This window comes from Pantoea sp. A4, from assembly GCF_000295955.2.
Classification (GTDB): domain Bacteria; phylum Pseudomonadota; class Gammaproteobacteria; order Enterobacterales; family Enterobacteriaceae; genus Pantoea; species Pantoea multigeneris.
In genome coordinates this window covers 57,672-115,342 of sequence record NZ_ALXE01000023.1, presented here as the reverse complement: position 1 = coordinate 115,342, position 57,671 = coordinate 57,672, and the positions used below count along the sequence as shown (strand labels likewise).

Sequence of the window (57,671 nt, the reverse complement as noted above, 5' to 3'; positions counted from 1 at the left end):
GGCCAGAAGTTGTGCCAGACCACGTTTCTCTGTGGGGTTCTCTGCTGCAGTTCCGCCGCGAATTTGATCAGTACGTTAACCTGCGTCCGGTACGTCTGATGCCGGGAGTTAAAGCACCATTGGCCAACCGTAAACCCGGTGAGATCGATTTCTGGGTAGTACGTGAGAATACGGAAGGTGAATACTCCAGCGTGGGCGGCACCATGTTCCCTGGCACCGACCGTGAAGTGGTGATTCAGGAAACCGTGATGACCCGTACCGGGGTCGACCGTATCCTGAAATTTGCCTATGAACTGGCACAGAAACGGCCAAAGAAACACCTGACTTCTGCGACCAAATCCAACGGCATTGCTATTACCATGCCGTACTGGGATAGCCGCGTCGAGGCGATGTCACCCCAGTATCCTGAGGTGAAAGTCGATAAATATCATATTGATATCCTGACAGCGAACTTCGTGCTGCATCCAGACTGGTTTGATGTGGTGGTCGCCAGCAACCTGTTTGGTGACATCCTGTCCGATCTGGGTCCAGCCTGTACCGGCACCATTGGCATTGCGCCATCGGCCAATATCAATCCGGAAGGCACCTTCCCAAGCCTGTTTGAGCCGGTGCACGGCTCTGCGCCAGATATCGCTGGCCGTGGCATCGCGAACCCAATCGGTCAGATTTGGTGTGGCGCGATGATGCTGGAGCACCTGGGCTATCCGGCTGCCAGTGATGCGATTGTTGATGCGATTGAACGCGTGCTGAGTGAAGGCCAGCATCTGACGCGTGATTTAGGCGGGAATGCGAATACTCAAACCCTGGGTGAGGCGATCACCGCTGCGCTGTAACCGTGCAAAAACGGCTCTCTGTTAATGAGAGCCGTTTTAAACGAACGTTACGCCAGCCGGGCAGCGAGCATCAGCGCTCCGCTGAGGGCATCAGCCACCGGTTCGGTAAGCCGCGCCTGTAAGTCAGATGACAACCACGGGCGAATCGGTTGAGCCAGTCCTCCCATCATCGCCAGTTGGCTGGCACCCCGTAAAAACAGCTGTTCAGCAAGGATGCCGATATCACTGGCCGTCTGTTTAACCAACGTCACCGCGTTGGTATCACCGCTACTGGCCGCAGCGAAGACTTCCGGCACCACCCTCGCCCAATCCGCGGGTTGTGCCTGACGCGTCCACTCCAGCATCTTTTCCGGGCTGTTTTCAAACTGCAACATGATGTGCTGAGTGAGTGCCGAAGGTGGCACAATCGCCTCATGCGCCTGTAACGCCAACCGCAAAGCACGATGACCAAGCTCTGAGCCCGATCCCTGATCGGAAAGCGCGAATCCCCACCCCCCCAACGAGGTAAAGTGCTCGCCATCCCATGCCGCGCCCTGACTGCCGGTGCCGCAAATAAATACCGCGCCTGGCTGGCCGCCGTGCGCACCCACGCAGGCAATTTCCACATCACTGACCACCGCCAACGCAGCGCAGTCCGGCTGCCAGTTATCTAACCGTGCCTGGACTGAGGTCACATTGGCCCCCGCCAGTCCCGCCACAACGGCGGTGTCCTGCAACGCTGCTGGCGGCAATCCGGCGCTTTGCAGCGCGCGTGCCATCAGTGTTTCCATGGTCTGGACAGCGGTTTCATATTGTGACCAGACGTTAGCAGGCCCGCCTTCACATTCGGCTAGTCGCTGACCGGCGCGGTCAGTTAAACGTACCCGGCAGCGCGTGCCGCCACCATCAATACCCAGGAGATAACGTGTCTGCACAATCGATTTCCAGCAACTAAGAACCGGCACAGACTACTCCTGTGCCGCTTCATTCTCCAGTTTCTGCCGCCGCCGCAGATGCGGGAACAGCACCATCCAGACGCCCACCACCACCAATGTTCCCACTCCGCCCAACACCGCCGCCGGTACTGCGCCCATGAATGCCGCCAGCACGCCAGATTCGAATTCACCGAGCTGATTGGACGTATTGATAAAAATGGCGTTGACGGCGTTAACCCGGCCGCGCATATCATCTGGCGTATCCAGCTGCACCAGCGAGCCGCGAATCACCATACTGACCATATCGACCCCCCCCAACGCCGCCAGTGCCAGCAGGGAGAGCCAGAGCTGTGAGGAGAGGGCAAAAATCAGCGTCGCGACACCGAAGCCCGCCACCGACCCAAACATAATCATCCCGACATTTTTTTCCAGCTTGTTGCGACTCAGCCACAATCCCACCAGCAGAGCACCAATCGACGGCGCACCACGCAACATACCCAACCCCCACGGGCCGGTGTGCAGAATATCTTTGGCGAAGATCGGCAACAGCGCCGTGGCACCTCCCAGCAGCACCGCAAACAGGTCGAGCGAGATCACCCCTAACACATCTTTGCGGGCGCGGATAAAGTGAATCCCGGCGAATAAGGTAGAGAGAGAAGCGGGTAAGCGAGGTTGCTGTGGGCGGGTGTAACGAATGCGGCCAATCAACACCAGTGACAGCAGGTAAAATACCGCCGAGACGCTGTACACCACATCCGGCCCGGCCACATACAGGAATCCACCTAACGTCGGGCCGACGATCACTGCCGCCTGACCGCCAACCGCATTGGCGGCAGTAGCGCGCGCCAGAATCGCGGGAGGCACCAGTGATGGCAGCATGGAGGTCATCGCTGGGCCTTCTAACGCCTTGGCGACCGCCAGCACAAACACTAACCCCCACAGGGCGGTTTTATCCGCCCAACTGAACAGCGTCAGTAACACCAGCGCCAGTAACGCGCCCCACTCAATCAGCTGGGCACAAATGACAATACGACGGCGATCGAACTGATCGGCAAGATGACCGGCAGGCAGCGCCAGCAACACGGAAGGTAAAAATTGCATCAGGCCAATCATACCCAGCGCCAGCGCGCTGTTGGTCAGTGAGTAGATCTGCCAGCTCACCGCCACTGAAAACATCTGAAAACCAAATGACGAACAGGTGCGCGCCAGCCAAAAGGCCACAAACGCGCGTTGTCGCAGCAGCGAGCTGTCCGCTGCTGTTGTTTCTACATTCATATCCCATCCCTTAATAATGCTAAATTCCAGCCTAAATTGGCCTGTTATCTGGCGGCAAAAACGCCCCTTTTTTGTCCGAGTAGAGTGCGGGATTTTCCCTGTACAGGCAACAACCTGCCGTGCGGTGCTTTATCCCGGCAGACGCACAGCGGCCCTATTTAATATTGAGATGGAATAATTAACAGCCTATTTGTCCTGATGAAAACATATTATGAATAACCGGATGCCGGCCATGTAAATAGCGCTTACAGAGAAGAAAAAAAGATGTTTTCACTGAAAAAATCGATCTATATTTAACGGCTTTCGTCATTAAGCCAGCAGCAGGAACTTAATGATATTTAAGATAAAAATAATTTATTCTAAGAGATAAATGGAAAACATATTATATCCCGATTGTGCGCTTGAGCACGTTTTTAGACCCGATGGCACGCTGTTCGCGTCCTGTTACTCCCCTTCACAGCAGACCAATAAGGAATATCTCCCCTTAGAAAATATCATCTTACGGCATAACACTTCAGATGCGGCCAATCAGTTGCTGATATTTCCACTCGCCACAACCGATCTGGTCAGGCTCCCCGAGTGGTTAGCAGCCCAGCAGGAAATAAACCTGACAAACATCAGATTTGCCATAAATTACGACCAGTTGAATACCCATTCAGATTGGTTGCAGAGCGTGAACAATCGACTAAGCTTCTGGTTGTACGACTTTGCACCACCAGGCAGTCACTGGAGCAAAGTTGAGAGTGTGCCTTTAAGCGGGGTGGTCTTTAGTGAAGCCTTTTTCCGCGCAAATTACACCCTTTTCACCTTCCCTTTCCTGCTCGAACGTCTCAGGCAGGAGGGCAAAGAAGTACTGGTGCGGGCCGCTGAGCTGCCTTTATTGCCTGACGACTGGATGGGATTACACCTGACCGGCTGGCAACCGCAAACGGGCACAGAAGACCTGCTGCATTCCTGATTAGATTTTGTCCAGAAGTATGAAACGAGTGTTTTACGCTAAAAAAGTCAAAACTATTAACGTTTTTGAGATAAAATCTACCCCAAACGGATTACATATGCTCACTGGAAGAGTTAATAAGGACACGCTTACCTACCGTACGCTATGACTGGAGAACAGATAACTTTTTGTTTTCCGTGTTTTTTATGGCAAAAAAGAGGTCTTTATTATGGGGAAAAATTCCTCATCCTTAGGCGTGATTGGCGTTCTGACAGCGTTGTTCGCTCTGCTGACAGGTGCATTCATGCTGGTAGGTGGCGTTTGGTTAGCTGCCATTGGAGGTTCCTGGTACTACATCATCGGCGGTATTGTTTTACTGATTACCGCTCTCCTGATCTGGCGTCAAAAAAGCAGTGCACTGGTGCTTTATGCATTACTGCTGCTGTTTACCCTTGTGTGGGGCGTGTGGGAAGTCGGCTTCGACTTCTGGGCATTAGCACCGCGCACTGACGTTCTGGTCATCTTCGGCGTCTGGTTGATGCTGCCGTTTGTTTACCGTCGTTTCGCGCAGAATGCTAAAGCAGGTCTGAGTGCAATCGCTGTTGGCGTTATTGCCAGCGCGCTGGTGCTTGCCTGGGCAGTGTTCCACGATCCGCAGGAAATCAACGGAACTATCCCAGCAGCGGATAACGGTACTTCGGCACAGCCGCTGAGCGCTATACCTGATGGCGACTGGCCAGCTTACGCCCGCGATCAGCAAGGCACCCGCTTCTCTCCACTGAAGCAAATCACCGATCAAAACGTGAAAACGTTGCAGGTGGCCTGGCAGTTCCAGACTGGCGATCTCAAAACCGCCAACGACCCGGGTGAAATCACTGACGAAGTTACCCCGATCAAAATCCGCGATACCCTGTATCTCTGCTCACCACACCAAATCCTGTTTGCGCTGGATGCGAAAACCGGTAAGCAGAAATGGAAATTTGATCCGGGCCTTAAGCCTAACCCGACCTTCCAGCACGTAACTTGCCGTGGCGTTTCTTACCACGAAGTGCCTGCCGCAGCCGATGCCGCTAACGCACAGCCTGCTGCATGTTCACGTCGCATTTACCTGCCGGTAAACGATGGTCGTCTGTTTGCGCTGGACGCAGATACCGGTGCTCGCTGCCCGGCATTTGGTAACGACGGCGAGCTGGATCTGCAACATCTGCAGCCAGTGAAAACCCCAGGCCAGTATGAACCGACTTCACCACCCGTTATCACGGATAAGACCATCGTGATTGCAGGTGCCGTCACCGATAACTACTCAACTCACGAGCCTTCTGGCGTGATCCGTGGTTTCGATGTCAACACCGGTAAACTGCTGTGGGTATTCGATCCAGGTGCTAAAGACCCGAATGCGATCCCATCGGATGAGCACAGCTTCGTGCCTAACTCACCGAACTCATGGGCGCCAGCGGTGTACGATCCGCAACTGGATACGGTCTATCTGCCGATGGGCGTATCTACCCCGGACATCTGGGGCGGCAACCGTACGCCAGAACAGGAACGTTATGCGAGTAGCGTACTGGCTCTGAACGCCACCACCGGTAAGCTGGTGTGGTCTTATCAGACCGTGCACCACGACCTGTGGGACATGGATTTACCGTCACAGCCAACGCTGGCTAACATCACAGATAAAGACGGCAACACCGTTCCTGTGATCTACGCTCCGGCGAAAACCGGTAACATCTTTGTGCTGGATCGTCGTACTGGTAAGCCAGTAGTACCGGCTCCGGAAACCCCAGTACCGCAGGGTGCGGCGAAAGGCGATCACGTTTCGCCAACACAGCCCTACTCTGAGCTGACTTTCCGTCCAGAACAGCATCTGACCGACAAAGACATGTGGGGCGCGACCCTGTATGACCAGCTGGTGTGCCGCGTTATCTTCAAGCGTCTGCGCTATGAAGGTCCGTTCACGCCACCGTCTGAACAAGGTACGCTGGTGTTCCCAGGTAACCTGGGCATGTTTGAGTGGGGCGGCATTGCCGTCGATCCAAACCGTCAGATTGCGATTGCTAACCCAATGGCCCTGCCGTTTGTTTCGAAACTCATCCCACGTGGACCGGGTAACCCAATTGAGCCACCTGCTGATGATAAAGGCGGTTCAGGTACGGAAAGCGGTGTTCAGCCACAGTACGGCGTACCGTACGGCGTTGAGCTGAACGCGTTCCTGTCACCGTTTGGTCTGCCATGTAAACAGCCGGCATGGGGTTATATGTCTGCGGTTGACCTGAAAACCAACAAAGTGATCTGGAAAAAACGTATTGGTACCGTACGCGACAGCGCACCAGTACCACTGCCGTTTAAAATGGGTATGCCAATGCTGGGCGGCCCAATCACTACCGCTGGTCACGTAGCCTTTATTGGTGCCACCGCAGATAACTATCTGCGTGCTTTCAGCACCAATACCGGTGAACTGCTGTGGCAGGCTCGTCTGCCAGCAGGCGGCCAGGCAACACCAATGACCTATGAAGTGGATGGCCAGCAGTATGTGGTTATCGCTGCTGGTGGTCACGGTTCATTCGGCACCAAGCTGGGTGACTATGTGATTGCATACAAACTGCCGCAGTAAGGCAATGTAAGCAGCTGAAAACAGAGGCGGACTTCGGTCCGCCTTTTTTATTACTGCGTTTTACGCCGCAGCCACCAGAGATTCAAAGCGCCGCACAGCGCCATCACGACACAGGTGGCAAGAAATACCGGCCTCATCCCCAGAGCGCCCCCGACAAACCCACCAAACAGCGGTCCCCCCACCTGGCCGACATACTGCGCTGAGGTGGAATAGCCCAACATCCGGCCGACCTGAGAAGAGGGCACATTATGGCGGATAATCGCCGTGATGCAGGGCATCAATCCACCTAACGCCACGCCCATCAGGAAGCGTAAGATCACCAGTTGCCAGGCGGCAGTGATAAACGCCTGTGGAATCAACAGCAGGGCACAGGCCAGCAATCCGGTGACCAGCACTTTGCCATGACCGATGCGATCGGCCAGTCTCCCCATGCGCGGAGCTGAAACAATATTACCCAACGCCGCCGCGGCCATGACAATGCCCGCAGTCAGGGTAATGGCGTGATCGCCTGCAACAAACTGACCGATATAGAGTGTGATAATCGGCTCTATCGACATGTTCGCAAAGATCAGCAACGCCCCTGATAACCACATCAACCACACTACGCCCTGCTGCACCGTTGCCACATCGCCCGCGACAGCCGCTTTTTTCTGTGCGGTCTGGCGTGGCGGATCGCGCAGCAGGAAAGTGGTCGCAAGAAACGCGACAAAGATCACCGCACCGGTCAGCCAGAAAGTGTGCCGAATGCCGATCAGTGGTGGTAACGCCCCGCCTAACAGCGGCCCCACCACATTCCCGGCCATGATTCCGGAAGAGAGGATGCCTAATGCCCAGCCGGTATGCTGCTTCGGCGTTTGCGCCGCCACCATGATGGTGGAACCTGATGCATAACCTCCCAACAGCCCCGCCAGCAAACGCAGCGCCACCAACTGCCAGGGTGCCGTTGCCATACCAATCAGCGACATTGCCACCGCCATTCCCAGGCTGGCACGAATTAACATCAGCTTGCGCCCGTAGCGATCTGCCAGCTTCCCCCACAGGGGTGCCGTCAGCGCCGCGCTGAGAAAAGTTGCGCCATAAGCGATGCCTGACCAACGGGCAATCGCCGCAGGTTCAGTCACACCCAGTTGCTGTACGTAGAGCGGTAAAAACGGCAGCAGTAACGTCATTGCCACGATGGTGCTGAAAGAACCAAACACACATACCCACATATTGCGGCGCCAGTGCGTTTGTTCCGGGGGGAGAGTCTCTTCCGTTGGTTGCATGATACCAGTCCTGTTGGATAACCAGCTTTCAGGCTAACAACAGGATCACAGCCGCAACAGATCGCGCACGATATTTACTCTCCAGCGCTCTGATGTTGCTGGAGAGCAACAATCAACCGTTCGCCAGCCCGGCGATCAGCGCATCACACAGCAGATTCACCGGTGAGGTAGCCTGCTGCGTCTCTTTAATCATCAGGAAGCACTGCAGGCGGTCCATTTGCCACTCCGGCAGCAGCTGCACGATTTCACCCCGCTGCATCGCTTCCTGCGTCATGTAGGAAGGCAGATAGGCAATGCCGCTGCCAGCAAGGGCAGCATTGAGAAGCGCCATACTGTTGTTGGCACGAAAGCGGCTCCGGACATCCATCATCAGCTTCTGTTTTTCCCGGCGGAATGGCAGCGCGGCGGTATGTGCCGCACCGTGAAACAGCAGCAAATCATGGCGCGGCAGTTGCTCAGGATGCAGAATCGGCGGGCGCTGATCCAGATAACCCGGCGTGGCATACAGCCCCCAGTTAATGTCGGTCAGGGCGCGGAAATTTCCCTTTAGCGGCGTGCGCGCACGAATCGCAATCACCGCATCCACCTCTTCTGGCACGCTTTCACCAATGCGGTCAGTCAGATCGAGATCAACGTTGATATGCAGGTGACCGCGTAAAAAACGGTTGAGTATCGGCACCACACACTGGCAGCCAAAGGTCACCGGCGCCTGTAAACGCACGTTACCTGCCGGTTGCTGATGAATCTGCTTCACAAAGGCATCTGCGCGATGCATTTCCGCCAGCATTCGCGTACAGAAGGGGTAGTAGGCTTGACCGAGTTCAGTCAACGTCATTTTGCGCGTGGTGCGCTGGAGCAGTTTGATTCCCAGCCTTAGCTCAAGCCGGGCAATCTCCCGGCTGACGTAAGATTTCGACAGCCCGAGATCGCGTGCAGCTTCGCTAAAACTTTGCAGTTCCACCACGCGAGCAAACAGCAGCATGGCGGTGAGGTTATCGCTATTTTCCATGAATTCCCGGATGAGGCTATTGTTTCTGAATTAAACAACATCTACCGGGAAGCATAACAGAATTCGGGCTATTAACTCGCTACCGCCACCGGAAACAGCAGCCGATCCGGTTCAACGCGACGCTGACGACGTAGTTGACCCGGCGTCACGCGGAAGTAGTTTTTAAAGGTGCGCGTGTAGGCTTGTTGCGTATCAAACCCGAAGTTCATCGCCACCTGTAAAATCGCTTCGTTACTGTTGAGCAGGCTCAGGGCCGACTCGGTGAGACGGCGTTGACGAATATATTCCGCCAAAGAGTAGCCGGTATGCTGACGGAACAGACGCTGTAAATGCCAACGAGAGTAACCAGAACGACGCGCGACTTCGTCGAGATGCAGGTCGTGTGCAAGGTTGTTCTCGATCCACTCCAGCAAACTACGGATAAATTCGCTCTGATTCATGATGCTCTCCTGAAGAGACTGTTAGGCAGTAGCGTCACTGTAGCGCGTAAAATTTATCCCTTAATTAGCGAAAACTTAGCGCAGAATTAGCAAGGCTGAGATCGCGGTTAATTCTGCGCTAACTTTTCAGCGTTACACTGCGTGTAATGATGGCTGGAGGCATCCTGATGCGTGTACTACTGGTAGAAGATGATGAAATGATCGGCGCTAACCTCCAACATGCGTTGGAAGGTGCTGGCTGGTCAGTAGATTGGGTACGTGACGGCGTTTACGCCAGCAATGCCTGGAGCGAAGGCGGCTACTCCTGTGTGCTACTCGACTTAGGCTTACCACGCCAGGACGGGCTGCAAGTATTAAGGCATGCCCGCAGCCGTGGCGATATGACGCCGGTGCTGATCCTCACCGCACGCGATAGCGTCTCTCAGCGCGTGCAGGGCCTGGACAGTGGAGCCGATGATTATCTGCTAAAACCCTTTGATCTACAGGAGGTTCTGGCCCGTATGCGCGCCATTACTCGTCGTCGCCATGGTGCGGCAGACTCCTTACTCGGCAGTGGCGATCTGCAACTGGACATGATGACACGAGAAGTGTTGTACAAAGGCCAGCGCGAGCAGTTAACTGCGCGAGAGTATGCGCTGCTCTATGCACTGCTGGAGCGTCCCGGTGCCATTCTTTCCCGCGAACAGTTAGAGAACCGCATTTACGGCTGGGGCGAAGAGGTCACCAGCAACGCCATTGACGTACTGATTCACGGTATGCGCCGCAAACTCAACAACGATGCCATTCGCAACGTACGTGGCCTCGGCTGGCGGGTGCCTGCCATATGAAAAGATTGCCCTTTATGCGTTCGTTACGTAACAAGCTGCTGAGTACGCTGTTTATTATTCACCTGTTGGTGATTGGCGGCGTGACCTGGTATTTCTTTAGCTGCTACGGCGACATGATCGGCAGTATGAAAGACGATCAGCTCACCAAAATAGCGGATGCCTGGGCCGTCAACAAACGTTTGCCGGTGCTGATGCCGCTATTGGTCAATGCCGATAAGGTAAAAAGTGCCTATGTGGTGCAGTTGTGGGATGCCAACGGCAAACTGCGCGCCAGCTCGTGGCCGGAACTCAATGCCCCGCTGGTGACGCAGAAGGGCTGGCACAACGTCTACGTCGGCCACTGCCATGACTGCGAATGGCGTATCTACACCCGCCCCGGCGAACCCGGCAGCGATATTCGCACCATTCAGGTCATGCACAATCTCAGCTATATGAAATCGGTGATGGTGTCCCGTACTTTGTCGGCGATCATTCCCCTGATTCTGATGATGCCCCTGTCGATGCTGGTGATCTGGCTGGTGGTGCGCAAAATCACGCGCGATCTGCGCGTGGCCGCCAGGGAGATTGCCGCCCAGGAGACGCTAAATCCGCATACGGTAGCCTCGCACGACTTGCCGGATGAACTACAGCCGCTGATTGCCGCCTATAACTCCCTGTTACACAAGCTGCATGCGGCCTGGTCCTCCCAACGCCAGTTCCTGGAAGATGCCGCCCATGAGCTACGCACGCCAGTCACCGCCGTGACGCTGCAAGTGGAAAATCTGCGTCAGCATATTCAGCCAGGGGATGCCAGCCGACAGTTTGACCAGTTGGAAGCGGGCGTGACCCGCACCCGCCATCTGGTGACGCAGCTGCTGAATATTTCGCGTCAGGAAGATCACAGCGTGGTAGCAACGGTCGAAAATATCGATCTTGAGGGGCTGCTGAAAGAGAGCATTGAACAGCTCATGGTGGTCGCCGATAAGCGCGGCATTGATATTGGTTTCAACGGCAGTACCCAATATCAGATTCAGGCCAGCCGCTCAGAGTTGCGCAGTTTATTCGATAACCTGATCGGTAATGCGATGCTTCACACGCCAGAAGGAAGCCTGGTGGACGTGCTGTTACATCGCGTTGCCGGAAAAACTGTGGTCGATGTCATTGATAACGGCCAGGGAATGGAAGAAGCGTTTATCGATCGCGCTTTTGATCGCTTTACCCGCTCGTCGGATGTAAAAGCCCAGGGCAGCGGTCTTGGCTTGTCCATTGTGAAAAGCGTGGCTAACAAACACAGTATTCAGGTCGCGATCAGTAACTGCCTTAACCCGCAGGGTGTGATTTGCGGTTTACAGGTTCGCGTCACCCTCCCCTGATTTCCTGCATCGCAACGGAACCGGACAACGCAAACGGTTGTTCGGTTCCGTTCGCCTCAGTTTGATTATGTGACTCAAGTCACATTTCTAATGATTTAAAATGCAACACGTTTTGACAAATGTGAGCAAAATCTATTTTCTATGCGCTGATAAACGGCACGCTACGCACGCTGTTTATCTGATTGTTACAGCGCATTTCCCGCGGGGAATTGATTTCACTCCGGCCGCCCCACGAGCAGCGGTCATCAGCATGTGGCTTATGATAATGAAATATAAAAAACTGATAGCAGGCGCTTTACTGGCAGGTAGCATGGCAGGAGCAGCCCAGGCTGCTGACGAACCGCAATATGTTTCTGACTGGTGGCACCAGAGTGTTAACGTGGTGGGCAGTACTCACACCCGTTTCGGACCACAGTACAACAATGACGTGTATCTGGAATATGAAGCCTTTGCACACAAAGACTGGTTCGATTTCTATGGCTACGCCGACCTGACCAACTTCTTCGGCGCGGGTAACAGCAACGCCAACGGTATTTTTGACCACGGTTCGCCGCTGTTTATGGAGATTGAACCTCGCTTCTCCATCGACAAACTGACCGGCACCAGCCTGGCATTTGGCCCGTTCAAAGAGTGGTACTTCGCGAACAACTACATCTACGATATGGGTCGCAACCCATCTCAGCGCCAGAGCACCTGGTATATGGGTCTGGGCACGGATATCGATACCCATTCTGACATTGGCCTGTCGCTGAACGTCTATGCCAAGTACCAGTGGCAGAACTACCAGGCTGCGAACGAAAACAGCTGGGATGGTTACCGCTTCAAAGTGAAATACTTTGTACCGATTACCGACCTGTGGGGCGGTAAGCTGAGCTACATTGGCTTCACCAACTTCGACTGGGGCTCAGACCTGGCGGAGAAAACCGGTCCGTCACGCACCAGTAACTCCATCGCTTCCAGCCATATTCTGTCGCTGAACTACGCACACTGGCACGTTTCAACCGTGGCGCGTTGGTTCCACAACGGCGGTCAGTGGGCGGATGGTCAGGAGTTGAACTTCGGCAATGGTCCGTTTGAAGTGAAATCTACCGGCTGGGGTTACTACCTGGTTGTAGGTTATAACTTCTGATTGATCGGGGGTGGGCATCTCCACTCCCGCATCTCGGGTTCCTTCCCCCGCTCCGGGAGAAGGAACCGGCTGTTAACCTTGTGGTTTATAAGCATTCACCATCCACGGTACGCCGAACTTATCGGTAAACATCCCAAAGCCATTTGCCCAGAATGTGGGTTCCCAGCTTTTTGTTACCGCTCCACCTTCCGACAGTGCGTCAAACCACTTTTTACCCTGAGCTTCATCGGGCGTAGAAAGGCTAACTGCAAAACCACCATAGTGCGTATCAGAAGGTCCATCGCTCAGCATGATTTCACCCTGCCCAATGCGCAAATGCGCATGCATGATCTGCTCAGGCGGGAACGTCATTCCCGTAGGGCAACCTTCACCGCCTCCTTCAGACTCCGGCATATCACCAAACGTCATTTTAAACAGTAGCGTGGCATCGGTAGCGGCAAGATAAAATGCAATCGCCTCTTCACAGCGCCCGTTATAAAACAGATAAGGTGTGACTTGCATGATCGACTCCTGCGGAAATAACCCGCTAGAGAGTGTAGTGCGGTTTTTTTCACCCGGACGCGAGCCAGGCCACACTCTTAACTTTGCTGACAATAGCGCCGGAACAGCTGCGCCATATACGCCCCCATTGGGGTAAGTGACGTGTCTTTACGCTGAATAAGATAAAACTGTGCCAGTGGCAGCGGCTCGTCCAGTTCCACCGCCTGCAACTGGCTGCCCAACACCACATCGTTAATCACATCCTCCGACAAAATACTGACGAAGTCGCTCTGCGCCACCAGGCTGATACAGGCCATGAACGTTTCACAGGTCACCACAATTTTGGGTGCCATGCCGCGTTCGGCAAACAGATCGTGCAGCAGGCGGTAGTAACTGCCTTTGCGCGTTGGCATCGTCCAGTCACAGTGTTGCATCTCCTGTAGCGATCGCGCTTTTGCCATGGGATGGCCCTTGCGCACCACCACGCGGTATTCGCGCGTCATCACCTGTTCGTAGCTCAGCTCCTGATCAAGATGGCTTTGATCGTAAGTGTTAATGGTGAAATCCAGCTCACCCTGACGCAGCTCTGGCACCATGGAAACCAGTTGTCCTTCAACGATGCGGACTTTGACACGCGGGTATTCACGATGAAACTGCGTAATGACCTGAGGCATCACGGTACGGGCAATACTGCCACCAACGCCAATATTCACCTGTCCTCCCGCCAGCCCCAACCGCTGCTGAATCTCCTCCTGCGCCACGCGAAGTTCTTCCAGCACCAGACTGGCATGGCGAAAAAAGTTATCACCGATGTCCGTCATTCGCACACCCTGCTGGCCGCGAATAAACAGCCGCGCGCCAACTGCCAGCTCCAGCTCCTGAATCGCTTTCGTGAGCGCCGGTTGCGACAGGCCAGACAGGCGGCTGGCTGCACGAATGCTGCCCTGGCGTGCCACATCGACAAAGGCGCGCAGTTGATGAAGTTTGAGCGGTGCTGGCATGGGTATCCTCGTGATAACCCCTGTTTATCATAGGCAAGATATTCGCATCTTATGCACCCCAATACCATTGTGTAGATTCAGGTTAAAGACCAAAAAACCAACATCAAGGATCACACCATGACTACCCTTTCTCAGCAGGTTTCCGACCTGGTTCCACAACTGCAAAGCTGGCGTCGCGATTTGCATCAGTTTGCTGAATCTGGCTGGCTGGAATTTCGCACGGCAACACTGGTTGCGGAAGAGTTACACCAGTTAGGTTATCAGCTTCAGTTAGGTCGCGAAGTGATTGATGCGGAAGCCCGCATGGGCTTGCCAGACGCCAGCGTGCTGGCCGCACAGGAAGCACGCGCGCTGGAGCAAGGCGCTCTGCCACAGTGGATTGGCCACTTCTCCGGCGGATTTTGTGGCGTGGTAGCCACCCTCAACACTGGCCGCCCTGGCCCGGTGATGGGCTTCCGGGTGGATATGGATGCACTGGATCTCAACGAGAGCCTGGCGGCGGATCACCTGCCTGTGCGTGAAGGTTTCACCTCCATCAATAGCGGCATGATGCACGCCTGCGGGCATGACGGCCACACCTCCATTGGCCTCGGTCTGGCCCGCGTCTTAATGGCAAACCAGGCGAAGTTGAGCGGCACCATCAAACTCATTTTCCAGCCTGCCGAAGAGGGCGTGCGCGGGGCGAAAGCCATGGTGGCGGCGGGCGTACTGGATGATGTCGACTTATTCACTGCGATCCACCTCGGGACTGGCGTACCGGCCGGTGAAATCGTCTGCGGCAGCGACAGCTTCCTGGCGACCACCAAGCTTGATATTCATTTCACCGGCGTGGGTGCGCACGCAGGCGCAAAACCCGAAGAGGGCCGCAACGCCCTGCTGGCCGCGGCACAGGCGACCCTTGGCCTGCACGGTCTGACCCAGCACAGCGGTGGCGTAGCGCGCATGAACGTCGGCGTATTGCAGGCAGGCACCGGGCGCAACGTGGTACCGGATACCGCGCTGCTTAAAGTCGAAACCCGTGGTGCCAACAACGAAATCAACGATGCGGTCTATCAGCAGGCACTGCGCGTGATTGAAGGCGCGGCCGTGATGTATGGCGTGGAATATGACATCAAGCTGATGGGCGCGGCGCGTAGCTGTAAACCTAGCCAGGCCTGGGTCGAGTTCATCCATCAGCAGGCTGAAAAACTCAATATCTTCTCATCGGTGGTGGACACCAAATCGGCTGCCGCCGGTTCCGAAGATGCGACCTACATGCTGGAACGCGTTCAGCAACGTGGTGGTCAGGCTTCCTATGTGATTTTTGGCTGCGATCTGGCTGCTGGCCATCACAACGCCAAATTCGATTTCGATGAGCAGATCATGGCTGTCGCGGTGGAAACCCTGGCCACACTGGCGCTGCATCAGGCCGAATTCAAGGTGCCAGCATGAGTTTGACCGGTTTTATTGAAGAGTATATCCAACAGCATCAGGCCAAATTTACGGCGCTGAGCGATGCCATCTGGGATATGCCGGAAACACGTTTTCAGGAGACGCGCTCGTCTGCCCTGCTGGCAACGGCGCTGGAGCAAGAAGGCTTTCAGGTCGAAAGGGCCGTAGGTGGCATTGATACCGCCTTTATCGCCAGCTTCGGCAGTGGTAAACCGGTGATTGCTGTTCTCGGTGAATTTGACGCATTGGCCGGGCTGAGCCAGCAGTCTGGCTGTGCTACACCGGCTCCGGTGGTGGAAAACGGCAATGGTCACGGCTGTGGTCACAACCTGTTGGGCACCGCAGGCGTGGCAGCTGTCTTCGCGGTAAAGGCGTGGATGATGCAACAGGGCACCGGCGGAACGCTGCGTTTTTACGGCTGCCCCGGTGAAGAAGGCGGTTCCGGCAAAACCTTTATGGTGCGTGAGGGGCTGTTTGACGATGTCGATGCCGCCGTCACCTGGCACCCGGAAGGCTTCAGCGGCATGTTTAACCTCAGCACGCTGGCCAATATTCAGGCTGCGTTTCATTTCAAAGGTGTCGCTGCCCATGCGGCCAACTCACCGCATCTCGGACGCAGTGCGCTGGATGCGGTGACGCTAATGAATACCGGTGCCAATTTCCTGCGCGAGCACATCGTGCCGGAAGCGCGCCTGCACTACGCCATTACCAATACGGGTGGCGCGTCTCCCAATGTGGTGCAAGCCGATGCCGAAGTGCTTTACCTGGTGCGCGCACCGCAGCTCGATCAGGCGCAGGATATTTATCAACGCGTCATTAATATCGCACGCGGCGCAGCCCTGATGACCGACACCACCATGACGGTGCGCTTCGATAAAGCCTGTTCCAACTATGTGCCCAATCGCGCACTGGAAGCGGTGATGGAGCGATATTTGCATCAGTTTGGCTTACCAGAGTACAGCGTTGAAGAGCAGGCGTTTGCCGCAGAAATTCGCGCCACGCTGACCAAAGACGACCTGCGCAATGCTCGCCTCAACGCCGCTCGCACCGGCGGTAACGCAGGCACGGCCTGGGCTGAAGCGTTAGGGGAGAAAGTCCTGATGGATGAAGTGGCCCCGTATGCTATCAGTAATGAGCTGATGTTTGGCTCAACCGACGTGGGCGATGTTAGCTGGGTCACCCCGGTTGCGCAGTGCTTTACGCCCTGTTTTGCATTTGGCACCCCACTCCATACCTGGCAGTTGGTGGCGCAGGGACGCACTTCTCTGGGGCACAAAGGCATGCTGCTGGCGGGGAAAGTGCTGGCAGCCAGCGCGCTGACCCTGCTGGAACAGCCCGATACGCTGGCTGCCTGTCGGGAAGAGTTTGAACGGGTACGCCAGCAGCAGCCTTACCGCTGCCCAATCCCGGACGGTATTCAGCCGTCACCGCTGGCTTCTTAGCATTACCCGCGTCGGCAACGGCGCGGCTGTACTACCCATAAAAAATATTACATCTAAGCAAACATAACGACACGAGGAATACCCGATGGATTTCACCACGGAGAACCGCAGCCCAGGGAAGCTGTTTAGCTTTATTGAGCGTATTGGCAATAAAGTCCCCAACCCTTTTCTGCTTTTTATCTATCTGATCGTGGTGCTGATGGTAGCCACTGCGCTACTGAGCAGTTTTGGCGTCACCGTAACCAACCCGACCAACGGCGAGATCATTCAGGTGAAGAACCTGTTGAGCATTGCCGGGTTGCAGTGGATGCTGCCGAATATCATCAAAAACTTCAGTAGCTTTACGCCGCTGGGATCGATTCTGGCTCTGGTTCTGGGCGCAGGCCTGGCAGAAAAAGTCGGCTTATTACAGGCTCTGATGGTGAAGATGGCTTCGGGTGTCAGCCGTCGCTACGCCAGCTATATGGTCCTGTTTATCGCCTTCTTCAGCCATATCTCTTCTGATGCCGCGCTGGTGGTGATGCCACCCCTGGGTGCGCTGATTTTCCTCGCCGTGGGCCGCCATCCGGTCGCCGGTTTGATGGCCGCGATTGCAGGGGTTGCCAGTGGTTTTACCGCTAACCTGCTGATTGTAAATACCGATGTGCTGTTGTCTGGCATCAGTACTGAAGCGGCGAAATCCCTCGACGGTGCGATGCATGTCAACGTCATCGATAACTGGTTCTTTATGGCCAGCTCGGTGATTTTGCTGACCGTGGTTGGCGCGCTGTTAACCGATAAGTTTATCGAGCCCCGCCTGCAACCGTGGCAGGATCGCGATGGCGATCGCCTGCCAGCCTTAACCCCGCTGGAAAACCGTGGTCTGAAAGCCGCGGGCATTGCTGCGCTGATCTTCTGTGGTTTGATTGCTCTGCTGGTTATCCCGGATCATGCGCCACTGCGTAATCCGAACGGATCGCTGGTGCCGTCACCGTTTGTGCAGGGCATTGTGCCGCTGATTATCATTCTGTTTTTTGTCGTCGCCATTGCCTATGGCGTGGTAACAAAACAGATTCGCCGTCAGGATGATATTCCTCAGTTGCTGATCGACCCGATGAAAAGCATGGCGGGCTTTATTGTGATGGTGTTCCCACTGTCGCAGTTTGTCGCCTTCTTTAGCTGGTCCAATATGGGCAAATTCATGGCGTTTGGTATGACGGATATGCTGGAGAGCGCTGGCGTTAGCGGGGCACCGGCTTTCCTCGGGCTGATGTTCCTGTCGGCTTTCCTTTGCATGTTTATCGCCAGCGGCTCGGCAATCTGGTCGATTCTGGCACCGGTTTTCGTGCCGATGTTTATGCTGCTCGGCTTTCATCCCGCCTTTGCCCAGATGATTTTCCGCATTGCTGACTCCGCCGTTCTGCCGCTGGCACCGATGTCGCCGTTTTTACCGCTGTTCCTCGGCTTCCTGCAAAAATATGAGAAAAACGCCCAGCTTGGTCGTTACTACGTGTTGATTTTGCCTTATCCCATCGCGTTCTTTATCGCCTGGATTTTGCTGTTAGTGGTGTGGTATTTCCTCGGCCTGCCTATTGGCCCTGGCATCTATCCGACGCTGCATTAATCGCTGCGCCAGGGACGGCGCGCACACCTTACATTTCCTGCAACGCACGTTGCCAAAAACTCAGCACGCTACCTCTCGGCAACCTGCGGCGAATTGATTATTCTGCCTCTTCTTCGCCTGCTAATGGTTTAACTCTTTTAACAACATCCTTGCCGTTAGTGGGTTTTGCAAACATCGTCACACCGAGGTTATTACAACAATGACAACAGCCAGCACCCCAGGGATCGCTTCTGTTCCACCCATCACCACCCCCGCCAATAGTCTGGCAGGCCGTATTGACGCACTGCCGTCTTCAGCCGGTTTATGGCGCTTTATTTCACTGCTGGCGTTAGGCGGTTTCTTCGAACTGTATGACCTGTTTGAGACCGGGTATATCAGTTCTGGTCTGCTGGCGGCGGGCATTTTCCACACCGGCAGCGCTGGGGCATTTGGCATTGCGGATCAGGCTGCTTTTGCGTCGGCAACGTTCCTCGGTCTGTTCGTCGGTGCCAGCCTGCTCGCACCCTATGCCGATCGCTTTGGTCGCCGTCTGACCTTTATGTGTGCCCTGTTGTGGTACGGCTGCTTCTCACTGCTGATGGCTTTCCAGCAGAGTGCTGAATCGGTGATTTTCTTCCGCTTCCTGGTCGGGATTGGACTTGGCGTCGAGCTGGTGACGATCGATACCTATCTGACCGAATGGGTGCCGACCCGGATGCGCAGCAAGGCATTTGCTTTCTCCTTCTTCATCCAGTTCTTGTCTGTTCCGGCCGTGGCGTTGATGTCGTGGTGGCTGGTGCCGCAGACAATCCTGAGCCTGGAAGGCTGGCGCTGGGTGGTGATTGCCGGGGCGCTGTGCTCGCTGGTGATTTGGTTTATCCGTAAAAACTTACCTGAGTCCGCGCGCTGGCTGGCACAGCAAGGTCGCCATCAGGAAGCGCATCAGGTAATGAGCCAGATGGAGATCCGCTGCGGTCTGACGCCAAAAGCGGATTTCCCACAGGATGATGCCGCCGCTCAGTTGCCACAGCGCGGACGTTTTCGCGAAATTTGGGCACCAGAGTGGCGTAAGCGTACCCTGATGCTGGTGGTGATGAACTTCTTCCAGGCTATCGGGTTCTTTGGTTTTGGCAACTGGCTGCCTGCGCTGCTGTCTGGCAAAGGCACCACGGTCACGCACAGCTTGCTGTATGCGTTTTTTATCACCCTCGCCTATCCGATCGGTTCACTGATTTGCAGCCGTTATGCCGACAAGTTCGAGAACAAATGGCAGATTGTTGGTTCTTCGCTGATGACCGTGGTGTTTGGCACCCTGTTTGCGCTGCAAACTAACCCGGTATTGCTGATCATCTGCGGCTTCCTGATCACCTACTCAAACGCCTGGCTGACCTTTAGCTATCACGCCTATCAGACGGAGATTTTCCCTACGCACATCCGCGCACGCGCTGTGGGTTTCTGTTACTCCTTCAGCCGCCTGTCGACGGTGTTTAGCAGCATTCTGATTGGTTTGATTCTGGAGTATGCAGGCAGTCAGGGTGTGATTCTGTTTATCGTGCTGAGTATGCTGGTGGTGATGCTGTCAGTGGGCATTTTCGGGCCGAAAACCCGTGGGATTGATTTGGAAAACATCTGATTTTTCGAGATTTTCCCCTCACCCTAACCCTCTCCCATAAATGGGAGAGGGAATAGAGAGTGCTGGGGTGAGGGGCCGTTACTTCTGCCCTTCCAGTACTTTAATATCCGCGCTACCTTGCTGATCCTTCACCGTTTTACGCAGTTTTGCTACCTGGCTGGCGCTCACCTGCTGCGGCGCGCTGTTACCCCAGCTGCTGCGGATGAAATTCACGACATCAGCCACTTGCTGATCGTCCATCCGCCAGCCAAAAGCAGGCATCGTAATGGTTGAAGGTGCACCGCTGACGCCCGGCAACTGTCCGCCCACTAATACGATATGGATCAGCGAAGTCGGATCGTCCGCTAACACCACCGGATTCCCCTGCAATGCCGGGAAGAAGCGCTTATAGCCGGTGCCATCGGTTTTATGACAGGCGGCACAGCTATCCACATAGGCAGCCGCACCCGGTTTGCTATCATCACCGTGCCATAGCGCCTGGGCTTCGCTGCTATCCGGGCTGAAGGCCACCTGATTCACATCTTTCGCCCCCAGTGACTTGAGGTAACGGGCAATTGCCGTGATATCCGCGTCGTTGAGGTGTTGCAGGCTGTGTTCCACCACATCGCTCATACCGCCAAACACCGCTGTATGATCGTTACGGCCATAACGCAGGAACTGACGCAAGTCCTCTTCGCTCCAGCGACCTAAACCGTCACGGCTATCGCCGCGCAGGTTACTTGCGGTCCAGCCATCCACCGGCGCGTTGCTGCCAGACAGGAAGTTGCTGCCTTCGGCGTTGTTCAGCGCCTTCTCCTGCATGGTGAAACTGCGTGGTGTATGGCAGGCACCGCAGTGACCCAGGCCTTCAACCAGATACTGGCCGCGCGTCAGGACCGGGTCCTGCTGCTGTGGCTGAATCGGCGCGACTGAAGGTGCGAACATGCCACGCCACACGGCCAACGGCCAGCGCATCGACAGCGGCCACGGGATCTCGCTCTCTTTATTCGCCTGATTCACTGGCGCGACACCCTGCATAAAGTAGGCGTAGAGCGCGTGCATATCGGCATCGCTGACCACCGCATACGAAGGATAAGGCATCGCTGGGTAGAGCGTCGTGCCCTCTTTGGTCACGCCGTGGCGCACGGCTTTCTCAAAGTCATCGTAGCTGTAATCACCGATACCACTGGTTTTATCCGGCGTGATATTGGTGGAATAAATCGTGCCGATCGGCGTTTCCATCGGTAAGCCACCGGCAAATGGCTGACCGCCTTTACTGGTGTGGCAGGCAATACAGTCCCCGGCACGTGCCAGATATTCACCCTGTTTTACCAGGTCAGCGTTGCCTTGATCCGCGAGCGCAGCGCACGACAACGAGCCCAGCAGCAGGGCCAGAAAAATCTTTTTCATGGTCATGTTCCTTACGCTTGCACCAACGGGCCAGGGTTCTTCAGATACTGTTCACGAATCGCTTTAGCCGACCAGTAGGTCAACGCGGCCACCATGCCAGTGGGGTTATAGCCCAGTCCCTGTGGGAAGGCTGAAGCCCCTGGTACGAAGACGTTCGGCACGTCCCAGCTTTGCAGATAACGGTTGATGGCGCTGGTTTTCGGGTCTTCTCCCATAATTGCGCCGCCGTTCATGTGCGTCGTCTGGTAGACGGTGGTGTCGAAATGGCTCCCTGGTGCTTTCGCTGCGCCCATGATCAGTTTTGGATTCATCGCCTCGGCAATGGTGTGCATTTTGCTCACCATGAACTGCGCCATCTTGATGTCGTTATCCTGCCAGTCAAAGGTCATACGCAGCAGTGGCTGGCCGTAGGCATCTTTGTAGTTCGGATCGAGATCGAGATAGTTAGCGCGGTAAGACTGGTGAGCACCGTGCGCATCCATAGAAATGTGATGGGTGTACGTTTCCGCCACAGCGCTTTTCCACTGGCTACCCCAGTTAGGCGTGCCCGGAGGCGTCGGCAAGCCGGAGATCGGCTTGGTGCCCGCCTGGTTAACCCAGAAAGGTGAACCGCCGACAAACCCAAGCGGGCCGTGGTCAAAGTTATCTGCGTTGAAATCGTCGATACCCACACCCGCGCCACCCGCGCCGATAAACGGGTTAGTGGTGGTGTTTTTATCAAACAGCGCCTTCAGCGTTGAGATGTTTTGATAGGCAAAGTTACGTCCCACCGTCCCTTCATTGGTGATGGGGTTGTAAGGCTTACCAATCCCGGACAGCAGCATCAGGTGGACGTTGTGGAACTGGAAGGCTGACAAAATCACCAGGTCAGCAGGCTGTACCTGCTCACGTCCCTGCGCATCAAGATACGTCACGCCAGTGGCGCGTTTTTTATCTTCGGTCAGATTGACCCGCAGCACATAGGAGTTGTTACGCAGTTCGAACTTCGGTTCCTGACGCAGCGCAGGCAGGATGTTGACGTTCGGTGAGGCTTTCGAATACATGTAGCAAGCGTAGCCACTGCAATAACCGCAGAAGTTGCACGGCCCCATCTGCGCGCCATAGGTATTGGTATACGGACCCGAAGTGTTGGCAGAAGGCAGATCGTAAGGGTGGTAGCCGACAGATTTCGCCGCCTCAGCAAAGAGCTGCGCCGAGTACGTGCGCTTCTGCGCGGGCAGTGGGAAGTTATCCGAGCGATCCGGTGCAAACGGGTTGCCACCGCGCTCTTTACCCACTACCTGGCCTTTAATGCTCCAGGCGCTGCCTGAAGTACCAAACACCTTTTCGGCCTTATCGAAAAACGGTTCCAGCTCGTCGTAGGTCACGCCATAGTCCTGAATTGTCATGCCTTCAGGAATGAAGTTTTTGCCGTAGCGCTCTTCATAGTGGCTACGCATACGCAGTTCGATAGGATCGACACGGAAATGGACACCCGACCAGTGCAGCCCCGCGCCACCCGTGCCGGTGCCCGGTAAGAATGCCGCCAGTTGGCGGTAAGGCACGGCGGTCTGGGACGCATCGTGACGAATGGTTACGGTGCTTTTTGACAGATCCTGGAACAGCTTTTTACGGATGTTATAGGTCAGTTCATCAATAGACTGCGGATAAGCGCCGTCTGGATAAGTATCACGCTGAGGACCACGCTCCAACGCCACCACATTCAGACCCGCTTCGGTCAGCTCTTTTGCCATGATCGCGCCCGCCCAGCCGAAGCCAACGATCACTGCATCTACTTTGTTCAGTTCATTTGCCATGCTTATGCCCGCTCCCCACGAATTGATACTGACGGGAACGGATAACGCTCTCCGCGCTCTACCCAGTCCATATAATCAGCGCGTGCGCCTGGGAAGCCGATCAGCTTCCAGCCCACCATGCCCTGATTGCCGCCGTGGATGGGATCGCTAAAGAAACCTTCGCGGGTGTTCTGCAACAGGAAAGCAAAGAAGGTCTTCGACGGGAGTTGTTCAAACACAATGCTGCCACTTTCCAGCGCATGCAGCATCGCTTCCTGCTGCCCGGTGCTGAGTTCCGCAAACACTTTGCCGTGCTGCTTTTTACTGTAGCTGTCAGCTTCTGCCAGCCCGAGGCGATAAACCTGCTGAGGCGTCAGCGGGAGTTGATAACCCAGCTCTTTAGGCATATCCGGGTTAAACGGCCCCTGCATGTACCAGTTCGCACCGGTAGCAAACGGCGTATTCATCTGGCGATCGATAAATTCTGGCACACCGGCTTCCAGTGCACCCGGTCCGCGCTCATCTGCGGGAATCAACCGGGCAACGGCAGCAGTGATAAAGGCGAACTCTTCTTTGGTGAACCAGTTTGGCTGGTAGTCGCGCGCTTGTTGCGGCCCAGTCTCTGTAGCTTCGGCTTGCGCCAGCGGAATAAACCCTAACGACCCCACCGCAGAACCACCGACGGCCATCGCCGGTGCAAGCGTGATGGTCCTCAGCAGAAAGTCCCTGCGTGACTGACCTGTTTTCTGATCTGACATGACATTGCCTCATTGCCGCGTGCAAGCGACATGAAAGTTAAACGGCTGGTTGTAATAGTTTTTATGAGTTGTTGAGGGTTACAGTCCGGTTGTTACCGGTAACATCGCGAGGATTGTATCACCATGTGTAAGGATTTATTAGCGCATTTATAAACATCCGCACAAATTCATTAACAAGACACACTTCCCCGCTACGTAAATAACACTCTGCGCCTCGCTGTCATGCACAGAAACAACCGTCATAAGACAAGACCGGCCCTGGTGCGATATAAAGGAGTATTCAACACAGCGGAGTGCCTATGTTTAAGTCGTTTTTCCCGCGGCCAGCGCTGTTTTTCAGCTCTGCCGCTATCTGGAGTTTACTGGCTATTTTTGCCTGGTTTGGCTTTGCCGAAGCACTACCACAGCACTGGCCATCTCTCGCCGCAGCCATGAAACAGCCGTTACCCGCGACTGCTATGCGCTTTATTGCGCCGGGTCAATTGTGGTTCTACGCCTACTACTGGCTGGTTGCCGGGATCTTTGCCTGTGCGTGGTGGGTGATTGACCGCCATCCCTGGCAGCGTTGGTCTGTATGGGGCACCGCCTTGATGATCTTCGTCACCTGGTTTGGTGTGCAGGTCAGCGTGGCCGTTAACGCCTGGTATGGCCCGTTTTACGATCTGATCCAACAGGCGCTGAGCAAAGCAGGTTCAGTGCCAATTGGTGATTTTTATCGCGGCGTCTATGCGTTTCTCGGCATTGCGCTGATCTCCGTTGTGATTGGCGTCATGAATGCTTTCTTCATCAGCCACTGGGTGTTCCGCTGGCGCACTGCCATGAACAATTACTATGCGCATAACTGGCAGCGTTTGCGTCTGGTGGAAGGTGCGGCACAGCGTGTGCAGGAAGACACCATGCGCTTTGCCAGCACGCTGGAAGACTGGGGGATCAGTTTTATTCAGGCGATCATGACGCTGATTGCCTTCCTGCCAGTGTTGATGGCGCTTTCGGTGCACGTTAAAGATATTCCCCTGTTGGGCAATATCCCGTACGCGTTGGTGATTATTGCGCTGCTGTGGTCGGTATTTGGTACCGGATTACTGGCGATGGTCGGGATTAAGCTGCCAGGGCTGGAGTTCCGTAACCAGCGCGTTGAGGCCGCCTATCGTAAAGAGCTGGTGTACGGTGAGGACGATCCACAACGCGCGGCACCGCCCACATTGAACGAACTGTTCAGTCGTGTGCGTTTTAACTATTTTCGCCTCTATTTCCACTATCTTTACTTCAATATCGTGCGCATTCTCTATCTGCAAATCGATAACGTGTTCGGTCTGTTTGTGCTGTTCCCGTCCATTGTGGCCGGGACCATTACGCTGGGTCTGCTCAACCAGATCACCAACGTTTTTGACCAGGTACGTGGCTCATTCCAGTATCTAATCTCGTCGTGGTCAACGCTGATTGAGCTCATGTCGATCTACAAGCGTCTGCGCAGTTTTGAGCAGATCCTGGCCGACATTCCCCATGAAGAGATGATGCGCGAAGCCTCTGAGTAGCGGTTTAACAGCGGTGCCTCCTGGCACCGCTGTGTGTTTTACCCTTTGCTCAGCGCGGCAAACACCTTCTCTACCGCGTAAGCCCCCGGATCTTTCACTCCATCCAGACTGTGCTGACTCAGATAGGCGGAACGCCCCGCTTTGGCACTTTGCATGGTAGCGGTCGCTTCTGCACCACGCTGCGCGGCAGCAGCAGCCTGCGCAAGCGGCTCTCCAGCCACTAAGGCTACCAGCGCGGGTTGCAGTGCATCCACTAGCGTACGGTGGCCCGGCTGCGCCCCGCCATAGTGTTTCATCTGCTCTAAACCGTGCTGTAACGCCTGCGCTAGCGGTTCGCCTTGCTGCAATGCTTGTCCGGCGGCGGTAAACAGAATCGACATCAGTACGCCGCTGGATCCGCCCATCACCGTTGCCAGCTCTTCGCCTACCAGCGCCAGCAGCTGCGCGTGATCCGCCAGCGGCAGCTGGTTTTGCTGCGCCAGTTGCTCAATACGACGCGCCCCCGCCGCAAAGGTTGAACCGGTATCACCATCGCCAACTTTGGCATCCAGCGCATTCAGCTCCTGCTCCAGCGCAATCAGTTGGGCCGTGATAAGGCCCACTACCTGCCGGGTCGCGTCATGCTCAGAGGGGGTTATCTGGAGCTGGCTGGTGACTTTTTGCGCTGGCAGTGCCGCAACAGGTTGAAGTGCCACCGGTTTGATCCAACCGACTACTTCAACAGGAGCCTCCAGCGCGGCCAGAAACGCCTCTTCAAGCTGCAACAGCGTCAGGGAAATGCCTTTCATATCCAGAGCCCCCACCAGCGTGGCGGGGCCCAGCAGATGCGTGACGTGCTGCGCGAGCGGGGTTTGCAGGATTTCATGGGTTATCTGCGCCAGTTCCAGCTGCGAAACGCCACCGAGATTGTTGAGCATCAGCAACTGTTGACCGCCGAGAGGACGATTTGCCGCCAGGGTGTGGGTCATCGTAGCGATCACTTCACGGCTGTTTTGCGTTGCCAGTGTTGAAACCCCTGGTTCGCCGTGAATCCCCAGCCCCAGTTCGCTGTGCCCAGGTTTTACCCGCTCATCACGCGGCTCTCCCGGTAAATGACAGGTAGAGAAAGCGAGGCCGATGGTGGCGCTGGCATCTGCGGCGCGCTGCGCCATCTGTTTAACCTGCGCGAGGCTTTGTCCCAGTTCTGCGGCATGTCCGGCAATTTTATGCACCAGTACCGTCCCCGCAATCCCACGCGGCTGCGGGTTCTCAGGCAGTGCAATATCATCCTGCACCAGCACCATCTCGACCTTAATCCCAAGATTTTTGGCCTTTTCCGCCGCGAGGCCAAAGTTCAGCCGGTCGCCGGTGTAATTTTTTACTATCAGCAGGCAGCCTGCCTCACCGGTAACATTAATAATCGCGGTTAAGACCGCATCGACGCTGGGTGAAGCAAAAATATCACCGCACACGGCGGCGGTGAGCATCCCACGGCCGACAAAACCCGCATGGGCAGGCTCATGGCCTGAACCACCGCCGGAGATCAGGGCGACCCGGCTTTTATCCCAGTCATTGCGCGCCACCACACGAATCGCTTCCCCGGCATCGAGACGTCCGAGGTTATGCCACGGCGTGCTGTGGAGTAATCCGGCAATGGCTTCATCAACCAAACTGGCTCTGGTGTTATAAAAAAACTGGCTCATCCGATTCCTCATAGGCTGGTTTGCAGGCAGCTTAAGGGTAGCTGAATCGAGGACGGTATCCTGAGAAGCAGGTCAGTATTATGCAGATACGAGAAGAAGAACCAGCCAGCGGACGCTGACTGGTTGCACAACGGATTACAGCGCGATGCGCAATACGCTGTCAGGTTTGCCAGGCTGTGGAGCCGGACGTTTTTCAGCGCCTGCTTCTGGTTTCGCGGCAGGGGCTTTTTCACCCTCTTTCGCACCCGCTGGTTTACGTGGCGGTCCAGGCTGCTTAACGCTGACGAACAGGGCCTTACCGTCGGCAGAAATCGCCAGGCTGTTTGGCAGACCTTCGGTTTTCACGGTGCGCTTAACTTTATAGTTGCTGGCATCGATGATGCTCACTTCAGACGCCATGCGATGCGTCACATACAGCTCATCACGTTGCGCGTTGAACAGCACAGCCAGTGATTCTGGTACGGCGATACGCTCAATCACTTTCTGAGTTTTCAGATCAACCACCAGCACCTGAGCCTGTTTAGAATCGGTGATGAAGGCACGCTGACCTTTGGTATCCAGCGCGATGTTCAGGAAGAAGTGCTCTTTGCCTTCATCCAGTTTCACACGCTTTTCAACCGCATTGGTGCGGGTATCAATGGTGACTAACTCGCCATCAGCGTTGGTGACGTAGGCTTTCTGAGCCGCAGAGTCCAGCGCAATACCGGTACCCATTTTGCCGGTGTTCGGGATGGTGCTGATCAGTTTCAGGTCTTTCCCGTCAACAACCCATACCACGCTCTCTTTGCCCAGGCCGGTGATGTAAACACGGTTGGTTTTCTCATCCACTGCCAGCTCACGTACCGCCAGAGGACGTACGTCGCCTTCGCGCTTGGTGGCATCCAGCACCAGGTTCTTCAGCTCTTTACCACTGGCAACGTCCACAGAGGTCACAGCGCTGTTGAGGGTGTTACCGACATACAGCACGTTGGTCTGGTTATTGATGGCTGCGCCAAAGGTTTTCAGCTCGGTAGGGATTTTGCCCTGCACGGCCAGATCCTGCTCGCCCAGGCGGTAAACTACGCCGCCGCCTTCGCCACGACCGTTTGAGGTGGCAACGTAGAGTGCATTGTTGGTGTTGCTAAAAGCCAGCTCATACGCGCCCTGACCTACTTGCTGAGTGACATCAGCGGCAGGTGCAGCAAACGCTGCTGAGGCAGAAAACAGGGCAGTAGCCAGCAGCAGAGGACGCAGCGCCCACTGTTGTGTAGTTTTTAAAGCTTTCATGACTTCTCCATAGCAAACACTGCTCAGCGGCAGCAAATGAACGATCGCACAGACATCCAGAACACAGACCATAGCGGCCAGCAGGCGATCCTTTTTGAGAATAATAATTATTTAAAGTGTAAAGGAACAGTGATTTTATCTTACGGATGTGGGAGTGTGATGCGGAGAAGAGCAACGCCGCCAGGACGCCATAAGGCGTCCTGTCAGCAACAGAGGGTATTCAGCAGGCTTATTTATGCAGCTCGGCAGTCATGTGTACGCCGTTGTTGTAGTTCGCTTCGGTGATGGTGTAATGCGCACCCAGTTTGTGTGCTTTAGCCGCGATTTGTGCTTCAGCAACATCCAGTGTGGTGTCACATGCAGTCACAGATTGCGCGAAGCTGGCAATTGGCATTACAGAAAGGGCGATAACTGCAGCAAAAGTTTTGATAGATTTCATGGTCATTTCCTCAGAGTTTTTCGTTTGTTTGAAGCGCTGTGCTTCGATGTGGGAAATGATATGAGAAAGGCAGGAAAGGAAAAAGCGGGAAGATTTGCCATTCTCATTCAAATTAAATGAACAAAAAACAGCACATCTGGACAAGAGATGCCACAGGGGGTTAAAGTTTTGCGCTGAAAAAGTCCCGGTGCTTAATCAATCTGGGGCTGGCGGTGCTTTTGCCAGCCCAATCGGTTATGCGTGACGTCGCACCTGGGTCACCACCAACAGGGTGCTCAGAAGAATCACCACGCCGCTGCTGGCAATCACGCCGCTGGTGCCATGCCCATCGACAATCAAACCACCGGCCGCTGCCCCCAGCGTAATACCGAACTGAATGGTCGCGACCATCAGGCCACCGCCCGCTTCGGCATCATCATCAGCGACTTTTGCCAGCCAGGTTGACCAACCCACCGGCATCGCGCCAAAGGCCAGGCCCCACAGCGCCACGCCCAGTGCAGCCAGCCATGGCGTACCTTCGCTGTTGACCAACACCAGCGCCATCAAACTCATGAGCAGCGACATACCTGCCAGCGTGCGCCAGACGCTGCGTGCCAGCAGCCAGCCCGCCAGCGACGTGCCAAAGAAGTTAGCGATACCAAAGCCCAGCAGCACCAGAGAGAGCTGATTAAGGTTGAAACCAACGCCGGTTTCCAGGTACGGACGTAGATAGGTGAAGAAGGCAAAATGTCCGGTGAACAGCAGCATGACCGCCAGCAGCCCCCAGCGCATCACCGGCCGACGCAGCAAGTTCATCGCACCCCCTTCGGCAGATTTCTCTTCCGCAGGCAGTGATGGCAGGCTGAAGAACAGCCACACCAGGGATACTCCGCTCAACATGGCCGCCAGCAGGAAAGTGTCGCGCCAGCCCAGTAATCCCCCGAGATAGCTGCCCAATGGCGCGGCAAACACCGTCGCCAGTGAAACACCGCTAAATACAATCGACAGCGCGCGTGGCACCTGCCAGGGCGCAACCAGACGCATCGCCATGGCAGTAGAGAGTGTCCAGAAGCCCCCGATTGCCATGCCCAACAGCACGCGAGCGGCTAAGATCATCGGAAGATTGACTGCAAAAGTCACCAGCAGGCAAGAAGCGATCAGCAGGACGAAGAAAATCAGCATGACGGCACGGCGGTCGCGGCCACGCGTGACCTGAGCGGTTGCCAGGCTGGCAAGCAGCGCTACTAGTGCCGTTGCAGTAATGGTCTGTCCGGCTAGCCCTTCAGTCACATGCAGTGACGCCGCCATTGGCGTCAGCAGGCTGACCGGCAAAAATTCCGCGCTGACTAACACAAATACGCCAAACGCCATCGCCACCACTGCGCCCCATGCGGCGCGAACCGGAGTGGCAGATTCGCCAGCAATTTCGCTATTTACACTCATAGAAAACCCCACAAAAAATAATAAGAGGAGGATAGAGCGGGAAGGCAAGACGATCTATGATACTTACACCGTGTTTATTGATAATTCGTCCTGGAATGCAATGAGCCACTACGAAGATTTAACCAGCGAGCTGCTGATGGGCATGCGCCTGTTTGGCGTTGAGTACCAGCGGATTGCTCTGTGCGCGCCCTTTGGCCTGCAATTTGAACATGCCCCTGGCCGTGCACAGTTTCACTTTATCGGACGTGGCTCACTCATGGTGCGCAGCGCTACCGGTGAGGTCTATCAGTTACATGCCGGAGATGCGCTGCTGGTGCCACACGGCCGTCCTCATGCGCTACTCTCTTCCACTGAAGTCAACTGCACTACCTTATCCACCTATAAGAGCAAGCCGATCTGCGACACGGTCTGCGCCATTGCCGATCCGGTGATTGAAAGTGACGACCACAGCGTCATCTTGTTCAGTGGCTGCATGGCCTTTGAGCTGGGCGGCATGCAGCCGCTGATCAACACCATGCCAGATATCATGCTGGTCAGTACGCTGCTGTCACGCTACCCGGAAATTCAGCCCATGCTCAATGCGATGGAGCGTGAAGCCTGTACACGTCACGCGGGTTCGGCGGGCATTTTGTCACGCCTGGCTGATGTGGTTGCCGCCTTGATTGTGCGTGGCTGGGTAGAGAACGGGTGTGGAGCCGGAAGTGGGCTGGTACAGGCGCTGCGCGACCCGCGTCTGAGTATGGCCATGGCCGCAATGCATCGCTTCCCCGGAGAGAACTGGACGGTGGAACGGCTGGCGAAAGAAGCAGGCTGTTCACGATCGGTCTTTGCCGGGCGTTTCCAGCAGGCCACCGGCATGACGCCGCTACGTTATCTGACGGAGCTGCGTATGCGTCTGGCGACCGAACGCTTGAATAAAGGCCATGCGGTAGAGAAAGTGGCGTTTGATCTCGGCTACGGCTCACTGGCCGCGTTTAGCCGGGCGTTTAAGCGCACCGTGGGGCATTCGCCCGGTGCCTTGCGCTCACCGCGAGAAGTGGCGAACGCAGGCACCTGAGAGCAGGCCGCAACGCGGAGTTGCGACCTGAACCAGGCGTTAGCGGAAGACGCTGATCGCTTCAACCAGACGGTTCGCCTGATTAGCCATACGCGTTGACGCCTCAGCACTCTCCTGGACACGCGCCGCATTTCGGTGGGTGATCTCATCCAGATCTTCCACTGCAATGCTGACCTGGCTCAGCGCCACGGACTGCTCGGCAGTCGCTGCGCTGATCTGCCCGATCAAAGTACTGACGTTTTGGATCTGCGCCACAATCTCCTGCATCGTCCTGCCAGCGGCATCAGCATGATCGCTACCCGACTGCACGCGCCCGGCGCTGGTATCCACCAGCGTTTTAATCTCGCTGGCCGCTTTCGCACTACGTTGTGCCAGGTTGCGGACTTCTCCGGCAACCACGGCAAACCCTTTACCCTGCTCTCCGGCACGCGCCGCCTCGACCGCAGCGTTAAGGGCCAGAATGTTGGTCTGGAAAGCAATGCCATCAATCACACTGGTAATGCTGGCAATACGCTTCGAACTGTCGGCAATTTCGGCCATCATGCCGACCATTTCCTGCATCACTTCGCCGCCTTTTAACGCCACGTTGCTGGTGTTGTGTGAAAGGGTATTTACCGCCTGCGCTGTTTCAGTGTTGCTCTTCACCGTGGCGGTCATTTCGTTCATGGTCGCCGCCGTCTCCTGTACGTTCGCAGCAGCCTGTTCGGTACGACGGCTCAGCTCATTATTGCTGTCAGCAATGGCATCACTGGCGCTTAACACGTTAATCGCCTGACCGCTGACATCATCCACCAGCCAACGGAACATCAGACCGAGTTGGCTGATGGCACGGGAGGTCATGCCAATCTCATCTGCCCGATCCAGGGTTTCAACTTTATGGCTGGCCCCGGTAGCCACGTTCAGCGCCTGCCGGTACATCCGTTCAAGGGGACGTACGATCTGCTGTTCCAGACAGATGTTGGTGATCAACAGCAACAACGCCATCAATCCTGCTGAACTCAACAACATGGCATCGCTGGCCCCTAACGCAAACAGGCCCACCAGTGAAAGGGGCCACAGTGCCAGCATTGCCGAGCGTACACGCCAACGCAGCGGCATGGTTTTCAGCAGTGAGGTCACCCCGCGCACGCCACGGCGTACAATCAGCCCCTTGTGGAAGTGACGCCCCTTCGCTTTGCCTTGACGAAAATCGCTATATAACGCTTCCGTCGCGCGGATCTCCTCTACGCTCGGCTTAGTACGCACTGACATATAGCCGCGCACCTGACCGTGACGCACCACCGGAATAGCATTGGCACGCACCCAGTAGTGATCGCCATTTTTGCGGCGGTTTTTCACCAGCGCCGTCCACGGCTCACCCTTTTTCAGGGTTGCCCACATATCGGCAAACGCTTCCTGCGGCATGTCAGGGTGGCGCACCAGGTTATGCGGTTGTCCGTTGATCTCTTCGGCGGTAAAACCGCTGACTTCGGTGAAGGCATCGTTGGCGTAGGTGATATGGCTATTTAGATCGGTGGTGGACATGAGCGTAGCGTGATCGTCGAAGACAAACTCACGCTGAGTAACGGGCTGATTATTTCGCATGTAAGGGTCCTTGGAAGCCGCGAGGGAGTGCAGAATTGATAATGTTTTTTTACATTTTCGGCACGACAAGGACCTGACTTTAGAGCGGGTGCGTTTTTTACTGCATTAAAGCAAAAAAACGCGCTTTATTAGCGCGTTATTCCAGCGATTAGCGCCGTTTTCAGGCGCTAGCGGCCTGCAATGCCTGGCGGATAAAGCCTTTATGCTGCCCAAGCAATTCGGCTGCCTGCTGCGCGTCTAAGTCCGCCAGCACCATTACAATGGCTGTCTTACAGTGCCCCTCGCAGGCTGCCAGCGCAGTGGCGGCTGTTTTGCTATCACAGTCGGTGGCCTGCATGACGATATCTTGCTGCCGCTGCACCAGCTTCTGGTTAGTGGCTTCTACATCAACCATTAAGTTACCGTACACTTTACCGCTGCGAATCATCGACCCGGTGGTGAGCATATTCAGCACCAGTTTCTGCGCCGTTCCGGCTTTCATACGGGAAGAACCGGTGACCACTTCCGGCCCGACAACGGGCGTCAAGGCGATATCCGCTAACTGCGCCATGGAGCTGTTTGGGTTGCAGCTCAGCGCTGCGGTGGTTGCGCCCTGCGCTTTTGCCCACTCCAGCGCACCCAGCACATAGGGCGTACGGCCACTGGCAGCAATGCCCACCAGCACATCACGCCCGCTAAACGCGATATCACGCAGGTCCTGTGCGCCCTGCTCGCGGTTATCTTCGGCATTTTCCACCGCTTGTAAAATCGCGGTATGCCCGCCTGCAATCAGGCCTACCACCTGCTCGCGCGGCGTGCCGAAAGTGGGTGGGCATTCACTGGCGTCCAAAATACCTAAACGACCGGAAGTGCCTGCTCCACAGTAAATCAGACGACCACCCTGCTGGAATGCCAGCGTAATAGCATCCACCGCCTGGGCGATGTGCGGCAAAATAGCCTCTACCGCCAGCGCGACTTTTTTATCTTCATCATTAATCACCCGCAGCATGGCTTCGGTGCTGAGTTCATCAATCTGTTGGCTGGCCGGATTACGGCCTTCAGTGATCATACGGCTGAGGTCGAGCGACATAGCAGCTCCTGTCGGAAGGGTTTGCGCCACTATATACGACAAACGAGAAAGCCTCAGCCAGATAAGGCGAGTGGGGTCGAAAAACGATTTTGTCGTGATATGCTTCGCCTATCAAAAATACTTGGTTGGAGTAGCTTATGACCACTTACAGACAGCTGCTTGCACAGCAAAGCTTAGAGAGCCAAAAGCGCATCGCTGATAAAATCCAAGCCCTCAAGCAGCAATTAGCACGAACTCAGCTTCCTAATGGTATAGCCAACGCCCCGCCTGAGCAGAAGTGAGAAACATCCGTACCGTTAAAGGCTGGCGGGTTTGCTTTACGGGAGAATCAGTAAACCACTTACGGAAAAAAAACGGGATGCGCCAGGGAAAGTAATTCTCAATATTCAGTGCCGCAATCTCGATACCATAACAATCGCTGAACGCATCAATCACCAGGGCGATATCTTCAACTTCTGCATATTCCTGCAACACATCATCCATTTGCAGGAGCACTGGCTTGCCGCTAAGCGTTCTTAACTCCGGCAGCTTTTGGCGGAAAAACTCCAGCATCTCCTGTTCTGTCACCATAATTTATCACCTTCACGAACAATTCGATTATAAGTTGTCGTTGATTTGTAAGCGATTGAGCTAACATCAGCAGCAACAATTACCCATCCTACAACGGGAATTGTTCGCCCAACAAATGCACCCAGGTTTTTCACGTAAGTGGGCTTCATGGTTCTTAAGGTAGCATTAGTAAAGGTAGGAAGGTGGAAAGGTAGCTCCAGATTAAGATGCCTTCTCGCCAGTACTGATGCAATCGAAGTCCCTTTAGTTGAGCCGTGGAACTTACCCCGGGTTTTCAAAATCGGCTGACCGAGAATGATACTTGCTAGCGCTGTTAAATCTTTTCCCCAGCCCAATTGATGATTGACCGTATCCATAAAAACCCAGAAAAAAAGTTCACTTGCAGTTAGATTTATCATTCCATTATAAAAATATGTTCCATTAAGTTCTTCAACTGTATCCATTTTATCCTCGAATCTAAGTTTACAATGAGTTTATCCACATGAAGTCTAGCGGTATAAAAATGAGATTTCATTAGCTGAACACGTAAATAAAGCGAGATTTTTATTGAAAAAGAATAAAATTTAAAGCACTGAGTTCAAATGCAAGAAGTATCTTGCTGTTAATTAGTTTGTGCGCCCGTATTTAAAAATACGCAACAGGCTGGTAGCACAGGCTCATCCTTCACACCACACTTACTCAGTTAGCATCCAAATTTTAAGATGTAGTTCAATTGGGAACGGGGTTACGGATGTTTTGTGAACTCTATAATTTCACCAATAGTGATTCTTGACACCTGGAATTAAGTATTCAATAACAAGGAAATTGTATCTAGCACCAAGGTTTTTCCAACAGCGTTGTTCCCGATTAAGAGATTAATTTTTTAATCAATATTCAGCTATTTCTCAGGCACTTCGCAGTTGTGTCCGGTTCTATCGCGGCAGACCGCTTTTGTCGTGACAATTAGTCTGTTAGTCCAGCCATAAAAAAGCCGGGGTTTCCCCCGGCTTTTTTCATCACAGATTGCCGCTTACGCGGTCTGCGTTTTTAGCTGCAACTCGTATTCGCGAGCCTGTTTTTCATCGAACTGGTTTTCCCAGCGTGCGATGACCAGCACAGCCAGAGCATTACCGATGACGTTCAGTGCGGTACGTGCCATATCCATGATGCGGTCAACACCGGCAATAAACGCCAGGCCTTCCAGCGGGATACCCACGCTGCCCAGGGTGGCCAACAGCACGACGAAGGAGACCCCAGGAACACCGGCGATGCCTTTCGACGTTACCATCAGCGTCAGCACCAGAATAATCTCATGGCCGAGGGACAGGTGAATGCCATACAGTTGGGCAATAAAGATGGCGGCGATGCTCTGATACAGCGTTGAGCCATCAAGGTTGAATGAGTAACCGGTTGGTACTACGAAGCTACAGATCGATTTCGGCGCACCGTACGCTTCCATTTTCTGCATGATACGTGGCAGCACAGTCTCAGAACTTGAGGTGGAGTACGCCAGAATCAGTTCATCTTTCAGGATGCGCATCAGGGTTGTGATACGCAGCTTGCAGAGACGAGCTACCGCACCTAACACCACGAAGGCAAAGAACAGAATGGCGGCGTACACCAGCAGCACCAGCTTCGCCAGCGGCCACAGTGAGGCAAAACCGAAGTTCGCGATGGTAACGGCAATCAGCGCAAAGACCCCAACCGGCGCATAGCGCATGATCATATGGGTCACTTTGAACATGGTCTCAGAGATGCCACGGAACATGTTGACCAGCGGATCACGCTGTTCAGCAGGCAGCGAAGAGAGGCCAAGGCCAAACAATACTGAGAAGAAGATGATCGGCAGCATGTCACCCTGCACCAGCGAGGCGAAGATGTTCTGCGGGATCAGTGACAGAATGGTCGTGACCAGACTGTGCGGACCGTTCTGCACCGCCTGAGTGGTAGCTTCATATTTTGAGATATCCACCGTAACCAGCTTCGACATATCAATGCCGCTGCCAGGCTGGAACACGTTCGCCAGCGTAATGCCCACGATGATGGCAATGGTGGTGATCACTTCAAAATAGAGAATGGTCTTCACCCCGATGCGACCCAGCTTCTTCGCATCACCCACGCCCGCAATGCCGACCACCAACGAGGTGACAACAATCGGTACGACAATCATCTTGATCAGATGAATAAAAATATCACCGGCTGGCGTCAGCACATTGGTGGTTAACCATGCACGGTCGTCCGGCATGTTATGCAATACCGAGCCAACGACGACACCCAGAACCAGAGCAATCAGAATCTGCCAGGCGAGGCTGATTTTAGTACCTTTCATAACGCATTATTTCCTCAGTGTGAAACCCCTCTCTCTGCCGCTTACAGGCCGCAGAGTTTTAACCGCAGGGAAATGAGCAAAAGCCCGGTAATTTCGAGGGTTGTGGTGGACCACGTCCAGTATGTTTGCTCAGCGGCAAACGTACATTTTTCAGACGCTGTCTGAATTGAAACCTGCTACGCAGGGGCGAGATAAGTACCATTTAAGCCAGGGTAAATGCAAGCCCTGGTGACTTCGTTTAAAAATCAGCCACTCAACCAGCATAAACTGCTGACAGACAAATAAATACATAACTAATTGTTATGAAAAGTATTAATTTACCTTCCTGACGCATATCTATGCAAAAAGTGAAAAAAACGTGCGATTCAACAGCCCATATTTTCAGCAGGTTATGCCCGGTTTTTCTCCGCCTGGTGCCGCAGGGGTGACAAGTAATTACCCGACAGGTTATAAGGTGAGAAGACGTTAAATCGCTGAAGGTGTTCCGCGTGATCTGCGGCGCAAAAAACAAACAAAGCGGCTGTCGCAGCTTCAATTAACCTTTGGTTGACATATCATTAACATCTTCAAGGAGATCCGTCATGAGCCAAATACATAAACATCCTGTACCCGCTAATATTGCCGAAAATACCCTGATCACTGCTGAGCAGTATCAGGCGATGTATCAACATTCCGTTGAAGATCCGGCGGCTTTCTGGGGAGAGCAAGGCAAAATTCTTGACTGGATCACCCCTTATACTCAGGTCAAAAATACCTCTTTCGCCCCGGGTAATATTAATATCCGCTGGTATGAAGATGGCACGCTGAACCTGGCCGCTAACTGCCTCGATCGCCACCTCGCCACGCGTGGAGATAAAGCCGCGATTATCTGGGAAGGTGATGACGCCAGCGAAAGCAAAACCATCACTTACCGTGAACTGCATGCTGATGTCTGCCGTTTCGCCAATGTGCTGCAACAGCTCGGCGTTAAGAAAGGCGATGTCGTTGCTATCTATATGCCGATGGTGCCGGAAGCCGCCGTGGCGATGCTGGCCTGTGCGCGTGTGGGCGCGGTGCACTCCGTTATTTTTGGTGGTTTCTCACCAGAAGCCGTCTCTGGCCGGGTGATCGACTCCAACGCTAAACTGATTATCACCGCCGACGGTGGCCTGCGTGCCGGGCGCGCTATCCCACTGAAGAAAAATGTCGATGATGCGCTGAAAAATCCGGGCGTCACCAGCGTGAAAAACGTGGTGGTATTACAACGCACGGGCAAAGACGTTGAATGGAAAGAGGGGCGCGATCTGTGGTGGCATGAGCTGACGGCCAAAGCCAGCGCGGAACACCAGCCAGTTGCCGTAGGCGCAGAAGATCCGCTGTTCATCCTCTATACCTCAGGCTCTACCGGAAAACCCAAAGGCGTGTTGCACACCACGGGCGGTTATCTGGTGTATGCCGCGACCACCTTTAAATATGTGTTCGACTACCACGAAGAAGATATCTACTGGTCAACCGCAGACGTTGGCTGGATCACCGGCCACAGCTATCTGGTGTATGGCCCACTGGCGTGCGGTGCTACAACGCTGATGTTTGAAGGCGTACCAAACTGGCCTACACCTGCGCGCATGTCGCAAGTGGTAGATAAACATCAGGTGACGATCCTGTACACCGCCCCGACCGCTATTCGCGCCCTGATGGCCGAAGGTGATAAAGCGATTGATGGCACCCTTCGTCGCAGCCTGCGCATTCTCGGTTCCGTGGGTGAGCCTATCAACCCAGAAGCCTGGGAGTGGTACTACAACAAAATTGGCGATGGCCGCTGCCCGATTGTTGATACCTGGTGGCAAACGGAAACCGGTGGCTTCATGATCACGCCACTGCCGGGCGCGACCGAACTGAAAGCCGGTTCAGCCACGAAGCCGTTCTTCGGCGTGCAGCCTGTGCTGGTCGATAATGAAGGCAATCCGCAATCAGGTGCAGCTGAGGGCAACCTGGTGATTGCCGATTCATGGCCGGGCCAGGCGCGTACGCTGTTTGGCGATCATGACCGCTTCGAACAGACCTACTTCTCTACCTTCAAAAATTATTACTTCAGCGGTGACGGTGCGCGTCGTGATGAAGACGGTTACTTCTGGATTACGGGCCGCGTAGATGACGTTCTTAACGTTTCTGGCCACCGTTTAGGCACTGCGGAAATCGAGTCAGCGCTGGTTTCCCATCCGAAGATTGCAGAAGCAGCGGTGGTGGGCATCCCACACAGCATCAAAGGCCAGGCGATCTACGCCTACATCACGCTGAATCACGGGGAAGAGCCTTCACCTGAACTCTATACCGAAGTGCGCAACTGGGTGCGTAAAGAGATCGGCCCGATCGCAACCCCGGATATTCTGCACTGGACGGATTCTCTGCCGAAAACCCGATCCGGTAAGATCATGCGCCGTATTCTGCGCAAGATCGCGGCGGGTGATACCAGCAACTTTGGCGATACCTCAACCCTGGCCGATCCTGGCGTGGTAGAGAAATTGCTTGAGGAGAAGCAGTCCATTCAGATGCCATAACCTGAATTACCTCCGGCAGGCGGGTTCACTCCGCCTGCCAGCCCTCCCTACGCTGTGCTTTTCGTAATCGCAAAAACAAAAACATAAATCAGGCCCGAGCCTGGCATACCTCTGGAGATGCTGTGATGAACGAAGCTCAAACCACACTCGATGTGCGCTATCAACTCATCGAAAATAACCCACGGTTTCACGAACTGGTGCATAAGCGCCAGGCCTTTGCACTGTTACTTTCCCTGATTATGTTAGTGCTGTACGTCGGCTTTATTTTACTGATTGCCTTCGCCCCCGGCTGGCTGGGGACACCGCTACATCCCGGTACCAGCGTGACGCGTGGCATCCCCATCGGCGTTGGACTGATTGTGATTTCCTTTGTGCTGACTGGCGTTTACGTCTGGCGGGCTAACGGCGAGTTTGATCGCCTGACCAAAGAGATCGTGCGCGAGGTGCAATCATGAGAAACCGCTTTCTTCCCCTGATGCTGCTGCTTCCGTTACCGGCACTGGCGGCCGACGCCATCACTGGCGCCGTACAAAAACAGGCGACGAACTACCAGGCTATTGCCATGTTTCTGGTGTTCGTGCTCGCCACGCTGGGCATTACCTATTGGGCATCCAAACGCACCCGCTCACGCAGTGATTACTACACCGCTGGCGGCAACATCACAGGCTTTCAGAACGGGTTGGCAATGGCCGGTGACTTTATGTCTGCCGCCTCCTTCCTCGGTATTTCTGCGCTGGTGTACACCTCCGGCTATGACGGATTGATCTATTCGCTGGGCTTCCTCGTTGGCTGGCCGATGATCCTGTTTTTAATTGCGGAACGCCTGCGTAATCTGGGGCGCTATACCTTTGCTGACGTGGCCTCATACCGCTTGCAGCAAAAGCCGATTCGCACCCTCTCCGCCTGCGGGTCGTTGGTGGTTGTGGCGCTCTATTTGATTGCACAGATGGTGGGGGCCGGTAAGTTAATCCAGCTGCTGTTCGGCCTTGATTACCACGTTGCTGTGGTGCTGGTTGGCATTCTCATGGTGATGTACGTGCTGTTTGGCGGCATGCTCGCCACCACCTGGGTGCAAATCATCAAAGCGGTACTGCTGCTGTTTGGTGCTTCGTTCATGGCCATTATGGTGATGAAGGCCGCCGGTTTTAGCTTCAATACCCTGTTCAGTGAAGCGATGGCAGTACATGCCAAAGGTGAAGCCATTATGCGCCCTGGTGGACTGGTTAAAGATCCGATTTCCGCCCTGTCGTTGGGGTTAGGGCTGATGTTCGGTACCGCCGGTTTACCGCATATCCTGATGCGCTTCTTCACTGTGGCAGATGCACGTGAAGCACGTAAAAGTGTGTTCTGGGCTACCGGCTTTATGGGCTACTTCTACTTCCTGACCTTTATTATCGGTTTTGGCGCCATCTTGTTGGTGGGTGCCAATCCGGCATTCAAGGATGCCAGCGGCGCGCTGATCGGCGGCACCAACATGGCGGCAGTGCATCTTGCTGATGCCGTAGGCGGCAGTACCTTCCTCGGCTTTATCTCGGCCGTAGCCTTTGCCACCATTTTGGCTGTGGTTGCCGGATTAACCCTGGCAGGGGCTTCAGCGGTTTCACATGACATCTATGCCAGCGTGATCCGTAAAGGCCAGGCCACAGAGAAAGAGGAGCTACGCGTATCGAAAATTACCGTGCTCGCACTGGGCGTGGTCGCAATTGCCCTGGGAATTCTGTTCGAGAAACAGAACATTGCCTTTATGGTCGGGCTGGCGTTTTCTATCGCAGCCAGTTGTAATTTCCCGATCATCCTGCTGTCGATGTACTGGTCAAAGCTGACCACGCGCGGTGCAATGGTGGGTGGCTGGCTGGGACTGCTAACGGCAGTTATCCTCATGATCCTCGGCCCAACGGTCTGGGTGCAAGTGTTAGGCCATGAGAAGCCGGTCTACCCGTATGAATACCCGGCGTTGTTCTCGATGATTATCGCGTTTGTTGCCACCTGGCTGTTCTCGATTACCGATAACTCGCGCCAGGGTGCCGAAGAACGTTCACGCTTCCGTGCGCAGTTTATTCGTTCACAAACCGGCATTGGCGTCGAACAGGGCAAAGGGCATTAATCCCGCTGGTTGCGGCACCCGCTTGCAGGGTGCCGCCTTTCTCCGCTGTTTGTGCAGGCAGTGCGCCTGAGGACGACGGCATTAAAGAGACATTTTGTGTCATCGGGTTTTACTGAGACTTACGCTGAGCTGATGAGGTAACATCAGAACGTTGAAATATTGGATACCAACGACTGTTATGAATCGTAAACCCACTATGAAAGAGCTGGTTGCAGCCACCCAGCTAAGCCGAGCCACTATCGATCGCGTCCTGAATAATCGTGCGGGAGTGAATCCCAGAACCGTTGAGATGGTGCAGAATGCCTATGCGTCATTGCTGGTCCAGGTCGCTGATGAAGTAAAACCGACCCCGATAAAAGTGGATGCGCATTTTGCCGTGGTGGTACAGGCGAGTGAGGAGTACAACGACGCGGTGCAGGCAGCCGGTGAACAGCTTACCAGCCAGCTGCAAGCCCAGGGGATTAACCTCGATATCAGTAGCTGTTCGGATGTGAATGACGCAGAGGTAGTGCGCTTAATCAACCAGCAGGCTGAGCGTGCTGATGGTCTGGCTATCGTCGCTAAAAACACACCGGAAATTAATGCCGCAGTGCATAAGCTGAAACAGCAGGGCAAGGCGATTATTGCGCTGGTGAGCGATTTGGATGCGGACGTCAGAGAAGCCTATGTCGGCATCAATAACCGCGCGGCGGGCCAGGCAGCTGGTTTTATTCTGGGTCGACATTTACAGTTTTGCACTGAGGCGAGGGTTGCCGTGATCGTCGGTACACTCTCTTATAGCTGCCATGACGATCGTGAAATTGGTTTCCGCGCGCAAATCCGTAAGACCTTTCCCGCAGTACATGTGCTGGAAGCCATCTCAGGAAACGACAATACGCAGCAAACTTATGCGGCGACCAAAGAAATTCTGCGCCATCACCCTGACTTACAGGCCATTTATAATGTTGCGGGTGGCAATGAAGGGCTGTCACAAGCACTGGATGAACACGCGGCAGCGATCAGGCCAATCGTGATTACTCATGAGGTTAATAAGGTGACAGAAAACCTGCTGCTGAGTGAGAAAATTGATTACGTCATCTCGCAGGATATTCCGCAGTTGCTGACAGAGACGGTGAATAAACTGATGGCGCTGAAACAGCAGCAGCCGGTGACGGCACATGCCTATTTGCCGATAGAGATTCTGACGCGTTTTACGCTACCCACCAGCGCCTAATTATGGGTAAAAAAAATGCCAGGCAGCAGTAGCTGTCTGGCATTTCATCATTATTACACCGGATTAGAAGCGGACTGACGCACCCACGTAAGGTCCATCAACCAGCACGTTATCTTTGCGGCTGCCCTTGTTATCCAGCTCCGCATACTGATAACCCACGCGCAGATTCAGCAGAGAAATTGGCGTGAAGCTGATGCCACCGCTGATCTCTTTGTAGTTATCCAAATGGGTGCTGAAGGACTCTGGCGCATAGTAATATTCGCCGTACAGGCCCCACATGTTGTTGAAGCTATACTGCGCACCTGCACCCACTGCTACAGCAAAACCTTTACGGCCATTATGTGGGTTAGTGAAAATCGCTTTCGCTCCCGGTGCCAGACGCAGTGGCCCAACATCAACGTTATAACCTACACCCGCATCAAACACGCTACCGTCATCGTTGCTGCGCAGCCAGTTGCCGTTCAGAAACAGGCCTGGCGAGCTGGTTCCCAGCCCCAGATTGAGGTTAGTGCTACGTTCACTGACGTTAACGCCACCTTCGATGGCCTGAGCAGCGCCGCTGATCAGCGCTAATCCCAATACGCCCCCGGTAACAAGTTGCTTAATCATCTGTCCACTCCATGCTGGAAAATTATTTCGCGGCAAGGTTAACAGCCTGGTACAGGGACACAAATTAATTTTAGGAGCTTTACGTAACAGGGCGTATTATCAGACCATTCTTGATTTGGTTGGTAAACACTTACACTCTCCACATCACATGACTAATCACCGGTGCCAGCAGTACGGTGACGACACCCGCCAGCATCATCACCAGGCTGGAGACTACCCCTTCCTGCTGACCAATTTGATAAGCGCGTGCGGTACCAGCACCATGAGAAGCCGCGCCAAACCCGGCACCTTTTGCCACCCCTTGTTTGATGGCGATACGTAAAAACAGCAGGTCACCGACGGCCATGCCAAATACACCGGTAATCACGACAAACAGCGCCACCAGATCCGGTTGCCCGCCCACCGGTTTCGCCGCTGCCAACGCGAACGGCGTGGTGATTGAGCGCACCGCCAGGCTACGTTGAATGCTTTCAGGGAGCATCAACAGCCGCGCCAGCCAGACTGAACTGACCACAGAAACCAGCGTAGCGGTGATGACGCCAGCACTAAGCGAGAGCCAGTGACGTTTAATGATCTCAATGTTTTCATACACCGGTACGGCAAATGCCAGGGTTGCTGGCCCCAGCAGCCAGAGTAGCCAGTGGTTATCCGCGATATAATCCTGCCAGGTGATGTGAGTAATCACTATCATCGCGACCAGCACCAGTGGAGTCATCACTAATGGCATCAGCAACAATGTGCGCCAGCGGGCGTAGAGCCGTTTATTAAGATAATAAATACAGATGGTCACCACGACACAGAGCAGACTGATGGCAAAATCACGCATCTTTGGCCTGCCTGCGCGCAGCACGCGCGACTTCAAAACGGTAAATTCGATCCACCACCAGTGCCGTTGAGGCCAAAACCAGCAGTGTGCTGATCACAATCACCAGACAAATACGCCACCCCTCGACGCGCAGCAAATCGCTGTAGTTTACGACTGCCACCACGGCAGGTACGAAGAACAGCAGCATTTCGGCCAGTAGCCAGTTTGATCCGGCTTTTACCCAACGCAGCGGGAGGATGCGCGCAGCAATGAGCACCAGCATCACTAACAGCCCGACGATGTTGGCCGGTAATGGCAGATGAAACAGCCTGACGAGCTGATCACAGGCCATGAAAATCCCGATATACAACACCACCTGAAGTGGCATCCAGAGTTTTTGCAGCCGGTCCGTTCTGCGCGGACTTAGCGCTACCGCCATTTTGTATTACTCCCCGAAAAAATGTGATGCAGGTAGTATAAATCGGGCGCAGTATGTGAAAAAAATGAATTAATATTATTTAATTCATGCCTAAAAGGAATAGTTTATGGACGTACGCGCCCTGCGTTACTTCACCGAAGTGGTCCGCCAGCAGAGTTTCACCCGTGCGGCACAGAAACTGTTCGTCACACAGCCCACCATTAGCAAAATGCTGCGACAGCTTGAAGAGGAGCTGGGCTGTACGCTGCTGCTGCGCGATGGTCGTCGGCTGCATCTGACGGATAGCGGCCAGGCCGTTTATCAGCGTGGGCTGGCAATTTTGCAGGAGTTTCATCAGCTAGAGGCGCAGATTGGCGATATTAACCAACTCAAAACCGGCGATTTGCGTCTTGGCATTCCACCGATGGTCGGTATGCAGATTGCGGGGTCTGTTTCTGCCTTCCGCCGTCGTTATCCCGGCGTCTCCCTGACGATTTCAGAGTTTGGTGGCCTTACGGTGCAGCAGGCGGTGTTAGCCGGTTCTCTGGATATCGCCCTGACGGCGCTACCGGTTGATGAGGATTTGCCGCTGAATACCCTGCCCCTGATGCATCACCCACTCTGTGCCCTGCTGCCACGCCATGAGCATTGGCTGGCGCGCAGCTCCGTGACATTGCGCGAACTGGCTGCGCACCCATTGCTGATTTTTAACGAAGAGTTCTCTTTGAATCGCCAGCTGATGAAGGCTTTTCAGCGTCAGAACCTGACCCCAGAAATTGCCGTGCGCAGCGGGCAGTGGGATTTTCTTGCCGCCATGGTACAAGCCGAAATGGGGGTAGCGATTTTGCCGGAACCCATTTGCCAGCGTCTCGATGAACAATCATTGCTGTGGCTACCGCTGGAATCGGAATTGAAGTGGAGTCTGGGATTGATCTGGCGGGAAGGCAGTTATTTGTCGCGCAGTGCGCAAGCGTGGATTGACTGTTGTCGTGAGTATTGGCCGGGAGAAGCCCCTCGCCTCTCGCTACTCAATAAAGATAGCGAGTAGTCAGGCGTCAGCCAGAGACTGACGCCTGAGGCACATTACTCTTCTTTTTCGATTAGCAGTGCTTCCAGCAGGTCGAGATCGCGTAGTAACTTTTGCATACTCTCATTGCTGATTTGCTGTGTGGCGCGCAAATGATAGACCTCCGCGCGCTCAGCTCGCAGCGCCGTCAGACGGAAGCGGCGCTCCAGATTTTCGGCAAACAGCGCATTATCGAGGTCATTTTTCCCTTCTGCACGACGACGTAAATTCCCCATCACGCGCAGGCTGATCTCTTTAAGCAGGTCAGGATCGATGTTCTCATCGCTGTCGTTACTGAGGCGTTCTTCCATCTTTTGCAGGCTTTCAATCGCCACACCCGCCATCGCCGCGCGGGCGCTTTGCAGTTCATGGCGATGACCCGCTTTATCCGTCCCGTCAATCCCACGTAGCAGCAGCGGCAGAATAACGACTCCCACCAACAGCGAGAACAGAATCACACCGGTAGCGATAAAGATGAGTTCATAGCGCGCCGGGAAAGCCGTGCCATCGGTAAGGAACAGCGGAATAGAGAGCACACCGGCCAGCGTAATAGCACCACGCACACCCGCAAATGAGGCGATGAGCAGGTCACGCAGCGAGTAGTTGCTGAATTCCATCGGCTTTTTCTTCAACCAGCGGTGGCTAAAGCGCTGCATAACCCACAGCCAGCCGAAACGCACCAGCATCAGCGCGGCATAAACCAATACCACATCAGAGAACAGCACCCAGAGTTCGACATTAGGATCGGCATTTGCCTGAGCAATGGACGTTTGCAAGATGTCAGGCAGTTGCAGGCCGAGCATCAGGAACACCATGCCGTTGAAGACGAACTCCAACATTTGCCACACGCTGTTAGCACGCAGGCGCATCGCCAATGGTGCCTGGCGGATGATGCCAGAACGGGTGATGGTCATACCCGCTGCAACCGCCGCGAGGATGCCCGAGACGCCCAGATGTTCTGCAATCAGGTAAGAAGCGAACGGCAGCAGCAGCAGCAAGACCGTTTGTGTCGCCGGGTCATCCCCGCTCCAGCGGCTAAGCAGGCGCAATGAACGACCATATAGCCAGCAAATAGCGACACCGGCCACCAGGCCGCCGACCGCCACTTTGAGGAACTCAACGCTGGCACCGCCCCAGCTGAAGACCATCGTGCCCATGGCAACGGCGACGGCGAATTTCAGTGAGACCAGGCCAGAAGCGTCGTTCATCAGCGCTTCGCCCTGAACAATCGACATGATTTTCTTCGGGATGCGCCCTTCACCCACAATACCAGATAGCGCTACGGCATCCGTTGGGGACAGGACTGCTGCCAGCGCAAAGGCAGGGATTAATGGAATCCCCGGCACCATCCAGTAGATCAAGTAACCGATACCAATAACGGTAATCAGTACCAGCACCAGTGCCAGGCCGATGATTTCTCGCCCATGATGCAGGAATTCATTGATGGGGGTTTTCCAGCCGTCGGCAAACAGTAGCGGCGGGATAAACAGGACGAGGAACAGTTCTGGATCGAAGTCGACATGCAGACCAAAAGTCGGCCAGGCCAGCAACGCCCCCATTGCAATTTGCACCAGCGGTAACGGAATTTGAAAAGGCAAAATACGCGCCGCCACGCCGGAGAGCGAGACCACAAGCGTCATGATTAAAATGGTAAAAAAGATTTCCATGCTTTCCTTAGGCGTAGAGTGTTAGGCGTAATGTTGTGAGGGGTTAGTGTAAAACATTCCTTAAGCATACGGGCCACCAGACGTGCGACTAGCGGAAAAAACGGAAAATTCGTTGAGATGAGGTTTGTGTTGGTGCGTTGTGAAGCTAAGGTTCGAGCGTTTAAGATTGGCGGATGTACAGCACGGTTATCACATCCATTACCAGGCTGGCTCCCTCTCCCGCGTGCGGGAGAGGGTTGGGGTGAGGGGCTTAAATCGCCCAGCCACCGGCATAGAATGCAACGAGTGCCACGGCAATGATCACCGTGCCGGCGTTCAGCTTACGCCACTCACCGGCAAACAGGCGGCCAATCACCAGCGTGGCGAAACCGAGCATAATGCCGGTAACGATATTACTGGTTAGCACGATTACCACGGCCGTTAACAGACCCGACATCGCATCCACAAAGTCTTTAAAATCGATCTTGGCGACATTACTCAGCATCAGCAAACCGACGTACATTAAGGCAGGCGCAGTTGCGTAAGCCGGAACCAGATAAGCCAGTGGAGACATAAACAGAATCAGGAAGAACAGTAATCCAACCACTACTGCGGTTAAACCGGTCTTTCCACCTGCTGCTGTGCCCGCAGCCGATTCGATATACACCGCCGCAGGCGCTGCCCCCACTAAACCAGCAAACAGGCTACTTACCGAATCTGACGTCAGCGCGCGGCCACCGTTAATAATCTGCCCCTGCTCATCCAGCAGATTTGCCTGACCTGCAACGGCACGAATCGTGCCGGTAGCATCGAACACCGCTGTCATCACCAGCGCCAGTACGCTAGGGAGCACCACCGGGCTGAGCGCGCCGGCGATATCCAGGCGGAATAGCTGAGAATGCCCGTTACTGTCGGTCAGCGTCGGCAACGCAAACAGCCCCTGCCAGCGCACCGCCGGATCAAAGATCAATCCCAACAAAGAGATCGCCACGATCACCAGCAAAATACCGCCCGGCACCCGACGCTTTTCCAGACCAATAATCGCCGCCAGTCCCAACAGTGTCATCACGACGGGGAAAGCAGTGATATGTCCCAACACCACCGGCATCCCTGCGCCGGGGTTTTTCATCACCAGGCCCACACCGTTTGCCGCAATCAGCAGCAGAAACAGACCAATCCCCACGCCCGTGCCGTGCGCCACACCCATCGGCAGGTTACGTAAAATCCAGCCACGAATTCCGGTGGCAGAAATCAGGGTAAACAACACGCCCATCAGGAATACGGCACCCAACGCCACCGGCACACTCAAATGCTGTCCGGCCACCAGGCTATAGGCGGTGAATGCGGTTAACGAGATCGCGCAGCCAATCGCCATAGGCAAATTAGCCCACAGGCCAATTAAGATTGAGCCAAAACTGGCCACCAGGCAGGTTGCAACGAACACGGCCGTTGGCGCAAATCCAACGCCACCCAACATGCCGGGGACCACGATGACGGAATACACCATCGCCAGAAAAGTGGTCAAACCGGCCAGGATCTCCTGACGCACGCTGCTGCCACGTGCGGAAATAGCGAACCAGGCGTCCAGCTTGCCAGCGGACGGGCGTGATTCTACAGACATAATTGAACCTCAATAGCAGGGAGTTAAGGCGAAAAGTACTGGCGGCAACACTGCACATTTATTAACCAGATGATACGCAAACGATTATCCGGCCTTTTCTGGCAGAGGATCAACTGCTGAATTGCGATATAGCAGAACAATTAATGGTTACTCTGGATTTTCAACATGAGGTGCTACGCAGCTGAACCCAGCCGTACGGCCCCAGAGCCAAACGGGTGCTGTATCAGTCATCTCTCCGCAACGGGGCCGTTGCCAGCATGCTTAGCCGTGGGGATCTTCGCCTTTCTCCTCCTGATGCGGCTCCAGCAAGACGGCACCAGACCCCTGTTCACCCAGTTTGTCGCCGGGATTGCGCAGCGGACAGTCGCGCATTGAGAGACAACCACAGCCAATACAGCCATCAAGGTCATTACGCAAACGCATCAGCGTATCAATACGGTTATCCAGCTCCTGACGCCAGTGTTCAGTCAGTGTATTCCACTCCTGAGTAGACATGCGTTTGTCCGGACGTAAATGCATCAGGCTTTCACTGACGGTGGCCAGCGGTATGCCAATGCGCTGAGCAACCTTGATGATTGCCACTCTTCTGAGTACGTCACGCCCGTAGCGTCGCTGATTACCGCCATTACGCGTACTGGAAATTAACCCTTTGCTTTCATAGAAATGCAGGGCCGATACCGCTACGCCGCTTCTTTTTGCCACCTCACCGGGGGTAAGAACGGGCTTGGGATAATTGCGTTCTTTTTTCATTTTGGCTCTTTACCTCAAGTTAACTTGAGGAATTATACTCCCCGACAGCTAAATCATGAATCCCTCGGGCGATCCTGCCGGTTTTGATAAGGATAAGACGATGATGCAAGAGGAAATTATTTTTTCACTCACCCACTGGATTGAGCAGAATCTTGATAAGACGCTCTCCATTGATGAAGTGGCCGCCAAATCTGGTTATTCAAAGTGGCATCTGCAGCGTATGTTCCGTTCTGTGACGAAACAGACGCTGGGTGGTTACATTCGTGAACGCCGTCTGACGCTGGCTGCAGAAGCGCTACGTCAGACCCAGCGTGCAGTGTTCGATATTGCGATGCAGTATGGTTTTGATTCACAACAGACATTTTCGCGGGTGTTTCGCCGCCAGTTTGCACAGACACCCACGGCTTATCGCCACACCATGCGCCGCCAGGCCATGCAGCGTCCGCGTCTGGTGACCTTTGACTGTAATGACAACACCAGTTTCAATTCACGCCCCCAGGGTGAGTACTGCCCGATTTTCTGATAGCCCTTCACGCGCCCGCTCCGGGTGCGTGGCTTTCCTGCCTGCTAAAAAATTTGCTGCCGATAGAGGTGCAAATTTTATTCAAATTTTCAAATCCAGTGATATAATGTGAGCCAGGTCACATATTGACCACCTGTTCCGCAATAGCAGGATGCCCCTGACATCCTGCTGTCTCATGCTATGTCGTACGCCTGTCAGGGATGAATACCGAAATTTGAGGTCCATGCCAATGGCTACGTTAACTACCAGTCTGCTCGTTATGCGTTGGGAACTGCTCAGCGCCGTTATGATGTTTTTCGCCAGTACCATGAAGATTAAATTCCGCCGCAACAGCAATCACCTGCTGGCTTTTGCCTGTGGTGGCGTAGGTCTTGGCATGTCATGTTGGTTCGTCACCGGCCTGCTCGGCATTACGTTGAGCATGGAGACACTGAACCACATGGTAGACGTCACCAAAACATCATTCGTTAACGTAATGAGTATGACGCCAGCCACCTGGCCGATGCCGTAAGCAAGCACTGCTTCCTGACAGCACAATAAAAAACCCTGCAATGCAGGGTTTTTTATTGTGCTGTGTGGTCAAATTTTCTTAGGTATAGTGGCGATGCTGGCTTTCACGCTTGAGCTCTTCGTCTCGCCGCGATCCTGAATCCACATATCTCCCATCATCTGATTTAAGCCTCGATCCAGCCCGGTCACCAGCCCTGCTCCCGGCGTAAAGGTCAACTCGCCAAAGTAAATCCGCTGATCGTGGATGTACCAGTCCACCCGAACGTAATCGAAATCACTGGCGAGGACTTTGCTCAGCTCCAGCGCCTGTTGCAGTGGTGCTTTAAGCGCCGAGATATCCAGACCGGTATCACGGATCTTATGAAACGCCTCGCAGAGATTGTTGACGAAAAAACTCATTGATAACGCAGGATTTTCCCGGTTATAGATCACCTGTAACACATACTCAAAACGGCCATCGCGTTTGTTAAACATATGAAATTTATAATCAATCGGCGGTTTTTTTCCATCGCCAATATACTGTTCAACAATGATGCGAGGCTGAATAAAACGGTAATGAATTTCCCGCGATGCGCTGGCATAGTCGGTGTTTAACCATTGATGGCAGCGTTGAATGATCTGCTGTTTTTGCCGCATGTCTGGCTCTTCCAGCATAATCTCCACCAGGCTGGAGGCGTGATTGGGTTTGATTACAGCACCTTTCCACTGCGCTAATCCGTTTAACGTCGTGGGATCCGTGGTTTCATGCAGCAGCGGGATTAAGTACGCGGACCCGATCCTGGACTCAATGTGTTCACGCACCAAAAACTTGTCAGACAGGCGTGCGTAACGTTGGTGATCGCCGCAAACAAACTTCCGGTACAAGACCTTTTCGTTAAACACTTTAGGCTGCCGCAGGTTCGGCAACTGGTGAAAAGTGCGGTAGTAGTAGAGACGATCCTGGTATGCCCAAGGCATTTTTTTAATGAAGTATTGGACGCTTCTTCTGAGTTCGTCTTTCAACTTTAACATCTGGAACCTCATTTGTAGGTTTTGTAGTTGAGTGAGGAGATCTGAATTTTTTGGATAACGCCGTTTTTGAAGAAGTAGTTCATCACGGTAAGGGACAAAAGTTCTGAAAGAAAAACACTCCACGCGGCTCCCAAAATGCCGTGCTGATGAATCAGCCACCACGAAAGCGGCAGGCTAATCGCCACCAGACAAGTAATTTTTCCCAGTAGATAGTTAAAGCCTCCCTCTTTAACCATGTAGCGATAGGCTACGGTCCCCATTGCCGAAAAGCAGGTTGCTGACGACAGCAACGTGATGAGACTTCCTGACTGTGTGTACTCATGGCCGTACAAGGCAATAATGATCTTCTCGCCAAACAGCGCGACGACGAAAAGCATCAATAATGAAACACCCATCACATACCCATGCAGCCGTGCCGCTAGCCGCAGAGCAACTTCCCCACGCGCTCTGAAAATTTCCGTAAAGCAGGACGTAATCAGCGCGACAGGAATAAAAATCCACGACGCCGCGACAGTATTTGCCGCGGCAAACAACCCCAACTCACGCGCAGGTGCAATGCCAGCAAGGAACATCTGGGCAGTTTTTACCTGCACCGCAATGAAAATACTGGAGATAGCCAACGGTAAACCGGCATACAGTAAGTAACGTAAGTAAGCGGGTCGCTTCGCCTGCGGCGGTGCAATATCTGTTGTTTGCCGATAAAAATGATGCCGCTTAATGGCATAGGGAATCAGCGTTACGCTGATCATGGATAACGTCAGCCACAGCGGGTCGAGGCGCTGCCAGGCAATAAAAAAACTGATGGCAAAGCTCAGCATCAGCCCCGTTGCGTTGGCGAGGGTATTTAATCTCGAGGCCAGACGCGCATTGTTGTAAACGCTGAAAGTATCCTGGGTAACAAAGACTGACGCCACAAACGACGCTAGCGCAAACCCGATAAAGTTCTGCGGCATTGCGTACCACACCCATGCCAGCAGAGGAATTGCCGTGATTAATAGCAGCACGAATCGCAGGCTGCGTGCAACGCGCATCAGGCGAAGTCCCTTTGCTGTGCTTTTGCTGATGCTTTTAAACAGGATAGTTTCAGTACCAAACACCGCGATGGTTTGCACCATGGAAAACAGCGAAACAGAAAAGGTCATCTGGCCAAACACCGCAGGACCAAACGCCTTAGCCACATAGGATGTGACAAAGATCACGCCAAATACGGAGACAATTTTTTCTGACATCATCCAGGCAGCGTTAGACATTACGCTATATTTCATCGACTCATTCCTTCGCGTGAAACCACTACAAACAGCTAACTCACTGAACGCTATTTATTTTCCAAAATTATGCTTTGCGTCCGATAAATCTGAAATCAGGTATACGCACTGAGCATTTAGGTTTAGGCCATAACGCGGAATGTTGACTCAGGATAATTCCGATTATAACGGCGATAAGTTATCTGGCTAAAAACGATTTCATCCCTAACCCACTGAAAATAATAACCCTCTGGCAAGGTTATTTCAGTGGTTCCGGCCTCTTTCAAATGAAAGTAAGTTATCTTTGTGGAGTGGTGAAAAGAATTTATATCAAAACCCCCATTCCCGAAAGGTACGCCCCGCCATTTGGAATAAAATAAGATTTATCCCATGATGATATTTATTCTAAATAAATTAATTTATACCTAGCACTTCAAATCGAAAAATTAAATTCTGCTTAATAGCGGCGGCAGTGCCAGATATTAATGCAGTTAATTTCATTCATTAATTGATAAGAAAGGTAAGCGGACTTATGAGAAAGTCACGATATAGCGAAGCACAAATCACCAATGCTATTAAAGCATCTGAATCCGGCGTTAAGGTCAGGGAGATTTGTGCCGAACTGGGCATTTCAGAAGCCACTTTCTACAGTTGGAAGAAAAAATTCTCGGGTTTATCCTCCGAAGAAGGACGTAAAATCAAGGACCTGGAAGAAAGGCTTTCTGTTATGAGCCGCGAACTGCAAGCGCTCAGCTCCGACAAGGAGATGTTACAGAGTGTGCTGAAAAACTTTTTCACCACCCATGAGAAACGTCAGGCCGTCAACTTTTTACAAAGCACCTTTGAAATCGGCACCCGCCGCAGCTGCCGTTTACTGGATATTAGTCGCAGTGTGTACCACTATCCGCCTCAAACGGACAACCAGAATGACTATCAAGACCATTGATTATCATTTTGTTGCCAGGAATTTTCCACGCCACTAAGGTTATTGGTGCTATTAATCAAGTTTCCCTAAGGTGAATTTTTCACCGGGATTTTCTTATATTTATGTTCTGTAATTGACACGCTTTTGACAAAAAGCTTGATAAACACCAGCAAAAAACGCCAGCTTTCAGCTTGTTTGCGTGTCCCCGATCTCATTTTAAGTGAGATCGGGGGTTAATTGTTCAACTCAGGTTTCCTGACACTGTGGTTTGTTTACAGATAACTTTGTTTAACTGCCCTGAACAAAAAACCGATGAAGGTTCACAACGCAACAAGAGAGTGCTGGCCCTGCTTTTATTTAACAGTTCATTTACATTTCAGGGGCAAATGGCGTTTTAAAATACAGTCTCACTGAGAGCACTTTCATTAAAAACTTTAATAAAGCTAAAGGTTACAGCCAGGGCATGACTTTAATTCACAAAAAATGATCGGTGAACAACTTAAAAATTAATGTTTTATTGCAAGAGGCGGTACTGTTCCTGGCAACACAGGAGCTACAAATTGAATAAAAAGTGGTCTACTCACCGGTCAAGGCAGGACCAGAAGCTGCTGGGACAGAGCGACAAGGTTGCACTATTGCTGTAACAAAGCTTACGACTGGCCGTTTTTTGCGGGGAAAAAGCGCGATAAATTGTCTGAGGCGACCTCTCCCTGAGCCAGAAGTGACCTTCAGTGATACGTGAGTAAGGCAAAAAATATGAGACCTTGCAGTACTTTCGACAGTTAAAAAGAGAAAAACGTGGCCATGCTCAGCAAAAAACCGTTTCCTGGCCTGGCGTAAATCTGAAAAAGCCCCTGACGAGTGCTGCCAGGTGCTAACGTCCTGACAGCAGATCCTGATAGATAGCGCGCAGCATTCCTCCTTCAGCGAACTCCTGGGTAATCCACTGCGTCACCTGACCGTTTGCTGCATGACGCGTCGCCAGTAACATGCCCGACTTCTGGCGTGGGTTAATCACTTCACGCCGCACCAGCAGCCCCTTTTCGATAGCATCGCTTGCCATGTACTCCGGCAGGAAACCAATGCCTTCTCCCATAATCTGGCAATGGCACTTGGTATTGAAATCAGGCACCAGTAATACTTCCTGCCCATGCAGCAGCCAGCCGACTTTTTTATTGATGGTGTCCGCCGTATCTTCCACCATGATGTTGGGATACAGCCGCATCTGACTTTCTGACAAAGGTTCTGGCATATGCGCCAGTGGATGAGTCGGTGACAGTGCAAAGACCCAGCCAATAGCACCGATTTCGGTGTAATCGATACCGCCGCCATCCAGTAATGTGCCAGGCGCGCCAATGGCGATATTCACCTGGTTATTGATCATGGCTTCCCAGACCCCATTGTAGACCTCTGTCGTAATGGTGAACTGGCAAGTCGGGAAGCGCGTTTTGAGGACTTGCAGCAACTTTGCCGTATGCCACGGCGTATAGAGGAGCTGATTAATACAGATGCGCAGCCGTGCCTCGATCCCCTGGGCGATCGTATCTATGCCCCGCCGAATCATCTCAAAATCATTGAGCAGATCCGACGCTTTACGATAGAAATAGAACCCGGATTCCGTCAGTTCGATACTGCGCGTGTTACGTTCAAATAGCACCACACCCAATCCGGTTTCAATACGCTTTATGGCATAGCTGATCGCAGAGGTAGTCAGTTGCAGCTCCTCAGCGGCTTTGCTGAAACTGCTACAACGTGCAGCGGTAGTAAAAACCAACAGGTTTTCTTCAGTGAAAATCGAGTTCATTTTCGCCCTGCTCCCGCAATGAAAGACGGATCTACGGCTGTCGCAGCAGATCTCAGTGAAACGTCAGAGTGAATGAATGTGCCACTGAATCACACCTTGCAGCATGAGCTGCATCACAGAACAGCGTGATTTCAATTGCAGACGGTTTAGAGCGTAACTTTTATTTCTTTTTTCTACTCTTTCAGTGTAAATCAAAGTAAATAAAAAATCATTATTGAACACCATTCAACAGTACTGCTGATCAAGTTGAATAGTCTTTAATGGGCTATTTTTGACAAAATAACCTTGCTATTCTTTCGCCATCAATTCAGGAATGGAGCACTTTCATGTCACCTTATCAAGATATCGATAGTTTCTTTTCTGCTGCGGCGCAAGGCGATATTGCTACGCTAGAAAGCCATCTGGAAAAAGGCATTAATATTAATGCCACCGATAAGCAGAGAAGAACCGCCATTATTATTGCCAGCCTTAATAAGAAATATTCATGTGTACAACATCTCATTCATGCGGGTGCTGATATTAACCAGCAAGACGATACCTGTTTTAACCCTTTTCTTATCAGCTGCCTCACTAACGATCTGACACTGCTGCGGATGGTTTTACCGGCAAAACCCGATCTTAATCGCCTGTCACGTTTTGGTGGTGTTGGTATTACCCCTGCCAGTGAAAAAGGTCATATTGAGATTGTGCGTGAGTTATTAAATTGTACTGATATCAATGTGAATCACACTAACTTTGTCGGCTGGACGCCATTGCTGGAAGCCATTGTGTTAAATGATGGCGGCCCGGTGCAGCAAGAGATCGTCAAGCTCCTGCTGGAACACGGCGCAAACCCACATATGACCGATAAATACGGCAAAACACCACTGACTTTAGCGCGTGAGAAAGGCTATCACGAAATGGCTGAGCTGCTGATCGCCGCCGGAGCCTGATCTAAGGAGAAATGCTATTTCAACGCACCCCAGATTGTGCGTTGCAGCGCTCTCTGCTGATACAGAATTTCCCCGCCAGTCGTTAACAGGGGTTGTTCAGCAGGTGTTTCGTCGCGCGGTGAATCTGTATCAGCCTCAGCAGCAACAGCTTTTCACCCTGCTGAGCCATGAATATGACAACGCTCCGAATAGCTGCAGAATCGCCACTACGCACTTTAATACGTTGTTTCGTCCCGGTGAAACGGTCGCATTTTCCCCGCACGGCATCGCGATCGGCACAGATAAGTGGATAGATTACACCCACTGCACAATCTGGCATCCGCCGGTAATATCCATTACTCGGGAGGAATTAAAGACTGTTTGCTGGAGATCATGGCAACAGCTCATTAATAGTGAAATTAGATATAGCAATAGCCTGTTTAAATATCGCGGTGATAATTTATTTTATCAACAACTCGCAACATTATTACAACAAGGCCGACAGGCCATCATGAATTCGATAAAAAACAATCTGGATCCCACGCAACCTATGAGCAGTCTCATCGGCCTTGGCATTGGTCTCACCCCTTCAGGGGATGACTGGTTATGTGGATTTAGCATGATATTTTTCCTGCCGGGCCATCCGGGTGAAAAATATCGACCTTTTTTAATTGATGCGTTGGCATCCGGGAAACCAAAAACCACGTTATTAAGTGCGATTACGCTGGGGCACCATTTACAGCACCGTTATCGCGAACATGTTGGTGAATTTATTCCGGCACTGCTGAGTAACAACCGGCAAGCCATTAAATCTGCCATTCAAAAGATAAAAGAAATCGGGTCGAGTTCAGGCTGCGACATGCTCTGCGGTATTGCAGACGCCTGTGCTTTGACTGCGGAAATCGGAGAGCATTATGTCCGTCAAGATAGTGATTAAACCCAACACCTACTTTGACTCC

Annotated in this window: 51 protein-coding genes (2 of these 51 cut by a window edge); 23 read left to right on the top strand and 28 right to left on the bottom strand. The window is 53.6% G+C overall.

Annotated features, from left to right (window positions below; translation table 11 throughout):
* Nucleotides 1-833, top strand: partial view of a tartrate dehydrogenase gene (locus B880_RS0110415; RefSeq protein WP_017347349.1) — the 3' portion only. 238 nt of this gene lie to the left of the window's left edge; 833 of the gene's 1,071 nt are visible here — the last part of the coding sequence; the start codon falls outside the window, past its left edge; it ends in the stop codon at nucleotides 831-833.
* Nucleotides 834-880: 47 nt separating this feature from the next.
* Here the strand turns inward: B880_RS0110415 and B880_RS0110410 are convergent, their stop codons facing one another.
* Complete coding sequence (locus B880_RS0110410; RefSeq protein ID WP_017347348.1) at nucleotides 881-1,747, bottom strand: BadF/BadG/BcrA/BcrD ATPase family protein; 867 nt, start codon at nucleotides 1,745-1,747, stop codon at nucleotides 881-883.
* 33 nt (nucleotides 1,748-1,780) lie between these two features.
* Nucleotides 1,781-3,022 carry an MFS transporter gene (locus tag B880_RS0110405; protein ID WP_017347347.1) on the bottom strand — a complete coding sequence of 414 codons (1,242 nt, stop codon included), beginning with the start codon at nucleotides 3,020-3,022 and terminating at the stop codon, nucleotides 1,781-1,783.
* Between the two features lie 370 nt (nucleotides 3,023-3,392).
* Here B880_RS0110405 and B880_RS25640 point away from each other — a divergent pair, with 370 nt between their 5' ends.
* Together B880_RS25640 and B880_RS0110395 are read left to right on the top strand one after the other, a co-directional pair.
* The gene (locus B880_RS25640) at nucleotides 3,393-3,980 is read left to right on the top strand and encodes a hypothetical protein (protein ID WP_017347346.1); all 588 of its coding nucleotides are present in this window, start codon (nucleotides 3,393-3,395) and stop codon (nucleotides 3,978-3,980) included.
* A 208-nt stretch (nucleotides 3,981-4,188) separates the two neighbouring features.
* The gene (locus B880_RS0110395; RefSeq protein ID WP_017347345.1) at nucleotides 4,189-6,570 is read left to right on the top strand and encodes a membrane-bound PQQ-dependent dehydrogenase, glucose/quinate/shikimate family; all 2,382 of its coding nucleotides are present in this window, start codon (nucleotides 4,189-4,191) and stop codon (nucleotides 6,568-6,570) included.
* A gap of 50 nt (nucleotides 6,571-6,620) precedes the next feature.
* Here the strand turns inward: B880_RS0110395 and B880_RS0110390 are convergent, their stop codons facing one another.
* The 3 genes from B880_RS0110390 to B880_RS0110380 form a co-directional block, all read right to left on the bottom strand.
* On the bottom strand, nucleotides 6,621-7,835 hold the full coding sequence (locus tag B880_RS0110390; RefSeq protein ID WP_017347344.1) for an MFS transporter: 1,215 nt from the start codon (nucleotides 7,833-7,835) through the stop codon (nucleotides 6,621-6,623).
* Between the two features lie 112 nt (nucleotides 7,836-7,947).
* Entirely contained in the window at nucleotides 7,948-8,844 is an 897-nt protein-coding gene (locus tag B880_RS0110385; protein ID WP_017347343.1) for a LysR family transcriptional regulator, read from the bottom strand.
* Between the two features lie 71 nt (nucleotides 8,845-8,915).
* Nucleotides 8,916-9,284, bottom strand: coding sequence for a helix-turn-helix domain-containing protein (locus B880_RS0110380; RefSeq protein ID WP_017347342.1), 369 nt, complete (start codon nucleotides 9,282-9,284; stop codon nucleotides 8,916-8,918).
* A 167-nt stretch (nucleotides 9,285-9,451) separates the two neighbouring features.
* On the opposite strand from B880_RS0110380, the gene B880_RS0110375 reads away from it, so the two are divergent.
* The 3 genes from B880_RS0110375 (at nucleotide 9,452) to B880_RS0110365 (ending at nucleotide 12,592) form a co-directional block, all read left to right on the top strand.
* The gene (locus tag B880_RS0110375) at nucleotides 9,452-10,111 is read left to right on the top strand and encodes a response regulator (protein WP_017347341.1); all 660 of its coding nucleotides are present in this window, start codon (nucleotides 9,452-9,454) and stop codon (nucleotides 10,109-10,111) included.
* Nucleotides 10,108-11,463 carry a sensor histidine kinase gene (locus B880_RS0110370; RefSeq protein WP_026042554.1) on the top strand — a complete coding sequence of 452 codons (1,356 nt, stop codon included), beginning with the start codon at nucleotides 10,108-10,110 and terminating at the stop codon, nucleotides 11,461-11,463. Before B880_RS0110375 ends, B880_RS0110370 begins: the two co-directional genes overlap by 4 nt.
* 265 nt (nucleotides 11,464-11,728) lie before the next feature.
* Nucleotides 11,729-12,592, top strand: coding sequence for a nucleoside-specific channel-forming protein Tsx (locus B880_RS0110365; protein ID WP_017347339.1), 864 nt, complete (start codon nucleotides 11,729-11,731; stop codon nucleotides 12,590-12,592).
* A gap of 72 nt (nucleotides 12,593-12,664) precedes the next feature.
* Here the strand turns inward: B880_RS0110365 and yjdN are convergent, their stop codons facing one another.
* Nucleotides 12,665-13,093, bottom strand: coding sequence for a VOC family metalloprotein YjdN (yjdN, locus tag B880_RS0110360; protein ID WP_017347338.1), 429 nt, complete (start codon nucleotides 13,091-13,093; stop codon nucleotides 12,665-12,667).
* Nucleotides 13,094-13,170: 77 nt separating this feature from the next.
* Nucleotides 13,171-14,073 carry a LysR family transcriptional regulator gene (locus tag B880_RS0110355; RefSeq protein WP_017347337.1) on the bottom strand — a complete coding sequence of 301 codons (903 nt, stop codon included), beginning with the start codon at nucleotides 14,071-14,073 and terminating at the stop codon, nucleotides 13,171-13,173.
* 117 nt (nucleotides 14,074-14,190) lie between these two features.
* Here B880_RS0110355 and B880_RS0110350 point away from each other — a divergent pair, with 117 nt between their 5' ends.
* The 4 genes from B880_RS0110350 (at nucleotide 14,191) to B880_RS0110335 (ending at nucleotide 20,161) form a co-directional block, all read left to right on the top strand.
* Nucleotides 14,191-15,504, top strand: a complete 1,314-nt coding sequence (locus tag B880_RS0110350; RefSeq protein ID WP_017347336.1) for a M20 family metallo-hydrolase — start codon at nucleotides 14,191-14,193, stop codon at nucleotides 15,502-15,504.
* Nucleotides 15,501-16,946, top strand: a complete 1,446-nt coding sequence (locus tag B880_RS0110345) for a M20 family metallopeptidase (RefSeq protein ID WP_017347335.1) — start codon at nucleotides 15,501-15,503, stop codon at nucleotides 16,944-16,946. The genes B880_RS0110350 and B880_RS0110345 overlap by 4 nt, the downstream gene beginning before the upstream one ends.
* Before the next feature lie 85 nt (nucleotides 16,947-17,031).
* Complete coding sequence (gene abgT, locus B880_RS0110340; protein WP_017347334.1) at nucleotides 17,032-18,549, top strand: p-aminobenzoyl-glutamate transporter; 1,518 nt, start codon at nucleotides 17,032-17,034, stop codon at nucleotides 18,547-18,549.
* Nucleotides 18,550-18,748: 199 nt separating this feature from the next.
* Complete coding sequence (locus B880_RS0110335; protein ID WP_017347333.1) at nucleotides 18,749-20,161, top strand: MFS transporter; 1,413 nt, start codon at nucleotides 18,749-18,751, stop codon at nucleotides 20,159-20,161.
* A 78-nt stretch (nucleotides 20,162-20,239) separates the two neighbouring features.
* Here B880_RS0110335 and B880_RS0110330 read toward each other — a convergent pair whose 3' ends face one another.
* The 3 genes from B880_RS0110330 to B880_RS0110320 are packed head-to-tail and all read right to left on the bottom strand — an operon-like array spanning nucleotide 20,240 to nucleotide 24,083.
* Nucleotides 20,240-21,550, bottom strand: coding sequence for a c-type cytochrome (locus B880_RS0110330; protein WP_017347332.1), 1,311 nt, complete (start codon nucleotides 21,548-21,550; stop codon nucleotides 20,240-20,242).
* Nucleotides 21,551-21,561: 11 nt separating this feature from the next.
* Nucleotides 21,562-23,346 carry a GMC family oxidoreductase gene (locus B880_RS0110325; protein ID WP_017347331.1) on the bottom strand — a complete coding sequence of 595 codons (1,785 nt, stop codon included), beginning with the start codon at nucleotides 23,344-23,346 and terminating at the stop codon, nucleotides 21,562-21,564.
* A gap of 2 nt (nucleotides 23,347-23,348) precedes the next feature.
* Nucleotides 23,349-24,083 carry a gluconate 2-dehydrogenase subunit 3 family protein gene (locus tag B880_RS0110320; RefSeq protein ID WP_017347330.1) on the bottom strand — a complete coding sequence of 245 codons (735 nt, stop codon included), beginning with the start codon at nucleotides 24,081-24,083 and terminating at the stop codon, nucleotides 23,349-23,351.
* Nucleotides 24,084-24,382: 299 nt separating this feature from the next.
* Between B880_RS0110320 and sbmA the strand changes: the two genes are divergently transcribed.
* Entirely contained in the window at nucleotides 24,383-25,618 is a 1,236-nt protein-coding gene (gene sbmA, locus B880_RS0110315) for a peptide antibiotic transporter SbmA (RefSeq protein WP_017347329.1), read from the top strand.
* A 38-nt stretch (nucleotides 25,619-25,656) separates the two neighbouring features.
* On the opposite strand, the gene B880_RS0110310 is transcribed toward sbmA, so the two are convergent.
* From B880_RS0110310 to B880_RS0110295, 4 genes are all read right to left on the bottom strand, one after another.
* On the bottom strand, nucleotides 25,657-27,300 hold the full coding sequence (locus B880_RS0110310; protein ID WP_017347328.1) for a dihydroxyacetone kinase subunit DhaK: 1,644 nt from the start codon (nucleotides 27,298-27,300) through the stop codon (nucleotides 25,657-25,659).
* Nucleotides 27,301-27,435: 135 nt separating this feature from the next.
* Nucleotides 27,436-28,566 (bottom strand): 7-bladed beta-propeller protein YncE, encoded by a 1,131-nt coding sequence (gene yncE, locus B880_RS24925; RefSeq protein WP_237761007.1) that lies wholly within the window; start codon nucleotides 28,564-28,566, stop codon nucleotides 27,436-27,438.
* A gap of 229 nt (nucleotides 28,567-28,795) precedes the next feature.
* Nucleotides 28,796-29,005, bottom strand: a complete 210-nt coding sequence (locus tag B880_RS0110300) for a YdgH/BhsA/McbA-like domain containing protein (RefSeq protein ID WP_017347326.1) — start codon at nucleotides 29,003-29,005, stop codon at nucleotides 28,796-28,798.
* A 234-nt stretch (nucleotides 29,006-29,239) separates the two neighbouring features.
* Nucleotides 29,240-30,427 carry an MFS transporter gene (locus B880_RS0110295; protein WP_017347325.1) on the bottom strand — a complete coding sequence of 396 codons (1,188 nt, stop codon included), beginning with the start codon at nucleotides 30,425-30,427 and terminating at the stop codon, nucleotides 29,240-29,242.
* 100 nt (nucleotides 30,428-30,527) lie between these two features.
* On the opposite strand from B880_RS0110295, the gene B880_RS0110290 reads away from it, so the two are divergent.
* Nucleotides 30,528-31,484 (top strand): AraC family transcriptional regulator, encoded by a 957-nt coding sequence (locus B880_RS0110290; RefSeq protein ID WP_017347324.1) that lies wholly within the window; start codon nucleotides 30,528-30,530, stop codon nucleotides 31,482-31,484.
* A 39-nt stretch (nucleotides 31,485-31,523) separates the two neighbouring features.
* Here B880_RS0110290 and B880_RS0110285 read toward each other — a convergent pair whose 3' ends face one another.
* The 5 genes from B880_RS0110285 to gltP all read right to left on the bottom strand — a co-directional run bounded on the left by B880_RS0110285 (nucleotide 31,524) and on the right by gltP (nucleotide 37,015).
* The gene (locus B880_RS0110285; protein WP_017347323.1) at nucleotides 31,524-33,068 is read right to left on the bottom strand and encodes a methyl-accepting chemotaxis protein; all 1,545 of its coding nucleotides are present in this window, start codon (nucleotides 33,066-33,068) and stop codon (nucleotides 31,524-31,526) included.
* A gap of 160 nt (nucleotides 33,069-33,228) precedes the next feature.
* Entirely contained in the window at nucleotides 33,229-34,137 is a 909-nt protein-coding gene (gene murQ / locus B880_RS0110280; protein ID WP_017347322.1) for an N-acetylmuramic acid 6-phosphate etherase, read from the bottom strand.
* Between the two features lie 243 nt (nucleotides 34,138-34,380).
* On the bottom strand, nucleotides 34,381-34,707 hold the full coding sequence (locus tag B880_RS0110275; protein WP_017347321.1) for a DUF1493 family protein: 327 nt from the start codon (nucleotides 34,705-34,707) through the stop codon (nucleotides 34,381-34,383).
* On the bottom strand, nucleotides 34,701-35,150 hold the full coding sequence (locus B880_RS0110270) for an STM2901 family protein (RefSeq protein WP_017347320.1): 450 nt from the start codon (nucleotides 35,148-35,150) through the stop codon (nucleotides 34,701-34,703). Before B880_RS0110270 ends, B880_RS0110275 begins: the two co-directional genes overlap by 7 nt.
* Before the next feature lie 566 nt (nucleotides 35,151-35,716).
* Entirely contained in the window at nucleotides 35,717-37,015 is a 1,299-nt protein-coding gene (gene gltP, locus B880_RS0110265; protein WP_017347319.1) for a glutamate/aspartate:proton symporter GltP, read from the bottom strand.
* 581 nt (nucleotides 37,016-37,596) lie between these two features.
* Here gltP and acs point away from each other — a divergent pair.
* The 4 genes from acs (at nucleotide 37,597) to B880_RS0110240 (ending at nucleotide 42,869) form a co-directional block, all read left to right on the top strand.
* Nucleotides 37,597-39,552: an acetate--CoA ligase gene (gene acs, locus B880_RS0110255; protein ID WP_017347317.1), complete on the top strand. Its 1,956-nt coding sequence runs from the start codon at nucleotides 37,597-37,599 to the stop codon at nucleotides 39,550-39,552.
* Nucleotides 39,553-39,677: 125 nt separating this feature from the next.
* Nucleotides 39,678-40,007: a DUF485 domain-containing protein gene (locus B880_RS0110250; protein WP_017347316.1), complete on the top strand. Its 330-nt coding sequence runs from the start codon at nucleotides 39,678-39,680 to the stop codon at nucleotides 40,005-40,007.
* On the top strand, nucleotides 40,004-41,656 hold the full coding sequence (locus tag B880_RS0110245) for a cation acetate symporter (protein WP_017347315.1): 1,653 nt from the start codon (nucleotides 40,004-40,006) through the stop codon (nucleotides 41,654-41,656). The genes B880_RS0110250 and B880_RS0110245 overlap by 4 nt, the downstream gene beginning before the upstream one ends.
* 178 nt (nucleotides 41,657-41,834) lie before the next feature.
* Nucleotides 41,835-42,869: a substrate-binding domain-containing protein gene (locus B880_RS0110240; protein ID WP_017347314.1), complete on the top strand. Its 1,035-nt coding sequence runs from the start codon at nucleotides 41,835-41,837 to the stop codon at nucleotides 42,867-42,869.
* A gap of 63 nt (nucleotides 42,870-42,932) precedes the next feature.
* Here the strand turns inward: B880_RS0110240 and B880_RS0110235 are convergent, their stop codons facing one another.
* The 3 genes from B880_RS0110235 to B880_RS0110225 all read right to left on the bottom strand — a co-directional run bounded on the left by B880_RS0110235 (nucleotide 42,933) and on the right by B880_RS0110225 (nucleotide 44,722).
* Entirely contained in the window at nucleotides 42,933-43,478 is a 546-nt protein-coding gene (locus B880_RS0110235) for a YfaZ family outer membrane protein (RefSeq protein WP_017347313.1), read from the bottom strand.
* Nucleotides 43,479-43,608: 130 nt separating this feature from the next.
* Nucleotides 43,609-44,304, bottom strand: coding sequence for an LrgB family protein (locus tag B880_RS0110230; RefSeq protein ID WP_017347312.1), 696 nt, complete (start codon nucleotides 44,302-44,304; stop codon nucleotides 43,609-43,611).
* Nucleotides 44,297-44,722: a CidA/LrgA family protein gene (locus tag B880_RS0110225; protein WP_026042553.1), complete on the bottom strand. Its 426-nt coding sequence runs from the start codon at nucleotides 44,720-44,722 to the stop codon at nucleotides 44,297-44,299. The genes B880_RS0110230 and B880_RS0110225 overlap by 8 nt, the downstream gene beginning before the upstream one ends.
* A 106-nt stretch (nucleotides 44,723-44,828) precedes the next feature.
* Here B880_RS0110225 and B880_RS0110220 point away from each other — a divergent pair, with 106 nt between their 5' ends.
* On the top strand, nucleotides 44,829-45,749 hold the full coding sequence (locus B880_RS0110220; RefSeq protein ID WP_017347310.1) for a LysR family transcriptional regulator: 921 nt from the start codon (nucleotides 44,829-44,831) through the stop codon (nucleotides 45,747-45,749).
* 35 nt (nucleotides 45,750-45,784) lie between these two features.
* On the opposite strand, the gene B880_RS0110215 is transcribed toward B880_RS0110220, so the two are convergent.
* From B880_RS0110215 to soxR, 3 genes are all read right to left on the bottom strand, one after another.
* Nucleotides 45,785-47,434: a Na+/H+ antiporter gene (locus B880_RS0110215; protein WP_017347309.1), complete on the bottom strand. Its 1,650-nt coding sequence runs from the start codon at nucleotides 47,432-47,434 to the stop codon at nucleotides 45,785-45,787.
* Nucleotides 47,435-47,684: 250 nt separating this feature from the next.
* Complete coding sequence (locus B880_RS0110210; protein WP_017347308.1) at nucleotides 47,685-49,034, bottom strand: NCS2 family permease; 1,350 nt, start codon at nucleotides 49,032-49,034, stop codon at nucleotides 47,685-47,687.
* Between the two features lie 261 nt (nucleotides 49,035-49,295).
* On the bottom strand, nucleotides 49,296-49,784 hold the full coding sequence (soxR, locus tag B880_RS0110205; protein WP_017347307.1) for a redox-sensitive transcriptional activator SoxR: 489 nt from the start codon (nucleotides 49,782-49,784) through the stop codon (nucleotides 49,296-49,298).
* Nucleotides 49,785-49,884: 100 nt separating this feature from the next.
* Between soxR and soxS the strand changes: the two genes are divergently transcribed.
* Both soxS and B880_RS0110195 read left to right on the top strand, forming a co-directional pair.
* Complete coding sequence (soxS, locus tag B880_RS0110200) at nucleotides 49,885-50,307, top strand: superoxide response transcriptional regulator SoxS (RefSeq protein ID WP_026042552.1); 423 nt, start codon at nucleotides 49,885-49,887, stop codon at nucleotides 50,305-50,307.
* 229 nt (nucleotides 50,308-50,536) lie between these two features.
* A complete protein-coding gene (locus tag B880_RS0110195; RefSeq protein ID WP_017347305.1) occupies nucleotides 50,537-50,818 on the top strand; it encodes a YjcB family protein in 282 nt (93 codons plus the stop codon).
* A 68-nt stretch (nucleotides 50,819-50,886) separates the two neighbouring features.
* Here B880_RS0110195 and B880_RS0110190 read toward each other — a convergent pair whose 3' ends face one another.
* Together B880_RS0110190 and B880_RS0110185 are read right to left on the bottom strand one after the other, a co-directional pair.
* Entirely contained in the window at nucleotides 50,887-51,828 is a 942-nt protein-coding gene (locus B880_RS0110190) for an ATP-grasp fold amidoligase family protein (RefSeq protein ID WP_026042551.1), read from the bottom strand.
* Between the two features lie 8 nt (nucleotides 51,829-51,836).
* Nucleotides 51,837-53,093: a hypothetical protein gene (locus tag B880_RS0110185; RefSeq protein WP_017347303.1), complete on the bottom strand. Its 1,257-nt coding sequence runs from the start codon at nucleotides 53,091-53,093 to the stop codon at nucleotides 51,837-51,839.
* 511 nt (nucleotides 53,094-53,604) lie between these two features.
* Here B880_RS0110185 and B880_RS0110180 point away from each other — a divergent pair.
* Nucleotides 53,605-54,018 carry a transposase gene (locus B880_RS0110180; protein WP_017347302.1) on the top strand — a complete coding sequence of 138 codons (414 nt, stop codon included), beginning with the start codon at nucleotides 53,605-53,607 and terminating at the stop codon, nucleotides 54,016-54,018.
* 853 nt (nucleotides 54,019-54,871) lie between these two features.
* On the opposite strand, the gene B880_RS0110175 is transcribed toward B880_RS0110180, so the two are convergent.
* Nucleotides 54,872-55,801, bottom strand: coding sequence for a LysR substrate-binding domain-containing protein (locus B880_RS0110175; protein ID WP_017347301.1), 930 nt, complete (start codon nucleotides 55,799-55,801; stop codon nucleotides 54,872-54,874).
* A gap of 326 nt (nucleotides 55,802-56,127) precedes the next feature.
* Between B880_RS0110175 and B880_RS0110165 the strand changes: the two genes are divergently transcribed.
* The 3 genes from B880_RS0110165 to fdrA form a co-directional block, all read left to right on the top strand.
* A complete protein-coding gene (locus B880_RS0110165) occupies nucleotides 56,128-56,733 on the top strand; it encodes an ankyrin repeat domain-containing protein (RefSeq protein WP_017347299.1) in 606 nt (201 codons plus the stop codon).
* A gap of 103 nt (nucleotides 56,734-56,836) precedes the next feature.
* Nucleotides 56,837-57,649 carry a DUF2877 domain-containing protein gene (locus B880_RS26700; protein ID WP_157060543.1) on the top strand — a complete coding sequence of 271 codons (813 nt, stop codon included), beginning with the start codon at nucleotides 56,837-56,839 and terminating at the stop codon, nucleotides 57,647-57,649.
* Nucleotides 57,627-57,671, top strand: partial view of an acyl-CoA synthetase FdrA gene (gene fdrA / locus B880_RS0110155; RefSeq protein ID WP_026042549.1) — the 5' end (the start) only. Its footprint extends 1,506 nt past the window's final position; the window shows 45 of its 1,551 coding nt (coding positions 1-45); its start codon is at nucleotides 57,627-57,629; the stop codon falls past the right edge of the window. Before B880_RS26700 ends, fdrA begins: the two co-directional genes overlap by 23 nt.

Bases quoted from the DNA above. Each gene is read 5' to 3' on its own strand.
- B880_RS0110310 (WP_017347328.1), bottom strand. From the start codon at position 27,300: ATGAGCCAGTTTTTTTATAACACCAGAGCCAGTTTGGTTGATGAAGCC.
- B880_RS0110165 (WP_017347299.1), top strand. From the start codon at position 56,128: ATGTCACCTTATCAAGATATCGATAGTTTCTTTTCTGCTGCGGCGCAA.
- yjdN (WP_017347338.1), bottom strand. From the start codon at position 13,093: ATGCAAGTCACACCTTATCTGTTTTATAACGGGCGCTGTGAAGAGGCG.
- B880_RS0110210 (WP_017347308.1), bottom strand. From the start codon at position 49,034: ATGTCTGTAGAATCACGCCCGTCCGCTGGCAAGCTGGACGCCTGGTTC.
- soxR (WP_017347307.1), bottom strand. From the start codon at position 49,784: ATGAAAAAAGAACGCAATTATCCCAAGCCCGTTCTTACCCCCGGTGAG.
- B880_RS0110215 (WP_017347309.1), bottom strand. From the start codon at position 47,434: ATGGAAATCTTTTTTACCATTTTAATCATGACGCTTGTGGTCTCGCTC.
- acs (WP_017347317.1), top strand. From the start codon at position 37,597: ATGAGCCAAATACATAAACATCCTGTACCCGCTAATATTGCCGAAAAT.
- B880_RS0110335 (WP_017347333.1), top strand. From the start codon at position 18,749: ATGACAACAGCCAGCACCCCAGGGATCGCTTCTGTTCCACCCATCACC.
- B880_RS0110295 (WP_017347325.1), bottom strand. From the start codon at position 30,427: ATGAGTGTAAATAGCGAAATTGCTGGCGAATCTGCCACTCCGGTTCGC.
- B880_RS0110350 (WP_017347336.1), top strand. From the start codon at position 14,191: ATGACTACCCTTTCTCAGCAGGTTTCCGACCTGGTTCCACAACTGCAA.
- B880_RS0110235 (WP_017347313.1), bottom strand. From the start codon at position 43,478: ATGATTAAGCAACTTGTTACCGGGGGCGTATTGGGATTAGCGCTGATC.
- B880_RS0110285 (WP_017347323.1), bottom strand. From the start codon at position 33,068: ATGCGAAATAATCAGCCCGTTACTCAGCGTGAGTTTGTCTTCGACGAT.
- B880_RS0110320 (WP_017347330.1), bottom strand. From the start codon at position 24,083: ATGTCAGATCAGAAAACAGGTCAGTCACGCAGGGACTTTCTGCTGAGG.
- B880_RS0110355 (WP_017347337.1), bottom strand. From the start codon at position 14,073: ATGCCAGCACCGCTCAAACTTCATCAACTGCGCGCCTTTGTCGATGTG.
- B880_RS0110365 (WP_017347339.1), top strand. From the start codon at position 11,729: ATGAAATATAAAAAACTGATAGCAGGCGCTTTACTGGCAGGTAGCATG.
- B880_RS0110390 (WP_017347344.1), bottom strand. From the start codon at position 7,835: ATGCAACCAACGGAAGAGACTCTCCCCCCGGAACAAACGCACTGGCGC.
- B880_RS0110375 (WP_017347341.1), top strand. From the start codon at position 9,452: ATGCGTGTACTACTGGTAGAAGATGATGAAATGATCGGCGCTAACCTC.
- soxS (WP_026042552.1), top strand. From the start codon at position 49,885: ATGATGCAAGAGGAAATTATTTTTTCACTCACCCACTGGATTGAGCAG.
- B880_RS0110405 (WP_017347347.1), bottom strand. From the start codon at position 3,022: ATGAATGTAGAAACAACAGCAGCGGACAGCTCGCTGCTGCGACAACGC.
- B880_RS0110300 (WP_017347326.1), bottom strand. From the start codon at position 29,005: ATGAAATCTATCAAAACTTTTGCTGCAGTTATCGCCCTTTCTGTAATG.
- yncE (WP_237761007.1), bottom strand. From the start codon at position 28,566: ATGAAAGCTTTAAAAACTACACAACAGTGGGCGCTGCGTCCTCTGCTG.
- abgT (WP_017347334.1), top strand. From the start codon at position 17,032: ATGGATTTCACCACGGAGAACCGCAGCCCAGGGAAGCTGTTTAGCTTT.
- B880_RS0110230 (WP_017347312.1), bottom strand. From the start codon at position 44,304: ATGCGTGATTTTGCCATCAGTCTGCTCTGTGTCGTGGTGACCATCTGT.
- B880_RS0110380 (WP_017347342.1), bottom strand. From the start codon at position 9,284: ATGAATCAGAGCGAATTTATCCGTAGTTTGCTGGAGTGGATCGAGAAC.
- B880_RS0110225 (WP_026042553.1), bottom strand. From the start codon at position 44,722: ATGGCGGTAGCGCTAAGTCCGCGCAGAACGGACCGGCTGCAAAAACTC.
- B880_RS0110220 (WP_017347310.1), top strand. From the start codon at position 44,829: ATGGACGTACGCGCCCTGCGTTACTTCACCGAAGTGGTCCGCCAGCAG.
- B880_RS0110385 (WP_017347343.1), bottom strand. From the start codon at position 8,844: ATGGAAAATAGCGATAACCTCACCGCCATGCTGCTGTTTGCTCGCGTG.
- B880_RS0110240 (WP_017347314.1), top strand. From the start codon at position 41,835: ATGAATCGTAAACCCACTATGAAAGAGCTGGTTGCAGCCACCCAGCTA.
- B880_RS0110180 (WP_017347302.1), top strand. From the start codon at position 53,605: ATGAGAAAGTCACGATATAGCGAAGCACAAATCACCAATGCTATTAAA.
- B880_RS0110245 (WP_017347315.1), top strand. From the start codon at position 40,004: ATGAGAAACCGCTTTCTTCCCCTGATGCTGCTGCTTCCGTTACCGGCA.
- sbmA (WP_017347329.1), top strand. From the start codon at position 24,383: ATGTTTAAGTCGTTTTTCCCGCGGCCAGCGCTGTTTTTCAGCTCTGCC.
- B880_RS0110275 (WP_017347321.1), bottom strand. From the start codon at position 34,707: ATGGTGACAGAACAGGAGATGCTGGAGTTTTTCCGCCAAAAGCTGCCG.
- B880_RS0110370 (WP_026042554.1), top strand. From the start codon at position 10,108: ATGAAAAGATTGCCCTTTATGCGTTCGTTACGTAACAAGCTGCTGAGT.
- B880_RS0110175 (WP_017347301.1), bottom strand. From the start codon at position 55,801: ATGAACTCGATTTTCACTGAAGAAAACCTGTTGGTTTTTACTACCGCT.
- B880_RS25640 (WP_017347346.1), top strand. From the start codon at position 3,393: ATGGAAAACATATTATATCCCGATTGTGCGCTTGAGCACGTTTTTAGA.
- B880_RS0110185 (WP_017347303.1), bottom strand. From the start codon at position 53,093: ATGAAATATAGCGTAATGTCTAACGCTGCCTGGATGATGTCAGAAAAA.
- B880_RS0110250 (WP_017347316.1), top strand. From the start codon at position 39,678: ATGAACGAAGCTCAAACCACACTCGATGTGCGCTATCAACTCATCGAA.
- B880_RS0110270 (WP_017347320.1), bottom strand. From the start codon at position 35,150: ATGGATACAGTTGAAGAACTTAATGGAACATATTTTTATAATGGAATG.
- B880_RS0110290 (WP_017347324.1), top strand. From the start codon at position 30,528: ATGAGCCACTACGAAGATTTAACCAGCGAGCTGCTGATGGGCATGCGC.
- B880_RS0110190 (WP_026042551.1), bottom strand. From the start codon at position 51,828: ATGTTAAAGTTGAAAGACGAACTCAGAAGAAGCGTCCAATACTTCATT.
- B880_RS0110345 (WP_017347335.1), top strand. From the start codon at position 15,501: ATGAGTTTGACCGGTTTTATTGAAGAGTATATCCAACAGCATCAGGCC.
- B880_RS0110195 (WP_017347305.1), top strand. From the start codon at position 50,537: ATGGCTACGTTAACTACCAGTCTGCTCGTTATGCGTTGGGAACTGCTC.
- gltP (WP_017347319.1), bottom strand. From the start codon at position 37,015: ATGAAAGGTACTAAAATCAGCCTCGCCTGGCAGATTCTGATTGCTCTG.
- murQ (WP_017347322.1), bottom strand. From the start codon at position 34,137: ATGTCGCTCGACCTCAGCCGTATGATCACTGAAGGCCGTAATCCGGCC.
- B880_RS0110395 (WP_017347345.1), top strand. From the start codon at position 4,189: ATGGGGAAAAATTCCTCATCCTTAGGCGTGATTGGCGTTCTGACAGCG.
- B880_RS0110325 (WP_017347331.1), bottom strand. From the start codon at position 23,346: ATGGCAAATGAACTGAACAAAGTAGATGCAGTGATCGTTGGCTTCGGC.
- B880_RS0110330 (WP_017347332.1), bottom strand. From the start codon at position 21,550: ATGAAAAAGATTTTTCTGGCCCTGCTGCTGGGCTCGTTGTCGTGCGCT.